Origin of the sequence: Rhodococcus sp. BP-241 (genome assembly GCF_019836145.1) — a bacterium.
Taxonomy (GTDB): domain Bacteria; phylum Actinomycetota; class Actinomycetes; order Mycobacteriales; family Mycobacteriaceae; genus Rhodococcoides.
The window spans coordinates 1-55,994 of sequence record NZ_JABUEI010000005.1; the positions used below are offsets into that span (position 1 = coordinate 1).

At 67.8% G+C, this 55,994-nt stretch carries 60 protein-coding genes (1 of these 60 running past the window's edge); 30 read left to right on the forward strand and 30 right to left on the reverse strand.

Translation table 11 applies throughout. The features are described 5' to 3' along the window. Positions 1–362 (reverse strand): acyl-CoA dehydrogenase family protein (locus HQ308_RS11875; protein ID WP_222646499.1); only part of this gene is annotated, 362 nt, incomplete at its 3' end. A 70-nt stretch (positions 363–432) separates the two neighbouring features. Beyond that, the gene (locus HQ308_RS11880) at positions 433–1,854 is read right to left on the reverse strand and encodes a DUF1254 domain-containing protein (RefSeq protein WP_222646500.1); all 1,422 of its coding nucleotides are present in this window, start codon (positions 1,852–1,854) and stop codon (positions 433–435) included. Positions 1,855–1,962: 108 nt separating this feature from the next. Here HQ308_RS11880 and HQ308_RS11885 point away from each other — a divergent pair, with 108 nt between their 5' ends. Beyond that, positions 1,963–3,012 carry an ABC transporter substrate-binding protein gene (locus HQ308_RS11885; RefSeq protein WP_374198529.1) on the forward strand — a complete coding sequence of 350 codons (1,050 nt, stop codon included), beginning with the start codon at positions 1,963–1,965 and terminating at the stop codon, positions 3,010–3,012. Between the two features lie 24 nt (positions 3,013–3,036). Here the strand turns inward: HQ308_RS11885 and HQ308_RS11890 are convergent, their stop codons facing one another. Continuing rightward, positions 3,037–3,405: a DUF202 domain-containing protein gene (locus HQ308_RS11890; protein ID WP_222646501.1), complete on the reverse strand. Its 369-nt coding sequence runs from the start codon at positions 3,403–3,405 to the stop codon at positions 3,037–3,039. After that, positions 3,402–3,776 carry a YidH family protein gene (locus HQ308_RS11895; protein WP_222646502.1) on the reverse strand — a complete coding sequence of 125 codons (375 nt, stop codon included), beginning with the start codon at positions 3,774–3,776 and terminating at the stop codon, positions 3,402–3,404. Before HQ308_RS11895 ends, HQ308_RS11890 begins: the two co-directional genes overlap by 4 nt. Before the next feature lie 82 nt (positions 3,777–3,858). Here HQ308_RS11895 and HQ308_RS11900 point away from each other — a divergent pair, with 82 nt between their 5' ends. The 3 genes from HQ308_RS11900 to HQ308_RS11910 are packed head-to-tail and all read left to right on the forward strand — an operon-like array spanning position 3,859 to position 6,574. Then, a complete protein-coding gene (locus tag HQ308_RS11900; RefSeq protein ID WP_222646503.1) occupies positions 3,859–5,205 on the forward strand; it encodes a DUF1254 domain-containing protein in 1,347 nt (448 codons plus the stop codon). Beyond that, entirely contained in the window at positions 5,202–5,543 is a 342-nt protein-coding gene (locus tag HQ308_RS11905) for a helix-turn-helix domain-containing protein (protein WP_204865980.1), read from the forward strand. Before HQ308_RS11900 ends, HQ308_RS11905 begins: the two co-directional genes overlap by 4 nt. Next, complete coding sequence (locus tag HQ308_RS11910; protein ID WP_222646504.1) at positions 5,540–6,574, forward strand: NADP-dependent oxidoreductase; 1,035 nt, start codon at positions 5,540–5,542, stop codon at positions 6,572–6,574. The genes HQ308_RS11905 and HQ308_RS11910 overlap by 4 nt, the downstream gene beginning before the upstream one ends. Before the next feature lie 24 nt (positions 6,575–6,598). On the opposite strand, the gene HQ308_RS11915 is transcribed toward HQ308_RS11910, so the two are convergent. The 7 genes from HQ308_RS11915 to HQ308_RS11940 form a co-directional block, all read right to left on the reverse strand. Beyond that, on the reverse strand, positions 6,599–7,105 hold the full coding sequence (locus HQ308_RS11915) for an alpha/beta fold hydrolase (protein WP_308115764.1): 507 nt from the start codon (positions 7,103–7,105) through the stop codon (positions 6,599–6,601). After that, positions 6,991–7,359, reverse strand: a complete 369-nt coding sequence (locus HQ308_RS22605; protein WP_308115765.1) for an alpha/beta hydrolase — start codon at positions 7,357–7,359, stop codon at positions 6,991–6,993. The genes HQ308_RS11915 and HQ308_RS22605 overlap by 115 nt, the downstream gene beginning before the upstream one ends. Positions 7,360–7,366: 7 nt before the next feature. Then, a complete protein-coding gene (locus tag HQ308_RS11920) occupies positions 7,367–9,190 on the reverse strand; it encodes an FAD-dependent oxidoreductase (protein WP_308115766.1) in 1,824 nt (607 codons plus the stop codon). Between the two features lie 94 nt (positions 9,191–9,284). Next, on the reverse strand, positions 9,285–10,886 hold the full coding sequence (locus tag HQ308_RS11925) for an MFS transporter (RefSeq protein WP_222646505.1): 1,602 nt from the start codon (positions 10,884–10,886) through the stop codon (positions 9,285–9,287). A 49-nt stretch (positions 10,887–10,935) separates the two neighbouring features. After that, positions 10,936–11,973 carry an ABC transporter substrate-binding protein gene (locus HQ308_RS11930; protein WP_222646506.1) on the reverse strand — a complete coding sequence of 346 codons (1,038 nt, stop codon included), beginning with the start codon at positions 11,971–11,973 and terminating at the stop codon, positions 10,936–10,938. Positions 11,974–12,004: 31 nt separating this feature from the next. Then, positions 12,005–12,376, reverse strand: a complete 372-nt coding sequence (locus HQ308_RS11935; protein WP_222646507.1) for a hypothetical protein — start codon at positions 12,374–12,376, stop codon at positions 12,005–12,007. Continuing rightward, positions 12,373–12,771: a nuclear transport factor 2 family protein gene (locus HQ308_RS11940; RefSeq protein WP_037184069.1), complete on the reverse strand. Its 399-nt coding sequence runs from the start codon at positions 12,769–12,771 to the stop codon at positions 12,373–12,375. Before HQ308_RS11940 ends, HQ308_RS11935 begins: the two co-directional genes overlap by 4 nt. Before the next feature lie 86 nt (positions 12,772–12,857). Between HQ308_RS11940 and HQ308_RS11945 the strand changes: the two genes are divergently transcribed. The 14 genes from HQ308_RS11945 (at position 12,858) to HQ308_RS12010 (ending at position 26,238) form a co-directional block, all read left to right on the forward strand. Beyond that, entirely contained in the window at positions 12,858–14,012 is a 1,155-nt protein-coding gene (locus HQ308_RS11945) for an acyl-CoA dehydrogenase family protein (protein ID WP_222646508.1), read from the forward strand. A gap of 70 nt (positions 14,013–14,082) precedes the next feature. Next, positions 14,083–14,871, forward strand: coding sequence for an enoyl-CoA hydratase/isomerase family protein (locus tag HQ308_RS11950; protein ID WP_027504435.1), 789 nt, complete (start codon positions 14,083–14,085; stop codon positions 14,869–14,871). A gap of 55 nt (positions 14,872–14,926) precedes the next feature. Continuing rightward, a complete protein-coding gene (locus HQ308_RS11955; RefSeq protein WP_042575770.1) occupies positions 14,927–15,331 on the forward strand; it encodes a Zn-ribbon domain-containing OB-fold protein in 405 nt (134 codons plus the stop codon). Next, on the forward strand, positions 15,328–16,479 hold the full coding sequence (locus HQ308_RS11960; RefSeq protein ID WP_027504433.1) for a thiolase family protein: 1,152 nt from the start codon (positions 15,328–15,330) through the stop codon (positions 16,477–16,479). The genes HQ308_RS11955 and HQ308_RS11960 overlap by 4 nt, the downstream gene beginning before the upstream one ends. 31 nt (positions 16,480–16,510) lie before the next feature. Continuing rightward, a complete protein-coding gene (locus tag HQ308_RS11965; RefSeq protein ID WP_222646509.1) occupies positions 16,511–17,719 on the forward strand; it encodes an acyl-CoA dehydrogenase family protein in 1,209 nt (402 codons plus the stop codon). Beyond that, positions 17,716–18,687, forward strand: coding sequence for a phosphotransferase family protein (locus HQ308_RS11970; protein ID WP_222646510.1), 972 nt, complete (start codon positions 17,716–17,718; stop codon positions 18,685–18,687). Before HQ308_RS11965 ends, HQ308_RS11970 begins: the two co-directional genes overlap by 4 nt. Before the next feature lie 52 nt (positions 18,688–18,739). Beyond that, on the forward strand, positions 18,740–19,942 hold the full coding sequence (locus HQ308_RS11975) for an acyl-CoA dehydrogenase family protein (protein WP_222646511.1): 1,203 nt from the start codon (positions 18,740–18,742) through the stop codon (positions 19,940–19,942). Then, positions 19,939–20,700, forward strand: a complete 762-nt coding sequence (locus HQ308_RS11980) for an SDR family NAD(P)-dependent oxidoreductase (protein ID WP_374198530.1) — start codon at positions 19,939–19,941, stop codon at positions 20,698–20,700. Before HQ308_RS11975 ends, HQ308_RS11980 begins: the two co-directional genes overlap by 4 nt. A 13-nt stretch (positions 20,701–20,713) precedes the next feature. Then, positions 20,714–21,496: an SDR family NAD(P)-dependent oxidoreductase gene (locus HQ308_RS11985; protein ID WP_155956915.1), complete on the forward strand. Its 783-nt coding sequence runs from the start codon at positions 20,714–20,716 to the stop codon at positions 21,494–21,496. Then, on the forward strand, positions 21,496–22,590 hold the full coding sequence (locus HQ308_RS11990; protein WP_222646512.1) for an alcohol dehydrogenase catalytic domain-containing protein: 1,095 nt from the start codon (positions 21,496–21,498) through the stop codon (positions 22,588–22,590). Before HQ308_RS11985 ends, HQ308_RS11990 begins: the two co-directional genes overlap by 1 nt. After that, positions 22,587–24,104 carry a class I adenylate-forming enzyme family protein gene (locus HQ308_RS11995; RefSeq protein WP_027504427.1) on the forward strand — a complete coding sequence of 506 codons (1,518 nt, stop codon included), beginning with the start codon at positions 22,587–22,589 and terminating at the stop codon, positions 24,102–24,104. The genes HQ308_RS11990 and HQ308_RS11995 overlap by 4 nt, the downstream gene beginning before the upstream one ends. A 69-nt stretch (positions 24,105–24,173) precedes the next feature. After that, entirely contained in the window at positions 24,174–24,797 is a 624-nt protein-coding gene (locus HQ308_RS12000; protein WP_027504426.1) for a TetR/AcrR family transcriptional regulator, read from the forward strand. Positions 24,798–24,889: 92 nt separating this feature from the next. Further along, complete coding sequence (locus HQ308_RS12005) at positions 24,890–25,225, forward strand: EthD family reductase (RefSeq protein ID WP_027504425.1); 336 nt, start codon at positions 24,890–24,892, stop codon at positions 25,223–25,225. Beyond that, positions 25,222–26,238: an MBL fold metallo-hydrolase gene (locus tag HQ308_RS12010; RefSeq protein WP_374198531.1), complete on the forward strand. Its 1,017-nt coding sequence runs from the start codon at positions 25,222–25,224 to the stop codon at positions 26,236–26,238. Before HQ308_RS12005 ends, HQ308_RS12010 begins: the two co-directional genes overlap by 4 nt. Positions 26,239–26,241: 3 nt before the next feature. Here the strand turns inward: HQ308_RS12010 and HQ308_RS12015 are convergent, their stop codons facing one another. From HQ308_RS12015 to HQ308_RS12040, 6 genes are all read right to left on the reverse strand, one after another. Continuing rightward, positions 26,242–27,006 (reverse strand): SDR family NAD(P)-dependent oxidoreductase, encoded by a 765-nt coding sequence (locus tag HQ308_RS12015; RefSeq protein WP_222646513.1) that lies wholly within the window; start codon positions 27,004–27,006, stop codon positions 26,242–26,244. A gap of 10 nt (positions 27,007–27,016) precedes the next feature. Then, positions 27,017–28,675, reverse strand: coding sequence for an iron ABC transporter permease (locus HQ308_RS12020; RefSeq protein WP_027504422.1), 1,659 nt, complete (start codon positions 28,673–28,675; stop codon positions 27,017–27,019). A 62-nt stretch (positions 28,676–28,737) separates the two neighbouring features. After that, the gene (locus HQ308_RS12025; protein ID WP_222639902.1) at positions 28,738–29,904 is read right to left on the reverse strand and encodes an ABC transporter ATP-binding protein; all 1,167 of its coding nucleotides are present in this window, start codon (positions 29,902–29,904) and stop codon (positions 28,738–28,740) included. Between the two features lies 1 nt (position 29,905). Beyond that, positions 29,906–30,691, reverse strand: coding sequence for an SDR family NAD(P)-dependent oxidoreductase (locus HQ308_RS12030; protein WP_222646514.1), 786 nt, complete (start codon positions 30,689–30,691; stop codon positions 29,906–29,908). Between the two features lie 52 nt (positions 30,692–30,743). Further along, a complete protein-coding gene (locus HQ308_RS12035) occupies positions 30,744–31,778 on the reverse strand; it encodes an ABC transporter substrate-binding protein (RefSeq protein WP_222646515.1) in 1,035 nt (344 codons plus the stop codon). Positions 31,779–32,017: 239 nt separating this feature from the next. Next, on the reverse strand, positions 32,018–32,704 hold the full coding sequence (locus HQ308_RS12040) for a TetR/AcrR family transcriptional regulator (RefSeq protein WP_222646516.1): 687 nt from the start codon (positions 32,702–32,704) through the stop codon (positions 32,018–32,020). Between the two features lie 64 nt (positions 32,705–32,768). Here HQ308_RS12040 and HQ308_RS12045 point away from each other — a divergent pair, with 64 nt between their 5' ends. After that, positions 32,769–34,355, forward strand: coding sequence for an MFS transporter (locus tag HQ308_RS12045; protein ID WP_222646517.1), 1,587 nt, complete (start codon positions 32,769–32,771; stop codon positions 34,353–34,355). Between the two features lie 14 nt (positions 34,356–34,369). Next, entirely contained in the window at positions 34,370–35,254 is an 885-nt protein-coding gene (locus HQ308_RS12050; RefSeq protein ID WP_222646518.1) for a LysR family transcriptional regulator, read from the forward strand. 19 nt (positions 35,255–35,273) lie between these two features. On the opposite strand, the gene HQ308_RS12055 is transcribed toward HQ308_RS12050, so the two are convergent. Then, positions 35,274–36,101, reverse strand: a complete 828-nt coding sequence (locus tag HQ308_RS12055) for a helix-turn-helix transcriptional regulator (protein WP_261776054.1) — start codon at positions 36,099–36,101, stop codon at positions 35,274–35,276. An 86-nt stretch (positions 36,102–36,187) separates the two neighbouring features. On the opposite strand from HQ308_RS12055, the gene HQ308_RS12060 reads away from it, so the two are divergent. After that, complete coding sequence (locus HQ308_RS12060; protein WP_222646520.1) at positions 36,188–36,868, forward strand: SDR family NAD(P)-dependent oxidoreductase; 681 nt, start codon at positions 36,188–36,190, stop codon at positions 36,866–36,868. Positions 36,869–36,921: 53 nt separating this feature from the next. Here the strand turns inward: HQ308_RS12060 and HQ308_RS12065 are convergent, their stop codons facing one another. Further along, complete coding sequence (locus HQ308_RS12065) at positions 36,922–37,776, reverse strand: helix-turn-helix transcriptional regulator (RefSeq protein ID WP_027504415.1); 855 nt, start codon at positions 37,774–37,776, stop codon at positions 36,922–36,924. A gap of 176 nt (positions 37,777–37,952) precedes the next feature. Between HQ308_RS12065 and HQ308_RS12070 the strand changes: the two genes are divergently transcribed. From HQ308_RS12070 to HQ308_RS12080, 3 genes are all read left to right on the forward strand, one after another. After that, entirely contained in the window at positions 37,953–38,891 is a 939-nt protein-coding gene (locus HQ308_RS12070) for an SDR family oxidoreductase (RefSeq protein WP_222646521.1), read from the forward strand. Between the two features lie 79 nt (positions 38,892–38,970). Continuing rightward, positions 38,971–39,435, forward strand: a complete 465-nt coding sequence (locus HQ308_RS12075) for a hypothetical protein (RefSeq protein WP_027504413.1) — start codon at positions 38,971–38,973, stop codon at positions 39,433–39,435. A gap of 113 nt (positions 39,436–39,548) precedes the next feature. Beyond that, positions 39,549–41,444: a bifunctional diguanylate cyclase/phosphodiesterase gene (locus tag HQ308_RS12080; protein WP_222646522.1), complete on the forward strand. Its 1,896-nt coding sequence runs from the start codon at positions 39,549–39,551 to the stop codon at positions 41,442–41,444. Positions 41,445–41,454: 10 nt separating this feature from the next. Here the strand turns inward: HQ308_RS12080 and HQ308_RS12085 are convergent, their stop codons facing one another. The 4 genes from HQ308_RS12085 to HQ308_RS12100 form a co-directional block, all read right to left on the reverse strand. Beyond that, positions 41,455–42,807, reverse strand: a complete 1,353-nt coding sequence (locus HQ308_RS12085; RefSeq protein WP_222646523.1) for an MFS transporter — start codon at positions 42,805–42,807, stop codon at positions 41,455–41,457. Positions 42,808–42,894: 87 nt separating this feature from the next. Then, positions 42,895–43,698, reverse strand: a complete 804-nt coding sequence (locus HQ308_RS12090) for an alpha/beta fold hydrolase (protein WP_222646524.1) — start codon at positions 43,696–43,698, stop codon at positions 42,895–42,897. Positions 43,699–43,720: 22 nt separating this feature from the next. After that, entirely contained in the window at positions 43,721–44,305 is a 585-nt protein-coding gene (locus HQ308_RS12095) for a dihydrofolate reductase family protein (RefSeq protein WP_222646525.1), read from the reverse strand. 68 nt (positions 44,306–44,373) lie between these two features. Next, complete coding sequence (locus HQ308_RS12100; RefSeq protein ID WP_261776055.1) at positions 44,374–44,778, reverse strand: DUF6157 family protein; 405 nt, start codon at positions 44,776–44,778, stop codon at positions 44,374–44,376. A gap of 49 nt (positions 44,779–44,827) precedes the next feature. On the opposite strand from HQ308_RS12100, the gene HQ308_RS12105 reads away from it, so the two are divergent. Then, a complete protein-coding gene (locus HQ308_RS12105; protein WP_222646526.1) occupies positions 44,828–45,661 on the forward strand; it encodes a helix-turn-helix transcriptional regulator in 834 nt (277 codons plus the stop codon). After that, positions 45,658–46,074 carry a hypothetical protein gene (locus HQ308_RS12110; protein ID WP_222646527.1) on the forward strand — a complete coding sequence of 139 codons (417 nt, stop codon included), beginning with the start codon at positions 45,658–45,660 and terminating at the stop codon, positions 46,072–46,074. Before HQ308_RS12105 ends, HQ308_RS12110 begins: the two co-directional genes overlap by 4 nt. Before the next feature lie 36 nt (positions 46,075–46,110). On the opposite strand, the gene HQ308_RS12115 is transcribed toward HQ308_RS12110, so the two are convergent. Then, a complete protein-coding gene (locus tag HQ308_RS12115) occupies positions 46,111–46,461 on the reverse strand; it encodes a VOC family protein (RefSeq protein ID WP_222646528.1) in 351 nt (116 codons plus the stop codon). 226 nt (positions 46,462–46,687) lie between these two features. On the opposite strand from HQ308_RS12115, the gene HQ308_RS12120 reads away from it, so the two are divergent. The 3 genes from HQ308_RS12120 (at position 46,688) to HQ308_RS12130 (ending at position 48,205) form a co-directional block, all read left to right on the forward strand. Then, entirely contained in the window at positions 46,688–46,924 is a 237-nt protein-coding gene (locus HQ308_RS12120; protein WP_037184052.1) for a hypothetical protein, read from the forward strand. A 76-nt stretch (positions 46,925–47,000) separates the two neighbouring features. Beyond that, positions 47,001–47,213 carry a hypothetical protein gene (locus tag HQ308_RS12125; RefSeq protein ID WP_222646529.1) on the forward strand — a complete coding sequence of 71 codons (213 nt, stop codon included), beginning with the start codon at positions 47,001–47,003 and terminating at the stop codon, positions 47,211–47,213. Positions 47,214–47,251: 38 nt separating this feature from the next. Further along, positions 47,252–48,205 carry an ABC transporter substrate-binding protein gene (locus HQ308_RS12130; protein WP_222646530.1) on the forward strand — a complete coding sequence of 318 codons (954 nt, stop codon included), beginning with the start codon at positions 47,252–47,254 and terminating at the stop codon, positions 48,203–48,205. A 53-nt stretch (positions 48,206–48,258) separates the two neighbouring features. Here HQ308_RS12130 and HQ308_RS12135 read toward each other — a convergent pair whose 3' ends face one another. Both HQ308_RS12135 and HQ308_RS12140 read right to left on the reverse strand, forming a co-directional pair. Further along, positions 48,259–49,218: a phosphoglycerate dehydrogenase gene (locus tag HQ308_RS12135; protein WP_222646531.1), complete on the reverse strand. Its 960-nt coding sequence runs from the start codon at positions 49,216–49,218 to the stop codon at positions 48,259–48,261. 38 nt (positions 49,219–49,256) lie between these two features. Beyond that, complete coding sequence (locus HQ308_RS12140; RefSeq protein WP_222646532.1) at positions 49,257–50,093, reverse strand: helix-turn-helix transcriptional regulator; 837 nt, start codon at positions 50,091–50,093, stop codon at positions 49,257–49,259. A 99-nt stretch (positions 50,094–50,192) separates the two neighbouring features. Between HQ308_RS12140 and ilvD the strand changes: the two genes are divergently transcribed. Beyond that, on the forward strand, positions 50,193–52,031 hold the full coding sequence (ilvD, locus tag HQ308_RS12145; protein ID WP_056446463.1) for a dihydroxy-acid dehydratase: 1,839 nt from the start codon (positions 50,193–50,195) through the stop codon (positions 52,029–52,031). A gap of 13 nt (positions 52,032–52,044) precedes the next feature. On the opposite strand, the gene HQ308_RS12150 is transcribed toward ilvD, so the two are convergent. The 4 genes from HQ308_RS12150 to bla all read right to left on the reverse strand — a co-directional run. Next, positions 52,045–53,094: an ABC transporter substrate-binding protein gene (locus HQ308_RS12150; RefSeq protein ID WP_261776056.1), complete on the reverse strand. Its 1,050-nt coding sequence runs from the start codon at positions 53,092–53,094 to the stop codon at positions 52,045–52,047. 46 nt (positions 53,095–53,140) lie between these two features. Beyond that, positions 53,141–53,815 (reverse strand): hypothetical protein, encoded by a 675-nt coding sequence (locus HQ308_RS12155; RefSeq protein ID WP_222646533.1) that lies wholly within the window; start codon positions 53,813–53,815, stop codon positions 53,141–53,143. Positions 53,816–53,965: 150 nt separating this feature from the next. Beyond that, the gene (locus tag HQ308_RS12160) at positions 53,966–55,153 is read right to left on the reverse strand and encodes an SGNH/GDSL hydrolase family protein (protein ID WP_222639757.1); all 1,188 of its coding nucleotides are present in this window, start codon (positions 55,151–55,153) and stop codon (positions 53,966–53,968) included. Positions 55,154–55,206: 53 nt separating this feature from the next. Next, a protein-coding gene (gene bla, locus HQ308_RS12165) for a class A beta-lactamase (protein WP_222628048.1) crosses the window boundary here: on the reverse strand, positions 55,207–55,994 show its 3' portion. It continues 136 nt past the right edge of the window; the window shows 788 of its 924 coding nt (coding positions 137–924); its start codon lies beyond the right edge, outside the window; its stop codon occupies positions 55,207–55,209.

Here is a 55,994-nt window from a genome sequence, read left to right on the forward strand (position 1 = left end):
GCGAGGAACTGTTCCTTCTGGGCGGGGGAGGCGACGTGGGCGAGGAGGTGGACGTTGCCCTCGTCGGGGGCGCCGATGTTCGTCGCGATCGGTCCGAAGAGGGAGTAGCCCGCTTCCTCGAACACGGGGGCGCGGTCGCTCATGGACAGTCCGCCGCCGCCGTACTCGCGGGGCGCGTGGGGGGCGAACACCGCCGCGTCCTTCGCCGCTGCCTGCAACTCTCGGCGCAGGTCGTCGCCGCCGGCGGCGGTCACGTCACCGAGGAATTTGTCCTCGATGGGCAGGACGTGCTCGCGGGTGAACGTGCGAGTGCGCTCGATCCACTCGCGAACGACGGGGTCGTAGGTCAGATCGATGGCCATGCTGGTTCCCTCTTCCTTGTTCCACGAGCGTTCGCCCGGTGGATCGTCGTGCGGTGACGTGGTTCGTCGATCACGCGGTCGTCGGCGACGGCTTGTCCGCGAGGTGCACCGGTGGCGGCGACCATCGCTCGGTCAGCGCGTCCTCGTGGGGTCGATACATGCGTAGTACGAGGAAGAACGGACGCGCCGGAGCGGGAAGCCAGGATCGCGCATCGTCGTGACCATCGGGTCGTCCGTGGCCGATCACGATCCGTGAGGGATTGGACACCCTGCCGTCCGGCGAGGTGATCGACCGGACGGAGAACACGTCGCCGGGCGCCTCGTACAGCCACCCGGTCTCGGCGTCGTAGAGGGTGACGCTCCAGAATGCCTCTGCCGGTGGTGGTTCGGAGAACTCGATATCGTAGGTGTGCCCGTCGGAGCCGGTCAGAGCGTTCCCGTCCGAGTTCACGTACGTGTTGTACGAGCAGTTCTCCTCGACGGCATTGGCTCCGAGCCCGACGAAGTTCATGACGGCGCGTGCCACGAAATTGTGTCCGTGTGCGCCCTTGTCGAGCACACGGGTCCACCCGGACGCCGTGCGTCGTCCCAGGCGGGATCGCGACGAGTCGAGAAGGGCCATCGCGCGGGTGAAGCCGATGTCGGCGCCTCGAGACATCACCTCGTCGAGATCGCCGACGTCCGGTGTGCCGGGGCCGACGTTCAGCTGTCGGAACTGATGCACGTGCGACAGGTCCTGCACGGGGACACCGTTGACGGCCACCACGGTGTCGAGGGCCGTCAGGAAAGCGGCCGCGGACGACTCCACGTCCTCGCGGTGCAGAACGGGCCACGGGCGGGGTCGAGGAGCCGGACCGGTGATGACCACCGAGTCCTGCAGCGCCCGCACCGTGTCGATGTCGTCGGGGCCGCTGTGCACCTGAATGCGCATGAGTATCCACATCAGGAGGGTGGGCACGTCGAAGACGACGGCGTCGGACGGCAGTGCGGTCGCGGTGCCGTCCTGGCCGGGCGCGGTGACCACGATCGTCCGCGGGCCGTCCGGATACGTGCGCGCACTGACGTTGCTCACGTTGCTGTGGGCGTCGACGAACTCGAGGGTGTAGTACCTGCTGCCGAATTCCGGCAGGTCGATGGTCACCGGCCCCTCGGTCAGGTCCAGCCAGGCATTGGAATACACCGTGTCGACGTTCGGAACGCGGAAATGCCGGAAGTCCGAACGTGCCAGGCTTCTTTCGTGCTCCAGCGTGTTCAGCGTCCAGGGCGCACCGTCGGAGACCGGCGCGCACTGCGTGCACATGCTCGCGTACTGGAGGACGGCCGGCATGCCGTAGAGCACGGCCTGCTGGGCGAGCACGGACGCGAGCGTGAGGGTCTCGTCGGTTCCGACCGGCCGGACGTCGTCGGCCGCCGACTCCTGGAACTGGTCGAGGCGAGTGGGGTCGTACGACGTCGGGCCGATCGCGGGGTCGGCTTTTCGTGTTCGCGTCATCCGATGCTCCTTCGGCCGGTGGAGTGACGTGCACGTGGTCGTGCCTCCACTCTTGACACAGATCACACTACTTGGTGAACTGATGTCAGTTCAACAAAGGAGATGAACATGGGTTTTCTCGGTGGATCGGCGCGGATGAGGACGATCGCTGCGGTCGGGGTGATGGCTCTGGCGATGACGGCGTGCGGGAGCGGCGGAGGAGGTGGCACCGCCGCCGTGGAGGGGAGCTGGGACGACGTGGTCGCCGCCGCGAAGTCGGAGGGATCGGTGATGCTCTACTCGAGCCAGAACACCACGATCCTCGACAGCGTGAAGCGCGCGTGGAGCGAGACCTATCCCGAGATCACTCTCGACTTCGTCCGCGGAACGGACGCGGATCTGAATCCTCGTGTCGAGACCGAGAACAAGACCGGTAAGGGCACGGCGGACGTACACGTGGTCACGGACACGGCATGGATCGCGTCGGCGGCGGAGTCCGGCGCGTACTCCCAGTCTCTGAAGGGCGACGCGTTCGACGATCCGGACTACGGACGGGACCGCAGCGTCAAGAACGACAGGTTCTTCCTCGACGTCGCCGCCACCTTCGGCATGGGGTGGAACACGGGAACCGTGCCGGCCGGACTCACCGATCCGCGCGATGTGTTGCGCCCCGAGTACCGAGGCAAGGTGGGCGTGGTCAACCCTGTCGGCATCGCGTCCTACGTGGATCTCTACCGCTTCTACCGCGAGAACTTCGGCGACGATTTCGTGGACCAGCTCGCCGAGCAGCAGCCTCGTATCTACCCGAGCTCGCTGGGGGTCGCGCAGGCACTCACCTCCGGTGAGGTCGTCGTCTCCCCCATGGTCCAGCCTCTCGTGCAGGAGGTCGCGTCCGGAGCTCCGGTGAACTGGGCGCTCCCGACGCCGTCGTGGGGAACACCGTTCTACGGTCACGTTACGTCGGTCGCGCCTCATCCCAACGCTGCGCAGGTTCTGGCCGACTTCCTGGTCAGCCCCGAAGGGCAACGGGCGCAGGCGATCGGGGTCGCGACTGCGCTGCCCGGTATCGACGGCGCGACCGCCGACGCCCATGACATCGCCGGGCCCGATCCGACACAACTCACTCCCAAGTTCATCGAGCGGGAATCGCGTGAGTGGGAGCAGAAGTTCCAGGGCTGACCGAGGCACGGAACGGCCCCGGGCTCAGTACCCGGGGCCGAACGTCACGGTGCGGGCCACGATCAGTGCCAGGATGCCGAGGCTCGCAGTGAGGACTGCCAGTACATGAGCGCGCGCCGGGATTCCTTGCGGCGCGTCCGGGCCGGCGTCCGCGCGCCTGCGCTTCCGTATCCGGACGATGTCGACGACGAGCGCAGCGACGGCGCCGGTCAGTACGACGCCGGCGGCTACAGCGGTCGGTACGTCACCCTGGTGGGTGGCCAGGCGCAGACCCACCAGGGCGCACACCGCCACCGAGCACTCGGTGCGCCGCCAGGCGAGCGCCGTCCGTTCGACCTGGAGACCACCGTCCCCGAGTGCGCCCGCAGGCCTTCCCTCGGGTGGTCCCGTCACGAGAAGACCGACCAGACGACCAGCGCTGCGGCCACCGCCAGCAGGATGGCCAGGGGTGCTCCGACACGAGGGGACGGAAGCGGTCGATTTCGGCGCAGGCTCGATTCGACTGCGCCCCAGGCCCACCACGCGTGCAGCGGCAGAACGGCGGAGCAGCCGATGAGGAGCACGGATGCGATGCGAGCCGGCGTCGTGTTCCCGCCGACGTCGAACACGTCGAGCGCGACACCGGCAGCCATGAGCGCCAACGATGTTCGAATCCACGCGAGATACGTTCGCTCGTTCGCCAAGCTGAACCGTGCGTCCGGTTCGGCGCCGACGGAGTACACCCGACGCGGGCGTCGGCGATCGTCCACGTTGTCCCGGGGCATGGATTCTCCTGACACTCGAGGGTCTGCGATGGCGCTACTGTTCTTCTAGCCTTATCGAACTCACTTCAGTTATGGTCGACAGGTGACCGTATGTGACAGCACGGCCGATGTCGACGAGTGGTTCCGCGACGCGCGCGCACTCCAGATCTGGGGATTCCCCCTCGTCTTCGCTCAGCGACTGCGTCTCCGATTCACATCCCCGCTCGAGCCCCACGTCGACCGACCGCTCACCTCCGCGGGCGCCGCGCTGAACACGATGGGGCATCAGCGCCGACTGTCCGATCCCACTCTCACCGCGGGAGTGGCTCCCAACGTGGACACGCTGTACTCACTGGCCTTCGTCGACCTCGACGCCGGGTCGGTCGCGTTACGGATGCCCGATCTCGGTGACCGCTACTACAGCGTCCAGATCGGCGAGGCGGACTCGACGACCATCGCCGTACAGGGTCAGCGGACCCACGGGAGCCGATTGCCGACACTGCGTATCGCTCGCGCGGGCAGCGAGGTGGTCACGGCGGACGACGAACTACTGGTGGCCTGCCGCACGCGTCACGTCATGGTTGCTGTTCGCATCCTGGTGCGACCGGACGATGCCGAGGATCTCCGGCGGGTGATCGCGTTGCAGGACTCCATCGTGCTGGACGGGCCGCCTGCGCCCGGACCTGCGGGTGACGCAGCCACCCGCGCACTCGTCCTTCGCGAACGGGACGACGAGCTACGCGATCCCGAGGGTTTTCTCGACTCTCTGGACCACGCCGTCGCCGGTGTCGCGACGGCCGACGTGCCACCCGTGGTCCGCGAGAGCATGGCGCGACTGCGCGGAGCGTTGCACACGGGGGAGCAGTCCACCCGAGCACGTTCGCAGTTCGCAGCAGGGTTGTCCGACGGCCTGGACGCGATCGCCGACCGGGTGGGGTCACTGGGTCGAACGACGAACGGCTGGTCGGTCAACGAACTCGGTACGGATTTCGGCGACGACCATCTTCTGCGCGCGGCCGTCGCGTTGTCTCAGATCTACGTCAACCCCGCGGACGAGGCGCTGTACCCGGTGTGCGAGGTGGACGAGGGCGGACACCAGCTCTCGGGTGAGCACTCCTACGACATCACCTTCGCGGCCGACCGGATGCCTCCGGCGCGCTTCTTCTGGTCTCTCACCGTCTACCACAAGCGAGGACTGTTGTGTCAGAACGCGATCGACCGATATGCGATCACCGACCGCACGCCCGGCCTGACGATGGCGGACGACGGATCGTTGGTCGTTCGACTCGCGACGACAGCCCCCGCGGAGGGGGCGGGCAACTGGCTCCCGACGCCGTCCGGGGACTTCCGGTTGATGCTGCGGCTGTACGGGCCCTCGGACAGGGGGTGGAGCCCGCCGGTCGTTCGGCGGATGTCCGGCGGGTCGTCGACGACTGTGGGTCACCGATGACCGACACGCGATCCGGAGCGACGGAACTCGGGCCGGTGTCTCGACGGGTGCTGTGCGAGTTCGCGTCTCGGGTCGGTGGCCCCCTACCGAGCAACACCGCGGTGGCCCGCGCTCTCCACATCAGCGAGCCGCACCTACGGCGCCTGCTCGCCGGTGAGTCGACCACTCTGGGTGCTCTGCGTGCTCGACACGACGCCGCCCGCGCGGTGGAGGCGCTTCGGCGCGGCGAGGCCCTGGACATCGTGTCGGCCCGATTGGGCTACTCGGAACCACGGGCGTTCCGGCGCGCCTTCCGGCGGTGGACCGGGATGACCCCGAGCGCGGTAGGTGCGGCATGACCGAGGTGACCTCGACCCGTCATGTCGTGTTGCGCTCGTGGCCGAACGGCGCACTGACGAGTGGTGACCTCGAGGTGGTGGCGGCCCCGGTGCCCGTGCTCCGTTCCGGCGACGTGCTCGTCCGCAACACGTGGCTCTCGATCGATCCGTCGATCCGAATCCGGCTGTCGAGGCAGACGCCGGGAGGCTATCTCCCGCCCTTCGCGCCGGGGCAGGCACTGGGAGGTCTCGCTCTCGGCGTCGTCGAACAGTCGGAGAGCTCCGCTTTCGCTGTCGGTGACATCGTCACTCACACACTGGGTTTCCGTGAGCACGCCCTCATCTCGGCCGACACCGCGACGATCGGTGGCTACGGGTCACCCACCGTCGTCCGTCCGGGCGGTCTGCCCGAACAGTGGTTCCTCGGGCCCCTGGGCAGTTCCGGTCTCACCGCGTACGCGGGGATGATCGGCATCCTCGACGTGGGGCCCGCGGACACGGTGTGGGTGTCGTCCGCTGCCGGTGCGGTCGGTGGGCTCGCGGCGGGACTCGCGGTGGCACGAGGGGCCACCGTCATCGGATCGGCAGGGTCCGCGGCCAAGGTGGCCCATCTGCGAGCGTCCGGCCTGGCGGACGCCTTCGATCATCACGAATCTCTGCCCGCGGCGGTGGCCGCCGCGGCGCCGGACGGCATCGACGCGTACTTCGACTGTGTCGGCGGTGATCACCTGACTGCAGCGATCGACGCACTCCGACCGAACGGACGTATCGCGATGTGCGGCCAGATGTCCCAGTACGACGCGGCCGACGCGCCGAGTCTTCCCGGCAACCTGTTCCAGTTCGTGTCGAAGAATCTGTCGATGCGGGGGTACCGGGCCGGATCGTTCCTGCACCTCGAAGCCGACATGCGCGCGGAGATCACCTCCCTCATCGACGCGGCCCGTCTCGGGTACGACGAATGGGTGTTTGACGGGCTCGATTCGGCCCCGGCCGCACTGGTCTCGATGCTGGCAGGGGAGAACATAGGTAAGACGCTCGTCCGACTGGGATGACCTCGCGGGCGTCACCGTCGGAACTCAGTCGGCGGAGAGGGAGTCGAGCAGCGTTGCGAGGCGGTCGGGGGCGCTGATCATCGGCATGTGTCCGGAGTCCATGTGCACGACGTGCCCCGACCCGGCTCCGGCGCGGACCAGTGCGGACGAGGCTTCCTGCAGTTCCGGCGGGTAGCACGTGTCCCTCGCCGTCCGGATGTAGGTGCGGGGGACGTCGACCCGGAGGCCGGAGAGATCGACGGTCTCGGTGAGCAGCGCGCCGGAGTCGTCGACGAGCTGCTCGAGAGTCCACGCGGTCTGCTCGTCGTCCATGTCGTTGCACAACATGGCCTGTGCCCCCTCGGGGCCCTGGACGTATCTGCCGTCCACGATGGACGCCTTCACGATGTCGCGAACCGCAGGATCGATCCCGTCGATCACCGCCGTTCCGTCCGGCGGGACCACCGCGGCCAGGAAGACCACGTGCCGGACACGGTCCTGCAGCCTGTCGAGAACGCGCGGGACCGACACTCCGGCGAACGAGTGGGCCACCAGCACGATGTCGGTGACATTCTCTCCACGTCCGCAACGATTGCGTCGGCGCAGTCCTCCAGGGTGACGGTGCGCAGGTCGATGTCTGCGCGTTCACCGCGGCCGGGAAGGTCGACCGCGACCACGCGACCGGTCAAACGCGGTACGAGGCGGTCCCAACACGACGCGCCCATTCCGGCACCGTGCACGAGTACGAACGACATGATGTGTCTCCACTTCTTTCGTGATGTGCCGCTGCTGCGGTTCAGCGGCATCGGGATTCTAGAGTTCTGCGCCTGTTCGATATCCCTCTGCGATCGCGTGACCGATGCGCCGTGGTGTGACGCAATCTCCGATGACGCTGACGGTGGAGCTCGAGTCCAGTCCGAACGACGACAGTGCCACTCGCGGCTGGTGCCACACGATGGCGGCGTCCTCGTAGGGCAGGTCGCCGGCCCCGAAGATCGGGCGCAAGGTCACCGGATCTGCCGGGTCGTCGGGAACGTGAAGGGCATGCGCGACCTTGACGTCGACCCCTGCGTCACCCAGTCGATCGAGCAGCGGTCCTGCACTCTCGGTGGGGATTCGGGACGCGAGAGCCGTGAGCGTCGTGGCCACGGTGACCTCCCAGCCACGCTGCACGAGTGCTTCGGCTGCGCTGTACGCCGGCCAGAAGCCGTCACCGTCGTCGAACACCACCACCCTGCCCGCATCGCTCGATACGCGGCCGAGCAGAACGTCGTCGACGCTGTAGGCGGTCCGCGTCCGGAGGGACGGGGTCACGTCCGCGGGACGCGATCCTGTCGCCACCACGATGTGGTCCGACGCGGAGCGAATCTCGTCCAGGTCGTCCTCGCCGATTCCGGCCGACAGGTGAACCTCGACCTTCAGCCGACGCATCTCACGTTCCAGATAGTCGACGATGTCGATGAGCGTCGCGCGATGGGGCGCCGAGGCAGCGACGCGTACGGATCCTCCGAGGGCACTGCTCTTCTCGAACACGGTGACGCGGTGGCCCCTCCCTGCGGCCACGCGAGCGGCTTCCAGGCCGGCGGGGCCGCCGCCGATCACGATGACGTCCTTCGTCGCGCGGGCTCGTCGACCGACGTCGACGTGTCGACCGCGCCCGATCTCGGCATTGACCGCGCAGTGCAGATGCGGGTCGAAGGCCCTGCAGTCCTGGTTGACGCCGAGGCAACCGCGTATCTCGTCGAGGCGACCGGTTCGGGACTTGTTCGGCAGTTCGGGGTCCGCTATCAGCGCCCGTGCCATGCCGACCATGTCCACCTGTCCGGTCTTGATGGCGTGGTCCGCAACGCCCGCATCGCGTATTCGCTGTCCGACGAGAGTCGGTGTCCCGGTCGCAGATCGGACCCTCGCAGCCGACGGGATCGCGACCGCGTCCGCGCCGGTGGAATCCTTGACGTACTTCCCGCGGGTGCCGTGGGTGATGCTGAAGTAGTCGACGCCGACCGCGGCCACGTTCTCGGCGATACGAACGCAGTCGTCGATCGTCATTCCGCCGGGGATCTCCTCCTCCCCGCTCAACCTCACTCCGAGCACGAGCCCCGCGGGCATCTCCGACCGCATCGCCTCGATCACCATACGGGTGAAGCGCATTCGGCCGTCGAACGAGCCGCCGAAATCGTCCGTCCGTCGGTTCGTGAGCGGGGACATGAACTGAGCGGGGAGGTACCCGTGCGCAGCATGGAGCTCCACCCCGTCGACGCCTGCTCGCACCAGGTTTCGCGTCGAGGTGCGCCATCCCTCGACGATGTCCTCGATCTCCGCGACCGACAGTTCGTGGGGTGGGTAGGCGTCGCGCGCGGTCTTGATCGCCGAGGGCGCGGAGGGCGGCGCATCCGATTCGCCGCCGATGAATTCACGTCCGAGATGGCAGAGTTGGCCGATGAATCGTGCGTCGTGTCGATGCGCCGCAGACACTTTGGCCGCTGTGCTCGGAATGACCTCGACCCGGTAGGCCTCGATCAGCTTGCGCGATCGCAGCGTCGTCGTCGGGTGCACGACCGTGGCACCCCCGATGATCAAGCCCACTCCACCCGCGGCCAGACGCTCGACGTGCTCGGTGTCCCCGTGGGTGGGCACACCGTCGACGTGCCCGCCGGGAGCGCGACCAGTCGGTTCTTCAGCGTGAGTCCGCCGATCCGGATCGGTGAGAAGAGGTGGGGAAAGTGGTCGTTCATGCGGACTCGGTTCTGTCGGCGGGTGTTCTGGGGCGGACGAGGACTCGAACACGCGGTTCCTCCGCCAGGTCGAGCGCGAGGTCGGTTCGGACGAGCCGTTCCGGAACTGTGAGACGCACGGTCTCCTGGGCGGAGTACTCGGCCCAGTTCCGGAAGGTGCAGAACTCGACGTACGTCGAGGCGGAGTCGCTCACCCTGGTCAGCGCCCATCGCGATGCGCCGAGGCGCAGGCGCGACGACCTCAGACGAGTCATGGCGTGGACGAAGTGGTCCGCCCGCTGCGGACGGACCACGTACGTCGTCTCGACGACGATCGTCGCGCCACGATGACCCGGTTCGAGTTCCGGCGGTCCGGCGGCACCGGACGGGTCGGGCGCGATGGAGTCGCTGGGCAGAATGCCTCGGCGCAGCAGTCCGATCGACGACACCGACATCGCGACGGCGGAGAGTGCGACAGCGGAGACGAGCCCCATCGTGTCGGCGAGGAACCCCCACAAGAGGGCGCCGACCGCTTGGCTGCCCTGGAACGTCAGCATCACGACGGCGATGACTCGGGCCTTGATCCACGGTGGCACGACCGCGTGCGTCGCGATCATCCACGTGCTCTGCACGCCCACCCAGGCCGCGCCGACCATCACCAGTAGAGCGAACACGACCGGCATCCACGGCACGACGGCGAGACCGAGCAGAACCAGTGCGTACGCGGCAGAACCCAGGGCCGCGAACACGTTCCAGCTCAGGCGTCGTCGCAGCGGCATCGAGGCGATGGTGCCCGCCACCGCGCCGACACCGATCGCCCCGGACAACACTCCGAACTCGAACGTCGTCACGTGGAGCATCTCGTACGCCACGAGCGGCAGCAGAGCCCACAGGCAGCTCGCCGGCAGGCCGAACATCACGACACGGAACAACAGTCTCCGCGTCCATCGCGAATGACGGATGAACCGCAGACTCGTCGCCACCGATTCGAGAACCGACTCGGTCCTGGGAACTCGCCCGGACCGAGGCGGGATCTGACCGGCCGCCAGGACGACGCAGATCGCGAACACGACCGTGACGAGAGCGAAGGTCGAGGTGGCGCCCCATGCGGCCAGGAGTGCCCCGCCGAGTACCGGACCGATGGCGCGTGCACCGTTGAAGATGGCGCCGTCGATCGCGGGCACGACGGTCATCATCTCGCGGGTCGCCAGCGTCGGCAGCAGCGATTGCCAGACGATCGCCACCGACGCCAGACCGCACCCCGACAGGAACACGGCCGCCATCAGAACCGGCATCGTCGCGAGGTCGAGGACCTGGAGCACCGTGAGCACTGCCGACGTGACCAACAGACCGATCGCCGTGCCGGTCAGCAGAGTTCGATGGCCGGCGTGCTCCGCTATCGCGCCGAGGGGGAGGGAGAGCAGAAAGAAGGGCAGGCTGGCGGCGAACTGGACGCCCGACACTGCGAACGCGGATTCTCCTGCTCGGGTCAGGGTCCACTGGACCGCCAGAACCAGGATCCAGATGCCGATGGCGGCGCCGAGTTCGAAACCCAACATCATGCGTAATCGGCGCACACGCAACGGCGTCAGGAGTGTGACGGTCGGTGGTCGTGTCATGGCCTGTGCCCCTTCGCCGCCCGCCGGCATCACCGGATGAAGCCCGACGTCACCGGATGAAACGCTGTTCCCACTCCGCCTGGTACTCGGTGACCGCTGCGGGGTCGAGGTCCGCGGGGTCGGTCAGTGCGATGTCCTGTGCGCGTCCGACCGACTCCGGGATGTTCGGCAGCACACTCGCGTACCCCTTCGACAACGCCTGCTGGCCCTCGGGGGAGACGAGGAAGTCGGCGAGAAGTTGCGCTGCATTCGGGTGCGGTGCGGACGCGAGAACATGGGAGTAGTAGGGGGCGCCCCACGCCGGGTCCGGCCTGAACCACCCGACGGGTGCGCCTGCCTCCTGCTCGCGCACGAGGGGTTGGACCATCGGCGTGGCGATGATCTCTCCGGACCCGAGGCCCTGTGCGACGGCCAGAACACCGGGATAGACACGTGGCTCGTTCTGCGCGAGTTCGTCGGTGTAGTCGGGTGACCAGTTGCGGTCGAAGAACCGGAACTGATCGGTCACGGCGGCGAAGCCCGCAGGATTGACGACGCCGACACGTCCCCGCAGTTCGGGAGCCAGGAGATCCTCCGGACTGTCGAGACCGTCCGGCAGTGCCGTGGTGTTCCAGCCGAGCCCCAGAACGGCCGCGCTGGTGAGGAAGAGCTTGTCGTTCACCACGCTGGTGTCTCGACCGTAGTCGGGGTTGTCGAACGAGGGGCCGACGACGTTCACCGAGTACTCGCCCGAGTCGGCGGCCGCGCGGATCCACGCGGGGTCGGTGGTCATGTGGACGTCGCCGATCCCGCGCCCGGACTTGTGCTCCGCGTCCACGCGGGGGTTCAGCTCGACGTCGGAACCTCGCGTGAACTCCACCGTGATGCCCGGATACGTCGCTTCGAATCCGGCTTTCACCGAGGCGAGGTTGTCGGGGTGCTGCGACGAGTACAGGTAGACGGATCCCTCGTCCTTCGCCGCGGCGACCACGTCGTCCCACGTGCCCGACACCGGTCCGGACGCTGTCGCCCCACCGCTGCAGGCCGCCGACAACCCGACTGCGGCTGCCGATGTCAGCGCCGCGAGCGTACGACACCACGTGGTCATGAGGGTCTCCTGTCAGTTGTGGTCGACGGCGTCAGTCGAATGCGAGTTCGGGTGTCCGGCAGATGAGCAACCGGCGTATCGAGCCGGCCGCGTCGACCGATGCGCTCGCGTTGAAGGACGCCTCGAAGTCGCCGTCTCGCGTGGTCCGCCCCAGTACGAGTTCCACGTCGCCCACCCGGGATCCGACGTCGATGTGATGGACGAGGGTGCTCTTCTCACGCTGGGCGAGGTAGAGGACGAGTCCCTCTCTGTCGCCGACGAATTCGGCGGACGCTCCCTCCCCACGGGAGAACTGCACGGACATCCGGAAGTCGTCCGTGATCATGGTCAGCACCCGGTCGGGATCTTCGGAGTCCATGTACGAGAACCATGTTCGCAGGACTGCTGTCGCATCGGTCGTCATCGTCGTGCTCCTGTCGGGTCGGTCGAGGGCGCGTCGGAACCGGCCCACGGCACCAGTGCGTGGTCGGGATCGAACGACACCTGGTAGCGGTCGATCAGTCCGTTCTCGTCGAGGTGCATCGCCGCGACGAAATATCCCGTCACGACATCGCCGTGCTCGGTGACGGCTCCCTGGGCGAACTGGACGTCGCCGTCCTGTGCGCGTCGCAGCAGTCGATGCTGCCGGCCGACAGGGGGACGTCCGGTGAGGTAGTCGAGCATCGCGGCGCGACCGGTGCCGGCTCGGGCTCCCGTCGGGACGATCATCACGAAGGAGACGCTCTCCGCCAGCATGTCGGTCGCCTGCTCGAGCTCACCGCTGTCGAGGGTGGCGTAGTAGGACTCGATTCGAAGCATGAACCGAACTTAGTTCAAGAAAAGTCCGCACGTCACCCATTTCGCCGATACTCTCGAAACAGAACTGAACTCGACTCAGGAGTGTTATGTCTGCAGCGATCGACGACGTCACCTACTCACCCTGGCCGGAGGCGGAGCCCGCGGGCCTGATTCCCGGGCCGGAGCAGGCCGATCTCCGGTCCGCGATGCGCGCAGTACTGGCGCGGCACCGTGGGCGAGACGAGGGGGGCCCGACGGCACTGTGGCGGACACTCGTGGACGACATGGCCGTGACCATGCTGTCCGTTCCCGAGGATCGTGGCGGCCTCGGGTACGGGATGACGGACATGGCCGTGGTCCTGGAGGAGTGCGGCCGAGCGCTCGTGTCGGAACCGGTGCTGTTCGCGGCCGGTGTCGGCGTGCACGCGCTGCTCCGAGCTCCGGCCGGAACTGTGGACGAGTTGCTGTCCGGTGCCCTCGCCGGTGAACTCCGCGTCGCGGTGCACCTGCCCGTGTCGCAGACGCGACGAGCGGCCACGCAGGTGATCACGGCCGACCACGCGGCAGACGGATGGCGTCTGAGCGGTGTCGCGACCGACATCGTTCACGGTGCGTCGGCCGATGTCGTCGTGGTCGGGGCGCACACGGCGGACGGCGCCCGAGTGTTCGCCGTACCCCTCTCCGACGCGGTGCGCGCCGTCCCGCGGACGGTCATCGACCCGACGCGGCCGCGCGCCGACGTGCACCTCGACTCGGCAGCGGCGTCCGTGCTCACCGAGGTGGCGGACACGGCCTCCGCTCTCGACGACCTGACAGCGCGAGCGACGATCGGGCTGGCGAGCGAGCACACGGGAATCGCCGATCGCATGCTGGAGATGACCGTCGAGTACGTCACCACCAGGCAGCAGTTCGGTCGGCCCGTCGGCTCCTTCCAGGCCGTGAAACACCGACTCGCCGACCTGCTCCTCTCTCTCGAACGAGCGCGATCGGCATCCCGCTTCGCTGCTGCGCTCCACGACAGCTCCCCGGACCGTGCCGCGCTCGCGGTCGCGATCGCCGGCGCCGTGTGCACGGAGGTCGCGTCCGAGTCGGTCGCCGAGGCTGTGCAGCTGCACGGTGGCGTCGGCTTCACGTGGGAGCACCAGGCGCACAGATACTTTCGCCGAGCTACCGGTGACGAGGCGCTGCTCGGCGATGCGGTGTACCACCGCCGCCGCATCGCAGACCTCATCGGGCTGAACCCGGTTCGAGTCGAGGGTTGACGCGCTCGACCCCATGCCGTAAAACTGAAGTGAATCCAGTTCAAATCGTGACGCAGCCCAAGGAGATCCCATGATCGACACCGACCACATCCTGCTCGAGAAGGACGGCGACGTCGCTCGCGTCTGGCTCAACCGCCCGCACAAGAAGAACGCGGTGACTCCGGAGCTGCTGTACCGACTCGACGAGATCATCGCCGAGGTCGACGCCGACCCGAACCTCAAGGTCCTGGTCCTGCGCGGTGTGAACAACACCTTCTGCTCGGGGTTCGACCTCGACATCCTGCTGTCCGACTACGTCGGCAGTACCAACGCCATGGACGTGGCCGTGCTCTCGGCCAAGGTCTGCGATCGCCTGTATTCCATGAACACTCCGTCCGTCGCAGTCCTCGAGGGCTACGTCACCGCCGGTGGGTTCGAGCTCATGATCTCCTGCGACTTCGCCATCGCCGACGACGACGCCAAGATCGGCGACTTCCACATCCGCCGTGCACTGTTCGGCGGCGCAGGCCCCATCTACCGCCTGCCGCGCATGATCGGTATCCGCAAGACGAAGGAACTGATGCTGACCGGCAAGCTGCTCTCCGGTGTCGAGGCTGCCGACTTCGATCTCATCAACGCGTCCGCGCCGGCCGCCGAGCTGGACAAGACCGTCGAGGAGTTCATCGCGCAGCTCACCGACAAGAGCCCGTTCATGATGAAGCTGACCAAGATGACGATCGACCGCGGCCTCGACGCGGACATCCAGTCCCTCATGGTCATGGAGCATCTCGCCGTGGGCAACGCCCTGCAGTCCGAGGACGGACGAGAAGGCGTCACCGCGTTCCTCGAGAAGCGTGAGCCGAAGTGGGTCGGTCGCTGACCCTCGGCGAGACACGACGGACGAACGACGGTCGGCGGGGAGCGGAAGGAACACGATGACGAACAGTCTCGAGGCGCAGCGGGTCGTGCTGCAGGGCAGCCGATGCACCGTGTGCGGCACGGTCGCGTTCCCCGCGTCGACTCTCTGCTCCCGGTGCGTCACGCCCACGGCAGAACCCGTCGACCTGAGTACGTCGGGCACCGTGTGGGCCCACACGGTGCAGCGCTTCCCGCCCAAGTCGCCGCCGTACGTGCCACCCGTGGGCGGGTTCACCCCGTTCGCGGTCGGCTGGGTCGAGTTGAGCGAAGGCATCCGGATCGAGGCGATTCTCGACACCGAGAACGTCGACGACCTGCACGGAGCCCTCGTCCACCTCACGGCCGTCGTCCCGGTTCCCCGGTTCGAGGTCGTCGAGGCCGGTCCGTCGTCTGCACCGAGCACAGTGGGAGATACCGCATGAGCGAGTCCGTGGTCATCGTCGGAGTCGGGTTGTCGAAGTTCGGACGCCAACCCGGTGTCAGTGGCCGCGCGATGGCCGTCTCGGCCATCACCGCCGCGCTCGCCGACGCGGGAATCGCCTGGCCGGACGTCGATGTGGCGTTCGGCGGCAGCGACTCCGCCGGCCTCGCCGACACGCTCGTCAGCGAGCTCGGTTTCACCGGACTGCCGTTCACCAACGTGCGGAACGGCTGTGCCACCGGCGGCAGCGCCCTGTTCTCGGCGGTCAACGCCGTACGGGCGGGATCGGCGTCGATCGGCCTGGCCGTGGGCTTCGACAAGCACCCGCGCGGTGCCTTCGATCCCACGCCCGCGGAGTGGGGTCTGTCCGAGGGGTACGGCGAGGCGGGTCTCATGGTGACCACGCAGTTCTTCGGCGCGAAGATCTCCCGGTACATGCGCCAGCACGGCATCACCCCGGACACGCTCGCACGCGTCGCCGAGAAGTCCTACCGCAATGGCGCGCTCAATCCCAATGCGTGGCGCCGCGAACCCATGTCGGCCGAGGCGATCGCCTCCGCGGACATGGTGAACGATCCCCTCACCCGCTACATGTTCTGTTCGCCCGGCGAAGGCGGTGCGGCGGTGATCGTGGCCTCTCCCGAGGTGGCGGAGCGTCTGACGGGCCGGCCGATCCGGTTGCGCGCCATCACACATCGAACCCGGCGATTCGGTTCTTTCGAGGTCTTCAGTCCGTCCGTCCAGGGCGTCGGCGAGCCCACCAGCGTCAGCGCGGATGCTGCCGCGGCCGCCTTCGAACAGGCCGGAATCTCCCCGTCGGATGTCGACGTGGCCCAGCTGCAGGACACCGAGAGCGGCGCCGAACTCATGCACATGGCCGAGTGCGGCTTCTGCGAGCACGGCGAGCAGGAGCAGTGGATCGCCGAGGGAGCCACCGAGATCGGCGGGCGTCTACCCGTCAACACCGACGGTGGGTGCATCGCGAACGGTGAACCGATCGGCGCCTCCGGTCTGCGCCAGGTGCACGAGGTGGTCACCCAGTTGCGCGGCGAGGCCGGCGATCGTCAGGTGCCGGGCGGGCCGTCCATCGGCTTCACCCATGTCTACGGGGCACCGGGCATCAGCGCCTGCACCGTTCTGTCCGTCTGAACCAGTCCGATCCGACCAGCGAGGTCAGTCCATGAGTACCAGCACCGTGTCGTCCGACGTCCGAGCATTCACCGCCGAGGCGACGGCGTGGCTCAGCAGCGTGGCCGCACCGCGGACCAGCACGATTTGGGGCGAGGGCTCCGACTCGGTGGCCGTCTTCGAGAACTGGACGCCCGAGGAGGAACGCCGGCACACGGACGTCATCCGCGACTACGAACGACGGAAGTTCGACGCCGGCTGGGGTCCGCTCGACTGGCCCGCGGAATACGGTGGACGAGATCTCCCGCTGTCCCACGTACTCGCCTTCCGCCGCGCGGAGGACCGGTTCGATGTCCCGCGCCGCACCGAGATGTTCTCCGTGACACAGCAACTGGTGGCACCCACGATCGAGAAATGGGGCACGCCGGATCAGCGCGCAACGTACGTGCGCGCGATGCTGCGCACCGACCTCATGGCCTGCCAACTCTTCTCGGAGACCGAGGCCGGTTCCGACCTCGCTGCGGTCCGTACGCGCGCAGTCCGTGACGACGACGGGTGGGTGCTGAACGGCCACAAGGTCTGGACGTCGGGAGCCACCGTCTCGGACATCGGAGTGGCGGTGTGCCGCACCGATTCCTCGGTCCCGAAGCACAAAGGTCTCACCGTCTTCCTGGTCCCGATGGACGCGGAGGGCGTCACCATCCGCCCCATTCGGCAGATGACGGGCGGCAGCTCGTTCAACGAGGTGTACCTCGAGAACGTGCGGCTGACCGATGCGCACCGTCTCGGGCCGGAGGGACAGGGATGGCAGGTGGCTCTCACCGTGCTGGCGGCCGAACGGCTCGATGGCGGCAACCTCGGATTGGCGAACGCCGACCGGGCCGTGGAACTGGCGCGCAATCTGGGTCGGCCCCTCACCGAGATCGAGCTGGATCAGGTTGCTGATCTCGTTGTGCACAGCCATGTTCAGCGCGTCACCGCCATGCGCGTCGCCGGCGTCGTGGTCTCCGGACGCGATCCCGGCCCCGAGGCGTCCGTCGGCAAACTGCTGGCGACCACCACGATGTCCCGAACATCAGCGGCGGTCCGCCGGATGCTGGGCTCCGATCTGGTGTCCGACACCGGTGAATGGGGCACGTTCGCCTGGACGGAACACGTCCTGGGCGCGCCCGGATACCGCATCGCCGGCGGCACCGACGAGATCCAACACAACATCATCGCCGAGCGCGTTCTCGGCCTTCCCCGAGAGCCGAGGCCGTGACCACCGACGACACGACACACTCCGCACTGCAGCAGCGCGTCGCCGAGAAGCTGGAGGCCGGCGGCCTCGGATCGCTGCGCAGCTTCGATCCACTCCTCGGCGGGCACTCCGGTCTGACCTACCGCGTGCGGACCGACGACGCCGAGTTGGTGGTCAAGGCCGTGCCCGCAGGGCAGCGCCCCGTCGGGCGCCACGACATGCTGCGGCAGGCGACCATCATGCGGGAACTCGCGGGTACGTCGGTGCCGGTGCCCACGATCGTGATGGTCGATGACACCGAGCCCTCCTGGTACGCCATGACATTCGTCCGCGGTGAGTCGCTCGAGCCTGTTCTGGACGATCCGGCCGTCGACCCGGAGCTGGCGGCCGCGCGCATGCGGCGTGCGGCGGCGGTCCTGCCCGAGCTGCACGCGGTCGATCACCGAGCTGTGCCCGACGCCGGTCCCACGCTCTCACCGGGTGACGAACTCGCCCGGTGGGCTCGCACGCTCGGCGCCGTTCCACCGGAACTGGTGGAGGGCGGAGACAGACTGCTGAGCCTTCTCGGTGCCCGCGTCCCGGATGCGGTCTCGTCGACGCTGGTGCACGGTGACTATCGCCTGGGCAATCTGATCGCGGACGGTACCGAGCCGGTCGCGCTCATCGACTGGGAGATCTGGAGTGTGGGCGACCCCCGTGTCGAGCTGGGGTGGTTCCTCGTCTTCGCCGACGGCGACAACTTCCCCGGTGTCGGGCGGTCCGTCCCCGGTCTGCCGAGCGCCGACGAGTTGGTGGAGATCTACGCCGGTGCGGGACGCGACCTGCCCGATCTGCCGTGGTTCGACGCCCTGGGGCGACTCAAGATGGCCGCCATCATGGGGCACAACCTGCGTCGTCACTGGGAGGGCCGTCATCACGATCCGGACCAGGAGAAGCTGCCCGCCACCATCTCTCGGCTGATCGACACCGGCACCGCCCTGCTCGCCTGAGCTCCCTCGCCCTCGTATCCACTCGCCCGATCCGTCCTCCAGGAGGCCAACCGTGGACTTCTCCTACAGTGCTCGTACCGACGCGCTGCTCGAGACCCTCGAGACATTCATGACCGACCATGTTCTGCCCGCCGAGAAGGTGTACGACGCGCAGATCGCGGCGAACACGAACAAGCACGAGCAGCCGGCGGTGATGCGCGAACTGCAGGAGACCGCGCGCTCGCAGGGACTGTGGAACCTGTTCATGACGCACGACGGGCTCGGGGCCGGACTCACCAACCTCGAGTACGCCCCTCTCGCCGAGGTGGTCGGGCGCTCGATCATCGGCAACGAGGCCATCAACTGCTCCGCCCCGGACACCGGCAACATGGAGATCCTCGCCATGTTCGGTACCGAGGAGCAGAAGAAGGACTGGCTCGAGCCGTTGCTCGACTGTCGGATCCGGTCCGCGTTCGCCATGACCGAGCCGGCCGTGGCCAGCTCGGACGCCACCAACATCACCTCGACGATCCGGCGCGACGGTGACGAGTACGTGCTCAACGGCCGAAAGTGGTACACCTCGGGTGTTCTCGACCCGGACTGCAAGCTCATCATCTTCATGGGCAAGTCGGATCCGGACGGTCCGACCTACCGTCAGCAGAGCATGATCCTGGTTCCCGCCGACAGTCCCGGCATCGAGGTCCTGCGCGATCTCCCGATGTTCGGTTTCCACGACCGTCTCGGGCACGGCGACGTCCAGTTCACCGATGTCCGGGTGCCGGCCTCGAACATGCTGGGAGCTGAGGGCGACGGTTTCGCCATCGCGCAGGGTCGTCTCGGCCCCGGCCGGATGCACTACGCCATGCGCGCCGTCGGCATGGCCGAGCGCGCTCTGGAGATGATGTGCCGCCGTTCGCTCGACCGAGTGGCCTTCGGTGCCCCGCTCGCCGATCGCGGTGTCGTGCGTGAGTGGATCGCACGCAGTCGTATCGAGATCGACCAGATCCGACTGTTGGTCCTGAAGTCGTCCTGGATGATCGACACCCGCGGTAACGCCTCGGCGCGCTCCGAGGTCGCCGCGATCAAGGTCGCGGCGATGGAGGTGGCGCACAAGGTGGTCGACCGAGCCGTTCAGACGTTCGGAGCGGCCGGCGTCAGCGACGATTTCGTCCTGGCCCGCCTGCACGCCATCACCCGCGCCCTACAGATCGCAGACGGACCGAGCGAGGTCCATCTCCGGACCATCGCCCGCCTCGAGACGAAGAAGTACCGATGACCGACATGCATTCCCTCACCGGCAGAGTGGCCCTCGTGACCGGCGCGAGCCGCGGACTCGGCCTCGCCATCGCTCGTGGACTGCGCGACGCGGGCGCCACCGTCGTGGTGTCCAGCCGCAAACTCGAGGCGTGCGAGGAGGCAGTCGCCTCACTCGGACCGTCGACGGTGGGCAGCGCTCACGCCCGCGCTCTGCACGTCGGTCGCTGGGACGAGATCGAGCCCGCGGTCGACGCCATCGTCGACGAGTTCGGCTCGCTCGACATCGTGGTCAACAACGCCGGCATCGCACCGCTGTCCGAGAATCTCGTCGGAGTGAGGGAAGGGCTGTGGGACAAGACCATCGAGGTCAATCTCAAGGGGCCGTTCAGGCTGATGGCGGTGGCCGGAGCGCGGATGGCGGCCGCCGGGCGCGGGTCGATCATCAACATCTCGAGCATCGGAGCTGTTCGACCGAGCCCGCCCGAAGCCATGTACGCCGCGGCCAAGAACGGCCTCAATGCGCTGACCATGGCGTTCGCACAGGAGTATGCGCCGCACGTGCGAGTGAACTGCGTGATGCCCGGGGGATTTGCCACGGACATGGCCGAGCACTGGGACGACGAGTTCGTCGGCAAGATCGTCGACCGGCTGCCATCGGGACGTCTGGGTCGCCCCGAGGAGATCGCCGGTCTCGTCGTACATCTCGCGAGTGACGCCTCGTCATACACGACGGGTGCCATCATTCCCGTCGACGGCGGCCGCACCGCGGTCTACTGAGGAGGGCGTGGACGTGACAGAAGTGAACGACACCCCGAGCCCTGCCGCCTTGTTCGATCTGACCGGCCGAACAGCGGTGGTGACCGGAGCGTCGTCCGGTCTCGGTCTCGGGTTCGCCCGGACGCTCGCCGCCGCCGGAGCCACGGTGTACGCGGCGGCACGTCGCGCGGATCGTCTGGCCGCGGTGGCGGAGACCGTCCCGGGCCTCGTTCCCGTGCGATGCGATGTGACCTCGGACGAGGACCGTCGAGCGCTGGTGGATCGGTGCCGTGCGGAGACCGGGCGCCTGGACATCCTGATCAACAACGCCGGGATGCCCGGCCCACCGGACGCGGAGCAGGAGACCGCGGAGGGTTTCTCCGCGATCCTCGAGGTGAACCTCCTCGCAGGCTTCCACCTGGCGGTGCACGTCGCCTCGACGACGCCGGACTCCGCCCCGGTGTCGATCGTCAACATCTCGTCGGTCGTCGGTCTCGTCTCGACCGCCCCCATCGGCGGTGCGAGTTACGCGGCGTCCAAGGCCGGTGTGCTCGGCCTGACCCGTGAACTCGCCGGGCAGTGGGGACGACGACGGATCCGCGTGAACGCGGTGGTCCCCGGGTGGTTCGACACCGAGATGACCGACGGGCTCTTCGAGAACGAGAAGTCGGCCGGGTGGGTGCGGCGCAACACGATGCTCGGTCGCGGGGGTACTGCGGGCGAGGTGGACGGCGCGGTGCTGTTCCTCGCCTCCGATGCCTCGTCGTACGTCACCGGGCACACCCTGGTGGTCGACGGCGGCTGGACGGCGCGCTGATGCTGGCCGTGCAACTGCTCGAGTGGGGCTCCGCTCCCGAGCTGCGGGACATTCCCGTTCCCGAACCGACGGGCGAGCAGTTGCTGCTCGAAGTCACGGCGGCGGGTCTGTGTCGTAGCGATCTGTTCGTCTGCGATGCGCCGGCCGGACGGTTCGACTACCCGTTGCCACTCACGCTGGGACACGAGGTGGCCGGACGCGTCGTCGCTGCCGGCCCCGATGCCGACGGGAGCACGGTGGGATCGTCCGTGGTCGTCCACGGCGTGTGGTCCTGCAGAACCTGCCGCAACTGCCGCCGGGGTCGGGAGAACTACTGTCTGGCACTGCGGCCGGTCGACGGCAGGCTCGCCGTGATCGGCAACGGCCTCGGCGCGCCGGGCGGACTGGCCGAGTACATGGTGGTTCCGCACGGCGGGGTGCTGGTCGACACCGGTTCCCTGGCACCGGAACTCGCAGCGCCCCTCGCCGATGCGGGCGCCACCGTGCATCACGCCGTCAGCGGTCAGGCCGACCTCCTCGACTCGAACGCCGTGGTCGTGATCGTCGGTGTCGGCGGTCTCGGTCACCTCGCGGTCCGAATGGCGTCGCTGCTGGGAGCCGGCCACGTGGTGGCCGTCGATCCGCGCGACGCGGCTCGGAGATCCGCGACGACCATGGGCGCCGCCGCGGTGTACTCGTCACTGGCCGAGGCGGCCTCTGCCACGAGAGATCTCGGGGGCGTCGACGTGGTGTTCGACTTCGTAGGCAGCGACGACACGATGGCCGAAGGGCTGGCCACGCTCGTACCCGGAGGACGCCTCGTCGTGGTGGGGGGCGCCGGAGGGTCCGTGTCGGTGGCCAAGAACCGGGGGATCGCCGCCGGGTGGCAGGTCTCGGCCCCCTTCTGGGGCAGTCGCGCGGATCTGGTGGAGGTGGTGGCGCTCGCGGAGTCCGGGGCGCTGCTGCCCGAGGTGACCACGCGACCTCTCGACGAGGCGATCGACGCCTATGCGCGTCTGCGTGCCGGGGAGGACGCCGGCCGAACCGTGCTCCTGCCCACCACGTCCGACGAGCCCACTCCAGAACGTGATGCCGGAAAGGACCACCGTCAGTGAAGACTCTCGCGCTCGAACTGCGAGACCGCGTCCGGGAACACCCCGACGCGATCGCCGTGATCGACCTGCACGGCACCCATCGACTGGCCGACGTGATGGCTGCCGCCGAACGCGGAGCCGAGCACATGGCACAGCACGACCCCACACCTCCCACTGTGCTGATCCAGGCGGACAACACCTGGCAGACGGTGGCCACCGCACTGTCGGTCGGTCTGCGCGGAGGCGTGGTCGCCGTGCTCAGCCCGCATGCCACAGCATCGGAGTTCGTGCTCGCCGTCGAGGACGTCGACCCCGACATGGTGGTGGCCGACCTTCGCACACTCGAACAGTGGGGGGTGTCCGACCAGGACTTCCCGTCGGGCGACGCGGCGGTCGGTGACCGTCATCTGCGTGCTCGCCGTGGTGATCCGCGAGGTGTGTCGCGCTGGAACGGAGGCAGTGTCATCGCGATGACCTCCGGATCCACCGGTCGCCCGAAGTGCGTCGTCCAGTCCGAGGACGCACTGCGCTACGCCTGTTCGTGCACGAGGGACGCCGTGGGTCTGCGGCCGGGCGACGCGGTGGGCGCCTTCGTCCCCCTGTCCTCCGTCGCCGCAGCATGTTTCGGGATGTATCTGCCGCTGTTCGTGGGCGGACCGATGGTGTCGATCGGCAAGTGGTCACCGGCGGCCGCACTCGACGCGATGGCCGCCCACGACGTCCGCTGGACGATGCTGGTGCCGACGATGGCGCTGCAGCTGTCCCTCGTCGAGAACGGGGCCGGTCGACTCGCGGGGATGCGGGCGATGACGGTCGGCGGCGGGCCCATGAACGCGTCGGCTCTCGAACGGGCCGAGCAGTTCCTGGGAACGACGTTCCTCCGGGTGTTCGGCATGTCGGAGTGCCTCGGTCACACGACCGCGACCCCGGACGACGATCCTCGACTTCGCCTCGGTACGGACGGACGGCCGTTCCCCGGCACGATCGTGCGGGCCGTGAACGGTGCGGGGGAGGACGTGGGCACCGGGGAGATCGGTGACGCGCAGGTCCGCGGACCCTCGATGTTCGTCGGGTACGCACGGGGAGGACAGGTCGCGGCACCGACACTGACCGACGACGGATACCTGCCGACCGGTGACCTCGTCGAGGTGGCGACCGACGGCACCATCACCGTGATGGGCAGGCAGAAGCAGATCATCATCCGTGGTGGTCGCAACATCGACATCAACGAGGTCGAGGCGGCGGTGGCCGGCGTCCCCGGCATCGTGCAGGTCTGCGTGGTGCCGATCCCGGACGAGCTGCTGTCCGAGCGCGCCGGAGCCCTCGTGGTGACCGACGGACGCGCTCTCGGTCTGGCCGAGGTGACGGACGGATTGTCCCGTCGCGGCGTGCCACGACACAACTGGCCGGAGTACGTCTTCGCTGTGGACGATCTGCCGCAGAACCGTGTCGGGAAGCTCTCTCGACCCGATGCCGTGCGGATGGCAGCGCGTCTCGCCGGTGTTCCCGATCCGAATTCACCTCGGGACGAGTAACATGAGCACGATGCTGACACATTGCGGGGAGGCCGGAGGCCGGCCGGGCCAGTCTTCGAGGGTGCCGCGATGAGCGTCGGAACGACGGCACGCCGCGAGAGCCCGCGCTCCAAGCGGTCTCGTATTCTCACCGTCGCCATCGAGCAGTTCGGCAGGGTGGGCTACGACCACACCAAGTGGGCGTCGGTGGCGGACGAGGTCGGAATAGGCCAGACCGCGCTCTACCACTACTTCGAATCCAAAGCGCACTGTCTGCTCACCATCATGCGTCTGGAACTGGCGGATTCCGTCGAGCGCTTCGACGCGGCCACGGCCGACCGGAGCGACCCGGAGGCGGCACTGCGAGCCGCCGTCGCGGGAGCTCTCCAGGCCTCGCCGCTGGACGCTCTGCAGCGCCGGATCCTGCAGAACCACATGGACCTTCTGGCGACGGAGCGGCAGTCGGGGAAGGAGGAGGCCGAGCGTCTCCAGTCCCGAGAGCTGGTCCAGGAGATCGAGCGTCGGTGGACGAGATTGATCGCCAGTGGCATGGACGACGGGGTCTTCGCCGAGGGAGATCCGAAGACGGTGGGACGCCTGGTCCTCGCCCTCGTCATCAGCGTGTGGCGGTGGTACCGGCCGAACGGCCCCGCCACCCTCGACGAGATCGCCGAGACCGTCACCACCGCGGTGCTCAAGATGGTGCGCCCCTGACCGCTGGGCGCTGAGCCCGGCTCGGTCATTCGTGTCGATCACGTCCACCCATACCGAACCGAATTCATGTTGACCACACCCTGGAGGAAATCATGTTCGATCTGATGGTTCTCGCCGCCCGTCCGAACGACTGGACGCACGAGCAGTTCATGACGTGGTGGCGCGGTGAGCACGCGGAGGTGACCTACCCGCTCCCGGGCCTGCTGCGGTGGCAGCACATCGACATCGTCCACTCGATAGACGAGCGCAGCGCCGGGTGGGACGGACTGTCCATTCTGAGCTTCGCCTCGCGCGACGATCTCGAGACCGCGCTCGCCAGTCCGGAGTGGAAGGTCGCCGTCGAGCACGTCGGAACCATGCGTGGGCGACGGATGATCTGGTACGGCGACGAGCGGACCATGGTCGCCGACACGTCGACCACCTCGTGACCGCCCGGTGGTCCGATCCGGGATCCGTTCGGATCGCGGACGGCATCCACCGGGTGCCACTGCAGATGCCGTCCGACGGACTCCGTGCCATCAACGTCTATGCCCTGGAGACCGACAGGGGCCTGGCGCTGATCGACGGCGGATGGCGACGGCCGGGTACGTACGACGAGTTCTCCACCGCGCTGGCCGAATTCGGTTGCCGACCGGACGACGTACACGACGTGTTCGTCACTCACGTCCACCGTGACCACTACACCTTCGCCGTCGACCTCCGCCGTCGACACGGCTGCCGCATCCACCTCGGGTCGGCCGAGGCGCCGGGGATCGTCGCCATCGGGGAGCTGGCCTCCAACATGCCGACATCGTCACTGCGTGAGCTGGAACGGGCCGGCGCCGACGACATCGCGCGAGCGGTTCGCCTGGACACCAGCGACGAGGACTTCGACTCGGACGACTGGGAGCCGCCGGACGCGTGGCTCACCGAGGGCGCCCTCGACATCCCCGGACACCGGTTGACCGCGGTGCACACGCCCGGCCACACCAAGGGCCACATGGTGTTCCACGATCTCGACCGAGACATCAGCTACACGGGCGACCACGTTCTGCCGACCATCACCCCGTCGATCGGATTCGAACTCGGTGAGTGGGACCTGCCCCTGGGGCACTACCTGCAGTCGTTGGAGATGATGCTCGACGATCGGGATCGCACGGTGCTGCCCGCTCACGGGGACACCGGTGTCGGTCTGCACGCGCGCGTGCGCGAACTCCTCGATCACCACGCCCGCCGCTTGGCGGCGACCCGTGCGGTCGTCGCCGACCTGACCCGGGCGACCGGCCTCGATGTGGCCGAGCGCCTTCCGTGGACCCGTCGTGATCGCCCGTTCGCGGATCTCGGAACGTTCGATCGCATGGTCGCGGTCTGCGAGACCCTGGCCCACCTCGATCTGGACGTCCACCGGGGCGTGCTGCGTGTGGAGAACCAGGACGACGTCGACGTGTTCAGCGTCGCCTGAGACTCAGGCGGCGGTCCACCCGCCGTCGACGTACAGCTCGGTACCGGTCACGAAGCGTGCATCGTCACCGGCCAGGAACGCCACCGCGGCAGCGACTTCCGCGCCGGAACCCAGTCGTCCCATCGGCGTGCCGGCCAGCATGGCCTCGTGGCGCGGTGTGCCCTCGTAGCGCGCGAGCAGTGGCGGGGTCGCGATGAAACCGGGGTGGATCGAGTTGACCCGCACCCCGAGGCGGGCCCAGTGCAGCGCCGCGTTCTTCGTCATGGTCCGCACGGCACCCTTCGCCGCGGCGTAGGCGATGCTGTTGCCCAGTCCGCCGACGCTGCCGAGGATGGAGCAGATGTTGACCACCGATCCGCCGCCGGTCCGCTCGATCAGGGCGCCGGCGTGCTTCATCCCCAGCCACGTACCGGTCTGACTCACCTCGACGACGCGGCGATACTGCTCCACCGTCTCGTCGACGACGGTGGCGAGCGATCCGATCGCACCGTTGTTGACGACGGCGTCGAGCGTGCCGTGACGGTCCTCCACGAGGGCGAGGGTCGCCGCCCACTGCTCCTCGTCGGTGATGTCCAGCGCGCACGCCAGATGCGAGTCGGGGCGTTCCAGCGCGTGCACCGCTGCGTCGCAGGCGCTCTGGTCGACATCGGTGACGATCACGCTGGCTCCCTCGGACGCCAGCCTCGTCACGATGTCGACACCGATCCCGCCGGTCGCGCCGGTCACGAGGATCACCTTGTCGGTCAGACGGGTAATGCCTTCGGGCATGGTGTGCCTTTCAGAGCTTGCTGAGGACGTTGCGACCGCCGACGAGCATGGCGATCGCGACTCCCGTGGTGGTCACCGCGGTCATGAGCAGCGCCATCGCCGCGACGAGCGGGTACGAGCCGTTCTGCCACATGTCGTAGAGCAGGGTGCCCATGACCTGGGTCGTCGAGGCGCGGACGAGCAGCGAGGCGGCGAACTCGTGAGTCAGAAGGATGAACATCAGGGCGACGGCGCCGAAGATGGCTCCTCGCATGAGTGGCAACAGAATCCGAAGATTGGTCACCACGGGCGAGGCGCCGCTGGTGGCCGAGGCCTCGGTGTAGGTGTTGCCCAGCGCGAGCATCGCCGTCATCTGCAGTCGGACCGAGAACGGCAACATCAGCACGATGTAGACGAGCACGATCACCGTGCGAGTGCCGTAGAGGATCAACGGAGGTTCGGTGTACGTGAGCAGGAACCCCACACCGAAGATGACCGCGGGGATACCCAGTGGCAGGGCGGTGATGAAGTCGCCGATCATGCCCAGGACGCGGAAGCGTCGACCGCGGACCAACAAGTTGGCCATGACGTACCCGATGGGGATGCACACGGCCACCGCGGCGAGGGACGTGAGGATGCTGGTGAGTACGGACGAGACGATCGCGTCGTCGGAGATGAGGGCCCGGAAGTTGTCCAGCGTCAACAGATCCAGGGTCAGGGTGTCCGACCAGTACGGGGTCAGCGACACGATGACGAGTCCGACGATGGGGATCAGCAGCGCGAACAGGGCGTACACACTGATGGTGACGGCCGCCCACGTTCCGCGGCCCGAGGGTGCGGAGAACGCCTTGCCGCCGTGAGTGACGAACCGGCTCTGATTGCCCAGCAACATCTTCTGCACCAGAACCAGCGCCAGTCCGAACAGGACGAGGGGTGAACCGGCAGCTGCGGCGGCCGCGAAGTCGGACGGTGATTCCGACACCCGCCGGTACATCTCGGTGGTGAGGACCTTCACTCCGCTGTTCTGACCCAACAGGAGTGGTCCGGTGAACTGGCCGAGCCCGAGGAGGAACGCGATACCACCGCCGTAGATGAGCGACGGACGGAGCAGGGGGAGAACGATACGGAAGAACACACCCATCGAGGACGATCCGCTGATCCGAGCGGCCTCGAGGTGCTCCGAACTGATGTTGTCCATCCCCGAGGACACGAAGAGATAGACGAACGACGTCAGACCGAATCCGGTCAGGATGACGATCCACGGCACCGTGTAGACGTCCACGGGGCCGCTCTCGAGATCGCTCCACCAGGGCAGCGCGCGCAGTACGACATTGAGGTAGCCGGGTCCCGGTGACAGCAGGAAGGCCCAGCCGACGATGTTGGCGACCGCGGGAAGCACGATGGGCAGGATGGGAATCATCTTGAGGAACCCGAGTCGCGCCGGAAGGCGGCTCGCGGCGTAGGCGAGCAGGGTGCCGAGAACGAGCGCGATGACGAGCGATCCCAGCGCCAGAATCACTGTCGTCCACAGTGTCTGGGCGATGTCGAACCGTCCGTACTGGCTGCGGTAGCCCCGCGCTCCGTCCTCGAACGCGAGCATCTGCAGACGCACCATGGGGAGGACGACCAGATAGGCGAGAACGGCGAGAAGAATGCCGTAACCGAGCCGGGCACGCCAGGGGCCGGTCAGCCGTGACCGTCGTCCCGCCGGCGGCGGCGTCGTGTCGGTGTCGGGGGGTGTGAGGGTGGCGGTCACGATGCGCTCCCCACTGCTGCGGCGACGGGTGCGGTGTCCGCGGCGGTCGCGGTGGAGGGCGCCGAGGGGAACACCCGCAGCGCTGCGGGGGAGAAGGAGACGACCACTGCGTCACCCGGCTCGGCCGAACGCAGCGCGAGGCCGTGCTCGGCGGCCGACGCACGCAGGGTGAGTGTCTCGGCGCCGGACCGCACGGTCACATCGAAGTGCCGACCTCCGTACTCGTGATCGACGAGGGCGGCGTGCAGTCCGACGTGGCCGGGCGGAACCTCGGCCATGCTGCGGTGCAGGAGCAGGTCGTCCGGACGCAGCCGTGCGACCGCGGAATCGCCCTCGTCGGCACGATCGCGGACCACCGAGTCGCGGAGATCGATCGCGTCACCCGCGGAGGTCTGCCAGCCGTCGTGCGCCCTGCGCAGTTCGAGCTTGTTGGCCATGCCGATGAATGCCGCGACGTAGTCCGAGCCGGGGTTCTCGAACACGCTCGACGGCGTGTCGAGCTGCTCGATGCGACCCGATTTCATGATGGCCAGACGATCGCCCAGTGCGAATGCCTCGGACTGGTCGTGGGTCACGAACACGGCGGTGAACCCGAGTTCGCGGTGCAGGCGGTGGATCTGGGACCGGACCTGATCGCGCAACCGGGCATCGAGGTTGCTGAGCGGCTCGTCGAAGAGGATGAGGTCCGGACGCGCGACCAGCCCGCGGGCGACCGCCACGCGCTGCTGTTGGCCACCACTGAGTTGCGACGGATACCGGTCGAGCAGTGCGCCGCAGTCCACCATGTCGGCCGCTGCCTCGACGGCTCCCGGTCCGAAGGACTTGGTGAGTCCGCGGACGTCGAGGGGGTACTTGATGTTGCGGCGCACCGTCATGTGCGGCCACAGGGCGTAGGACTGGAAAACCATGCCGATGTTGCGCTTGTGCGCGGGGACGTCGACTCGCTGGTCCGCGTCGAAGACCGTCCTGTCCTTGAACGAGATACGCCCGCCCTGGGGCGTCTCGAGCCCCGCGAGGCACCGCAGCGTGGTGGTCTTTCCACAGCCACTCGGGCCGAGAAGAACCAGGAACTCGCCCTGCTCGATGTCGATGTCGAGACCGTCCACGACCTTCGTGCTGCCGTACGTCTTGGTCAGTCCGGAAATGGTGAAGCGATCGGTCATCTCATGCCTTCTGTCCAGAGGTGTGTGTGGGTGTTCGCGCGCCGGCCGCCAGACCACCGTCGACGACGAGGTCGGTTCCTGTGATGTAGCTGCTCTCGGATCCGGCGAGGAACACGACGGCGTCCGCGACGTCGCCGGTGGTGCCCCGCCGCTGCATCGGAATGGTGCGCACATAGCCGGCGACATCGTGGTCGGCGAAGTCCTCGCTACCGGTGATGTCGGTCTCGATGCTGCCGGGGCACACCGAGTTGACTCGGATTCCGCGCTCCGCGAGCTCGAGCGCAGCCACTCGGGTGAGGGCCCGCACCCCGAACTTCGAGGCGCCGTAGGCACCGAGCTTCGCTGTCGCGAGGATTCCGCGCAGGGACGACACCGTGATCACGGAACCGCCGGACTTCACGGCGGTGCTCGCCGTCCTGAGGGCGAGGAAGGTGCCGACCAGGTTGATGTCGAGCATGCGGCGGAAGTCGGCCAGTGAGGTGTCGGCGATGTCGCCGCGGTGCGCCGCCCCGGCGTTGGCCACCAGCACGTCGAGGCCTCCACCGTCCGCTTCGATTCTCTGCACGCACGCGTCCCACTCGGCTTCCGACGCCACGTCCAGATGCAGGTAGCGAACCGACGGTCCGAGGGTGTCGGCGACCGCTCGACCACCCTCGTCGTCCACGTCCGTGACGTACACGGTCGCTCCGAGAGAGGCGAAGCGCGCGGCACATGCCGCACCGATGCCGCGCGCGGCGCCGGTGACGAGCACACGGGAGCCGTGTGAAGGCGCTGTCCGAGCGTCCATGATCACCTCCCTGGATGACGAGTTCGGATGGTCGAGAGCGGTCGCGTCCCCGTCACTGGAAGAGCTGCGACCATTCCTGCGAGTACCGGTCGACGTTCTCGGGGGTCAGATCGGCGGGATCGGGTGAGGCGATGTTCTGTGCCCGCTCGACGGCGCCCGGAACATCCGGCAGCGCGGCGGCGTAGCCACCGTTCAGCGCGGCCTGTCCCTCGGCGGTCACCATGAAGTCCGCCAGGACCTGAGCCGCGTTCGGATGCGGCGCCGCACTCAGGACCTCGGTGTACCACGGTGTGCCCCAGGGGTTCTCCGGCAGCACCCAGTCGACGGGAGCGCCCGCGTCGACTTCGGTGACGAGCGGCTGGACGCTGGGCGAGACCACCACTTCACCCGACGTCAGGGCCTGCGCGACGGCCAGTGCGCTCGGGTAGACACGCGGCTGCAGTTCGGCCAGCTTGTTCCAGTAGTCCTCGCCGTAGTTCTCGGCGTAGTGCCGATACAGGTCGACGTACGACGCGATGCCCGTCGGATTGACGATGCCGATGCGGCCGCGGTAGGCCGGGTCCAGAATGTCCTGCGGGGTCTCGAGACCGTCGGGCACCGCGGCGGTGTTCCACCCGAGGCCGAAGACAGCGGCGGACGAGAGGAAGAAGCGGTCGTTCTTCACGCTGGCCGCGCGGTCGTAGTCGGGTGCGTCGAAGTCCGGACCCACGATCTCGGTGGAGAAGGTGCCGGACTCGGACGCGCTGGCGATCCACGACGCGTCGGTCACCATGTGGACGTCGGCAATGCCTGTACCCGTGCGGTTCTCGGTCTCGACACGGGGATTGATCTCGGAATCCGTTCCGCGCACGAAGTCCATGGAGATCTCCGGGTACTTCTGCGTGAACGCGGCCTTCAGCGCGTCGAGGTTCGCAGGCTTCTGGCTGGAGTAGAGCATCACGCTGCCCTCCGCCTTCGCCGCGGCGACGACGTCGTCCCAACTGCCCGCGACGGGCCCGGACGGGGTGGTGCTGCCGCCGCACGCTGTGAGCGCGAACGCCGACGCTGCCATGGCAACGGTGGCGATGGCTCGGGGAATCCTCCGCATGGTCAGACCTCTCTCGGACTCACAGGGCCGCTCGGCTGTCGGTGCGAGTGGACTTCCTGAACTGATGTCAGTTTGAAAGTAGTATGACGTCCTTGTGATGTCAATCACGCAGGTGAGGGCAGTGCGACGACGGGCACGACGGGGTCGCCGGGCCCGCGCCCATCTCCGCGCGCCGCGATCCGGGTTGCGAGGTTGTCGCGGTCGCGATCGGCGAGCTCTCGAGCGGGCAGGGCGTTCTCTTACTCGACTGCCGTCGCGGTCCAGGTCGCGTAGGCGTCGAGCGCTCCGCGGGTGGCCCGAGCGCGGTCGTCGCCGATACCGACGAGCTGGGCGACAGCCATGGGCGCGAGGACGCTCGCGACTGGGTCGCTGTGATCGGCGAAGTGGCCGGCCGCTTCGAGTGAGACGAACCCGTGTACCAGGCTCCACAACTGGGCGGCGATCTGTTCCGGGTCGTCGATGTCGACGCGACCGGCCGTCACCAGTCGGTGGCAGCTGCGTACCAGAACGGCGTAGGCCTCGCGGAAATACTGTTGTGGCACAAGGGGAGCGGACGCGCGGTAGGTTCCGCGCGGCGAGAGTCCGAACATCAGGTCGTAGAGGTGCGGATTGCGCTGCGCGAAACCTCTGGCTCCCAGGGCCATGGCGAAGAGCTGCACACCGGGGTCGTCGTTCGACGCGGCCGCGTCCTCGAGAGTCCCTGTCAGCGTCGCGTATCCCCGCACCACGACAGCGTCGAGCAGCCCGCCCACGTTCCCGAAGTGGTGGTAGACCGTGATCGTCGAGGAGCCTGCCCTGTCGCTGATGCGACGGACCTTCATCTCGGCAGGGCCTTCCTCTGCCAGGACAGCGACGGCGGCGTCGACGAGGCGCTCGCGGGTGGATCCGTCGTCCGCCGTGCGGTCGGTGTCTCGTCGAGCGGCCATGACGTCATGGTCCCACGATGACGTCCGGATGCGACGAGCCCGCCGCGCCTGCTATAACTTTGTTATGACGTTCCTCGCCGCGGTGCCGGCCCTCCGCTCGCGCAAGATGGCCGCCCTGGTGACGCTGTGCTGCGCGGTGTTCGTGGTCAACGTGTCCACCACGATCGTCAACATCGCGCTGCCCACCCTCGTCGAGGACCTGGGGGCGTCCACGCGCGATCTGCTGTGGGTGGTCGATGCCTTCAATCTGGCATTCGCTGCGTTGGTGCTGGCCGGGGGATCGCTCAGCGACCGGTTCGGTCGCCGTCCCTTCCTCGTGGGCGGGCTCGTGCTCTTCGCGGTCGCATCGGTGGGTGGTGCGTGGAGTGGTGAGCCCGCCCAGCTGATCGCGTGGCGGGCGCTGGCCGGTGTCGCGGCTGCCGTGGTGTACCCGGTGACGCTGTCGATTCTGACCAACGTGTTCCAGGAGCGGTCCGAACGCGTCATGGCCATCGGACTGTGGGGCGCGGCGACCGGCGTCTCGGTCGCGGTCGGACCCGTGGTGGGTGGGGCGTTGATCGAACATTTCTGGTGGGGATCGATCTTCGTCTTCAACGGCCTCGCTGCTCTCGCAACCATCGCTCTCGCAGTGCGTTTCGTGCCGAACTCCCGTGATCCGTCGACCCCGCCGCTGGACAAGTCGGGCTTGCTTCTGTCCGTGCTGGCCCTGGGGTCACTGGTGCACGCCATCATCGAAGGCCCCGACCGCGGGTGGTCCTCGGCGTCGACGGCGCTCGGATTCGGTGTGGCCGCCGCATTGCTGGTCACCTTCGTTCTCCGGGAGTCGCGCGCTCGCCACCCGATGCTGGACGTGCGGCTGTTCACGAACATGCGCTTCACGGCTGCCAGTGGGGCGGTCACCAGTGCGTTCTTCGCGCTGTTCGGGTTCATCTTCCTCGTCACCCAGTACTTCCAGTCCGTGCGCGGCTTCGGTGCCCTCGAGACCGGCGTGCGCATGCTGCCCGTCGCGGGATCGCTGGCAGTGTTCTCGCTGGTGGGTCCCCGCCTGGCGGTACTGGTCGGTTCCAAGATCGTGGTGGCCGCCGGCCTGGCATCGTTGACGGCTGCGTTCCTGTGGATCTCGCAGATCGACACGGGCACGTCCTACCTGCAGATCGCGGGTCAGATGGTGCTGCTGGGCGCAGGCCTGGGTCTGACGAGTGCCCCTGCGACGGAGGCGATCATGGGAGTCGTTCCGACCGACAAGGCCGGGATGGGATCAGCGGTCAACGATGCCACCCGCGAACTCGGCGGAACACTCGGTGTCGCCGTGATCGGGTCGGTCGCACTGTCGGTGTACCGGGACGGTCTGAACACGACGCAGTTGCCGACCGTCCTGATGGAACCCGCGCAGGAGTCGGTGGGCGCCGCGCTCGAAGCCGCACGCCAGGCGGCGGACTCGTTGGGTGCCACCGGGGCACTGCTCGGGTCGCAACTGTCCGATCTCGCACGGGAACGCTTCGTCGACGGCTTCACCACCGGCAGTCTCGTCGCCGGGATGGTCACCGCCGTGGCCGGTGTGTTGACGCTGGTCTTTCTCCCCTCGCATCCCCTCCCTCCGCATTCCGACGACGAGTCGCACGATCACCCCGACGTGAGCGTGCGCCGCTGACATACGCTCCATCGGTGCCGACTCTGCGAGCCCTGGAATGCTTCGTGGCCGTCGTCGACGCCGGCTCTGTCACCGCGGGAGCAGCCCAGCTGCATCTGTCGCAGCCCGCGCTCTCCCATCACCTCGCGTCGTTGGAGACGGAGATCGGGAGTCCTCTGCTGGAGCGGCTTCCGCGAGGCGTGCGTCCCACGCCCACCGGCCGTGCCGTTCTCGTCGATGCGCGGATCGCGTTGGCAGCGGCCGAGCGCGTTCTGCGAACCGGACACGCTGCGGCACAGGGTGATGCGGGTCGGCTACGCCTGGGGTGTGCGGAGATCATGACCGTCCCGATCCTGGCGCCGACGTTGCGCACCTGGACCCGGAAGCATCCGCACATCGGTCTGGATCTGACCGAGTACACCAGCGCCGACGCGATGGCGACGGCGATCACGGACGGCGACCTCGACATCGCAGTGGGGCCGGCGCCGTCGCGCGGGTCCGCAGCGATGACCGAGATCGGGACCGAGGAGATCCTGGTCGTGATTCCGGAAGGTCTCGATCTCGCCGACGAGGACGCCGTCTCCTGGCCGAACCTCGCCGGCAGGCCGATCGTGCACTACCACCCGTCGAACGGCCTTCGTGGATGGTTCGACACCGTGGCTGCGACGCACGGAGTCCAGCTCGACGCTGTCACGCACACTCGACATGCCACGACGGCAGCACAACTCGCTCACGCAGGGTTGGGGGTCGCGCTCGTGCCGGCCACCGCCGTTCCCGCTCGCTTCGCCGGGATCGTCAAGTCGATGACACCTCCACTGACGAGGTCGGTCGTCGTGATGGTCGGGGCGGAATCGGACGCGCTGACACAGAGGTTCGTGGCCGATCTCGTGTCGCGGGGCATCGGTACTCGCCGCTCCTGACCCGCTCCCCGCGACCGGCTCACACCAGAGTCTGCGTGCCGACGACGCGCAGCAACTCCAGACGTTGCTCGTCCTCGGAGCCGGGAACGGTGGTGTAGACCACGATGCGCAGATCGCTGCCCGGTGCCGTGAGCACATCGCAGTCGACGGCGATCGGTCCCACCGGCGTCGTCATCACCTTGCGGCTTGCCTTGTGCACCGACATGGTGGCGCGACCCCAGCGAGCGTCGAAGTCCGCACTCCTCGCCCGGAGTCGGGTGACGAGGGTGGTCAGATACGGGTCGTCGGGATAGCGGGCGTGTGCCGCTCGAAGATCGGCGACGAGGTCCTCGCCGAATTCCTCGTGATGGCGGTCGTCGTACCGGACGCCGGTGAAGTCGTCGGTGAAATGGCGCCACACCACATTGCGGTCGACACCGTGTCGCAGTGCGGGGTCCCCGCTGATGGCTGCCCAGAGGCCGTTGTGATGGACGATGTCCCACGCTGCCGTGAAGACCGCCAGTGGCACGTCGTCCAGGCGGTCGACCATGCGCCGCACGCCGGGCCCGATGTGGTGCGGGACGAGGCGCCCGTTCGGTGATGCCAGTCCGGCCACCCGATACAGGTGATCCACTTCCTCGTCGTTCAGTCGCAGCGCTCGCGCCAACGCGGCGATGGTCTGCGCCGACGGGTGCCGCGCCCGCCCCTGCTCGAGGCGGACGATGTAGTCGACGCTGATGGACGCCAACGTGGCGAGTTCCTCACGGCGCAGTCCGGGTGCTCGTCTGCCGGGGACGGCGGGCAGGCCGACCTCCTCCGGTCGAGTCCGGTCCCGCCAAGCCCGGAGCACCGTCGACAGTTCACTCATGCACACCATCGTGCACCGCGTCGCCGGAGCGCGGGTGGTACCGGCAGTACCTGCACCTGCACGTCACCGGGCCACAGGATCGAGACATGACAACAGCACTCATCACGGGAGCGAACAAGGGCCTCGGACTCGAGACGGCGCGACGACTCGTCGACTCCGGTGTCGACGTGTACGCCGGCGTCCGCGACCCAGACAGGGCAGACGACGTCCGCGCACTCGGCGCACACGTACTACGACTGGACGTGACGGACACCGACTCGGTCACCGCGTCGGTGTCGTCACTTCCCCGACTGGACGTCCTGATCAACAACGCCGGCGTCATCGGACACGGCGGCGGTGTCGACGACCTGGACGCCGACTCCATGGCGGACACCCTCGACACCAACGTCGTCGGCATCGTCCGGGTGACGCAAGCAGCGCTGCCGCTGCTGCGGCAGTCGTCGAATCCGGTGATCGTCAACGTGGCCTCGGGTGTGGGAATGGGCCGCTTCCTCCAGGATCCCGGTCGGGACGAGTTCCCCGTCGCCGCCATCCCGTATGCCGCCTCGAAGGCAGCCGTCATCGCTCTCACCGTGCAGTACGCCAAGAACCTCCCCGAGATGCGAATCAACGCCTCCGACCCCGGCTACACGGCCACCGACCTCAACGGGAACACCGGGCATCAGACTGTCGCGGAGGGAACCGACGCCACCGTTCGCCTGGCCCTGCTCGGCAGCGACGGACCCACGGGGGAGTTCCACGACCGCACCGGGCGGATCGAGTTGTGAGCAGGCGGTCGTTCGGCTGATGGCACAGATTCCTCGACGTGACTGCGTGTTCGTCACGGGCCCGGTGTCGTGGACGTTCGTGTTCCCAGCGCGGGGAGCAGCTGAAGCTTCTCGTGACTCGGGCTGCCGGGAACTGCGGTGTAGACCAGAAGGAAATGGGACTGCAGCGGATCGACGAGCGTCTGGCAGGACAGTTCGAGGCGGCCGAGATCCGGGTGGACGAATCGCTTCGTCTCGGCCGGCCGCACTCCTACTTCGTGCCGCTCCCAGACGGTGCGGAACTCGTCGCTCTCCTGAAGCAGCGTCGCCGCGAGACGCGCAGCGCGCGAGTCGGGTCCGCGAAGAGTGGCGACCTCGCGTAGGCCGGACACCCATGTTCGGGTGAGGTGCGCGTGATCCTCGGGGGCGTACAGGTTCCTGCTCGCCGGGTCGGCGAACCACCGATACCCGATGCTGCGCGAGGGCCCGGTGCGGCCGGACTGATCACCGGTGAGCGCGACACCGAGTGCCGTCTGCCGCAGCGTCTCTCCCAACTCTGTGACGATCTCGGCGGGAGTGTCGTGCAGTCGGTCGAATATGCGCAGCAGGCCCGGACCGATGTGATCGCCGACGGCCCCGCGCGTCGGTGGGGTGTGGCCGGCGAGCCGGAACAAGTGGTCGCGTTCGGGTAGTGAGAGATGCAGTCCCTGTGCGATCGAGGCGACCATCTGTTCGGACGGTTGGGGTCCTCGCTCCCGCTCGATACGGGCGTAGTAGTCGGTCGACATGTGGCTCAGTGCCGCGACCTCTTCGCGCCTCAACCCGTCGGTCCGACGTCGCAGCCCTCGCGGAAGACCCACGTCCTCGGGTTGCAGTGCGCTGCGGCGACCCCGGAGAAACTGGGCCAGCCCTGCTCTGTCGATCTCCATTGCTTCTTCCTATCGCGTGGCGCGTGCGCCGACCAGGGTCTGTCGATCCCCCTCTCACGCGCAAGGGGTGACCCGGCCATCGGGGGATCGACGAGTCCTGGTTGTCGGGGGAGGACCCCGGCACGGTGAGGTCACACGTCGTCGACACGACACCTCACACCCATCAGGAGCGACCCATGAGACACACCATCGACATCGCCGTCCCCGATCTCTCCGGTATCCGAGCTGTCGTCACCGGCGGCAGTGACGGCATCGGCCTCGTCCTCTCCCGTCGCCTCGCGGCAGCAGGGGCGGAGGTGGTCCTGCCCGTTCGCTCGCAGAGCAAGGGGGAGGCGGCGATCGACGCGATCAGGCAGGCTCATCCCAGCGCCGACGTCTCACTCCGGCGCCTCGATCTCTCGTCGCTCGACTCCGTGTCCGCACTCGCGGACACGCTGTCGTCGGAGGGCAGACCGATCGGCATCCTCGTGAACAATGCCGGCGTGATGACTCCACCGTCGCGACGGACGACGTCGGACGGATTCGAGCTGCAGTTCGGTACGAACCACCTCGGCCACGTCGCGCTCGTGGGCCGTCTGCTTCCCCTGCTGCGAGCAGGGCGCGCCCGCGTCGTCTCACAGATCAGCATTGCCGCGAACAGCGGATCGATCAACTGGGACGATCTGAACTGGGAACGGTCGTACGACGGAATGCGCGCCTACAGCCAGTCGAAGATCGCCTTAGGACTGTTCGGCCTCGAACTGGGACGGCTCAGCGCGCAGCGTGGCTGGGGTATCTCGAGTCATCTGTCGCACCCCGGAATCGCGCCGACAGGTCTGCTCGCCGCGCGACCCGAGCTCGACCGGACCTCGCAGACCACGAGCCGTCGCGTGATCGCGGCCCTGTCCCGTCGCGGAATACTGGTCGGCACCACCGAGACCGCTGCGCTGCCGGCTCTGTACGCGGCGACCGCCGTCGATGTGACGTCCGGAAGTTTCCACGGGCCGGCGGGACTCGGGCACCTCGGTGGGCGTCCCGGACCGCAGAAGCTGTACTCGCGGCTGCGCGATCGTGCGGAGGCGCGACGGGTCTGGGAACTGTCGACCGAGCTCGCCGGAGTCGGGTTCCCGGACTGACTACCGGGCGCCGGACCCTCACCACGCGTGGTGAGGAAGAGCACGCATCCCGATCGGCGATCGTGTGCGAATGTGTTTCATGGTTCATCGCACTCAACCGACGCCGCGCTCGTGTGACTTCCTCGAGGTGATGGGCACGTCCGACATCGAACCCTCGAGTCGGTTCCTGGTGTGGTTGATCGACGACCGCGACACCGTGGTGGTGCGGGCAGCGGCCGACGTGTCGTCGGCGGTGCGGACGGCTCGCGCGTACTGCGCGGCCTGGGGAGCACGGGTGCAGTACATCGAGGGTCCGGACGGCCGGATAGTCGACCGCGCGGACTGGGAACCATCGATGACCGGCCCCCATCCGTTGCCGTACGTGTACACGGTGGAACTGCGATCGCCGCGCGCGACGGGACGTGACGAACTGGTGTCGGCTCTGTGGACCAGTACCGACCTCGACGAGGCGCTGCGATGGCGTGACATGCTCCCCGACGACCTTCGGGGTCGCAGCCTGGTGGTCAGCAATGCACCCGACGGTCACTATCCGACCGCCCCCTGACACGAGTGCGTTCGGCTCCGTCGGCGTTCGCACGGCCACGGAACGATCGACGTGCGATGCTGGACGGGTCATAAGCCGTGAATGTCGGGGTTTGTCGCTCGTGACGTGTGCCCGTGGTCGAACCGACCATCGACTCACAGACGCCGAACGGAGTGATGGTGACGATCCCCGCCCGTGTCCTCGCGGACGTTCGTGCATCCCGACGCTTCGCGCTGGCGCAGACCGCGCTCGCCAGGCTCAGTGGGCTCGCCGTCTCCGCCGACCTGGACGAGGTGTCCGCCGCAGCGACTTCCACCGCGGCGACCCTGGTGGGGGTGGCGTCCGCGGCGCTCGCGCGGCACGAGAGTCCGGAGGATCCGTTTCTGCGCATCGACGCGGTCACCCATGTGCTGCGCACCGATGTCGAGGTGCGGTCCGGCGCCGGCTCCCTGGCCGGATTCGCTCTGGCGCACGGTCGATTGACCGTCTGCTCGGACGGCGAGACAGAGACACGGTTCGACACGTCCACCATGTCGTCGGTCGGCTTTCGCAGCGGCGCCGCTGTGCCGATCACGACGAGCGCCGGGGTGTGGGGCGCGCTGATCGTGTTCGGGGCGGAACCGAATCTGTTCGACGACACGGACATCGCGTTCCTGTCGGCGGTGGCCGGAGTGTTCTCCGCAGCGCTCGAACGCGTCGACCTCTCGCGGCTTCTCCGGGAACAGACCGATCACGATCCACTCACGGGACTTCCGGACCGCACGCGGGCCTACTCGGCGGTGGGCGATGCGTTGACTCGTGCGCGTGCGCAGGGCGACGAGGTGGCGTTGCTCCTCCTCGACGTCGACGATTTCGCGATCATCAACGACAGCCTCGGACACGACACCGGCGACCGCGCGTTGGTCCGGTTCGCCGAGCGTCTCGTCGCCGCGGTCCGAACGCGGGACGCGGTGTATCGCTTCGGAGGTGACGAGTTTCTCGTCGTCTGCGGGGGCTTCGACGACACCCGGAACGCCGAGGATCTCGCGTTCCGTGTCACCGCCGCGCTGGCCGCGCCGCCGTCCGCGGCCGATGCCCCCATTCCGATGAGTGCCTCGATAGGTATCGCGGTGTCCGAGCCCGGCGTCACGGTGCGGGAGTTGCTGCGGCGCGTCGATCTGGCGCTGCACCGCGCCAAGGACGGCGGCGGCGGAGCGCATGCCGTCTTCGACGCCGAGGACGATCACTACGACGCCGACCGCGTCCGCTCCCTGTCGGTCGACCTGCGGGCTGCCCTGGCCGAGGACGAGCTGACCCTCGCGTACCAACCCTTGGTGCACATCGCGACAGGGGAGGTGGTGTCCGTCGAAGCACTCGCACGCTGGAATCATCCGACGCTCGGGCAGATCGAGCCGTCCGAGTTCGTAGCGGTGGCCGAGCGCACCGGTCTGGCTGCGGTACTGGGGGATTGGGCGCTACGCACTGCGTGCCGCCAGGCGGCGACATGGCGCAGGGACTTCTCGATCACCGTGCGGGTGAACGTCAGCGCGCTCCAGTTGCGAGATCCGGCGTTCCCCGGCCGGGTCGCGTCGGTGCTCCGGGAGACCGGACTACCGCCACAGGCCCTGGGGCTCGAGGTGACCGAGACGGTGTGGCTCGCCGACACCGGACGCGTCGCCCGGAACCTCAGCGCGGTGACCGAGATGGGCGTCGCGCTGCTCCTCGACGACGTCGGCGCCGGTCACAGCAGCCTGGCCTACCTCGAACGGTTTCCGGTGTTCGAGTGCTTCAAGATCGACAAGGGATACATCGACGCGCTCGACACCCGGCGGGGCCGCGCGGTCGTCACCGCCATCGTCGCGTTGGCCAAGGCGTACGAGATGACCGTCGTGGGGGAAGGCGTCGAGACCCGGGCGCAACTCGATGCACTCACCGAGACGGGATGCGATCTGGCGCAGGGGTTCCTGCTCGGCAGACCCGTCGACGCCGAGCGCACCACCGCCGTGCTGGAGCTCCGTGCGCCACGGGCGGAGACGGTTCACGAGGTGTGAACCGTTCACCTCAGTCGTGCTCTGTCTCCGCGTCGGAGCGAGGGCGCGACAGATGCAGATCGTCCTCGCGAACGAGCGCCGTGGCGATGACGCTGATCACCGACGTGCCGACGAGGAAGCCGCACGCGAGCCAGGGTGACCCGCTCGCCGCGGCGATCAGTGCGGTGAGAACGAGAGGCGTCACGCCCGAGGCGTAGATCCCGGAGAACTGGTAGACCACGGACAGGCCGGTGTAGCGGATCTCGGTCGGATACAGGGACGCGTACAGCGTGCCCTGTGCTCCGTAGAAGGTGGCGTGGACGATGCCGAACACCAGGACCAGTCCGAGTCCGAAGAGCCACAGGCTGCCCGTGTCGAAGAGGGTGAACACGGGAAACACGGCCAGCCCGTAGGCCGCGATGCCGGTGACGTACACACGCTTGGCGCCCACCCTGTCCACGAGCACCCCGGACACCGGGATCAGCACCGCCATCACCACTGCCGCCACGGTGACCACGAGCAGGACCGAGACCTTGTCGAACTTCAGTTGCGTCGTCGCGTAGGTGATGGCGAAGACACCCCACGTGTTGAAGGCGGCACCCTCGCCCCATCGCGACAGCAGTCCGAGGACGGTGCGTCGCGCATGGCGCCGTGCGAACACCTCCTTGATCGGTGCGCTCGATCGCTGCTGGAGTTCCGACACCTCGCGGAACGCCGGCGTCTCCTCCACCTTCAGGCGCACGACCAGACCGACGATCACCAGAACGAGACTGACGAGGAACGCGATGCGCCAGCCGTAGGAGAGGAATTGCTCTTCGTCGAAGATCACCTGCAGCAGGGCGAACATTCCGGTGCCCAACGCGAGGCCGAGCGCGAGACCCACCTGCGGGATGCTTCCGAACAATCCACGCCGACGCGCCGGGCTGTGCTCGACGGCCAGAAGCACTGCACCGGCCCACTCGCCGCCGAGAGCGAAACCCTGTGCGATGCGCAACAGCAACAACAGAATCGGAGCCAGCAGACCGACGTCCTCGGTCGTCGGCAGGACGCCCATCAGGGTGGTCGCCACACCCATGATCAGCATCGACAACGCCAGTGTCTTCTTGCGGCCGATACGGTCTCCGAAGTATCCGAAGACGACTCCACCGATGGGGCGCACCACGAATCCGACGGCGAAGGTGGCGAAAGACAGCATGGTGCCGACGAAGGACGACTGATCCGGGAAGAACAGGCGATTGAACACCACACTCGCCGCCGTGGCGTAGAGGAAGAAGTCGTACCACTCGACGGTGGTGCCGAGGAGGCTCGACGCCACGACCGTGCGAAGGCGCTTGCGCCGGTCGGCATCGGGTTCGAACGAGGCCGAGTCGGTGAGGGCAGTCATGTACTCCGACACTGGCGTACGAGCTGTCCCGCGGTCACCCGTTGTGCTCGAGCTGATCCGAACGTCTCGCCCGCGTGGCGAGTTGGTTCACTCCGTGAAGAACCGACGGAGGACTCGGGCAAGCGCTTCGGCATCTGCCACATGTCCACCGACCTCGAGGGTGACCCGTCGGGCATCGGGCAGAGCGTCGGCTGCGGCGTCGGCCGCCCCTCCGAAGAAGTCGACGGGCAGTCCGGCCATCTGTGGGTCGATGCCGACAGTCGTCGTCAGCAGTACCGGTTGCCGAACGAGGGCGAGACGGTGGACTGGCGGAGGTCCGTCGCCGAGGCATTCCGCGTCGTATCGCAGTGTCGGCGCGAGCTCACGCAATGCAGACCACACAGGGGAGGCCTCGGCGCCCGCGATGTCGTCCTCCGAGGATCCGGCGAGTCGCATGAACAGGCGCAGTACGAGGTCGCGGTCGTCGGCGTCGAGTGCTGACTCGAGCTCACGCCTGTACGTATGCCAGGCGGAGATCATCGGGGCCTCCACCTGGTACGGCACCTCGTGAACGGCGACGCGGTCGACGGGAAGCCCTGCTGCGGCGGCTTCCAGCGCCAACGCACCTCCGGACGACGCACCGAACAGATGCGCGTGCCCTCCGGCAGTGTCGATCACGGCCGCGAGATCCTCGACCTCCCGCCCCACGGAATACGACGGAGCGTCACCGCTGTCACCTCTGCCGCGGCGCTGGTAGTTCACCACCGCGAAGTGATCGGCCAGGTGCGTGCCCAGCGGGTGGTTCTCGGCGCCGTCGTCCAGACCGCCCCCGACGAGCACCACCGCCGGCCCGTGAGTGCTCAGGCGGTCACAGGAGATCGGTGTGCCGTCGGCGGAACGGACATGCGGCATCAGACCCACGCTCCCTGCCGCGTCATCGACGGGCCACGTAGTGAGCGATGATCACACCCGTGGTCGTGGGAACGGACCTGACCAGCTCGAGATCGACCCGGTCGGCCGTCCCGAACAGTTGCGTGCCCGATCCCAACACGATCGGATGAATCTGCAGCACGTACTCGTCGATCAGGTTCGCCGCGTGCAGGCTACGCACCAGCTCGCCGCTTCCCATGATGGTCAGCGGCACGCTCGTGCGTTCTTTGAGTCTGCGCACCTCGTCCACCGCGTCACCGGCGACGAGGTGGGAGTCGGGAAACTCGAGAGTGGTGTCGGTGGACCTCGACACGACGTATTTCGTCGTTCGGACCAGCACATCGGTGAAGGGATTCGGCTCGGACGTCGTTGTCCAGAAGCCGAGTAGATCCTCGTACGTCCTCCGGCCGAACAGAAGCGCACCCTCGTCGCTCATGCCATCCGCCGCGAACGACATGGAGATCTCGTCCTGGTATCCCTGGCCCCAACCGCCGTGGACGAACCCTCCTCGGTCGTCCTCGTCGGGCCGTCCGAGGCCCTGTATGACTCCATCGGTGCTGATGCTCTGAAACGCGGTGATCGTCGCCATCGCTGCCAATCCTCGAATAGGTGGGCTGTCAGTCGTATCGACCCGGCGGGTGGCCGGAACTCATCGCGTCACCGCCGGGACCGCATCGCGCTCTTCTGCGTGATGCGGGGGTCCGAGCTGAGCGCGTCGTATTCCGCGGTGCCGACGGCGAGGAGCGCGACACGTTCGTTCTCGTCGTGGTGAATGCCCCAGCCGTACCGTTTCCCCAACGGAGCCGCGCGCAAGCATGCCCGATCGGCGGCGAAGAAGCTCACACGATCAGTTGTGGGGCGGGTCTGTTCGAGCCCGGACCGCTCCACGTGTACGGCGTACAACACGTCGTCCGATGTGAGTGTGTAGGGGGCGTCGGCGATCATTCTGTACTGCAGTTCGGCAATGGTCGGCTTGTCGTTCTTCGTCGGTGGTTTCTCGCCCGAGGTGGCAGGGCAGTCGGGCGCCACTCCGATGAAGACGTTGCGGTAGTTGGTGGTCATGAGTACATGATGTCCGTCGTTCGAGGCGGTCGTATTGCACAATTACGACATGGGCGAACGGCCGATCGACGTGACGGAAAGGTCGGGCGTTCTGGTGCCGTCGAATCTCGAACGGTTCGCAGCACGGTGGTCGCCACCGGCCGGGTCGATCGCGGACGTGGTGGACACATACTGGGCTGTCGAGTGGAACTTGGCTTCGAACGAGCAAGTCACGCAACGGATACTGGAATTCCCGGCCATCACGGTGAGCATCGAGTCGGGTGATGTCCCGGCTCCGTTCATGGTCACCGGCGTGCAGCGATCCGCGTGGGTGCGCACGATCCGAGGCGCCGGAACGGTATTCGCGGTTCGTTTGCGGCCCGCGGGTCTGGCCGCGATATCGAGCCTCATGCCGTCGAACTTGTCTGCACAGACGCCACTCGAGCGCGGTATGGACGCGACTCTCTTCGACATGATGACCGAGATCGCACAAGCTGAGGATCCCGCGGCGCGCGCCGATGAGGTGATCGCGGAGGCCCGGGCCACCACACCGCCCTCGCACGAGCATCTTCTGGCCAACGCTGTGGTAGACACGCTGTCGCGGACGGTGCGTTCCCGAACCGGCTCGCGGCTGGCAGCCGAAGTGGGTGCGAGTGAGAGAGCCGTGCAACGGGCCCTGCAGTCCACGCTGGGTATGGGACCGAAAGCGGTGGCTCGCCGTATCCGGCTGCAGGAGGTCGTGCGACAACTGTCCATTCCTGGTGTCGATGTCTCCGACATCGCGGTATGCCTCGGCTACGCAGACCAGGCGCACCTCATCCGGGACTTTCGCGGCGTTGCCGGGGTGACGCCGGGGCAGTACGTACGTGAGAACAGCTCGTCGGAACGAGAGGATCGATCGTGAATGCACTCGGACCGTTGCTCCCCATTCTGGGGACCTGGAACACGAACGGGCGAGTTGTCGGAGACGGTGTCACCGTCGTCGGCACGGACACCTATCGAAGACTGCCTGGCGAATCCTGGATCGCCCACGACGTCGACGTCGTCATGGGCACCGACCACGACGTCGCACACGAGCTGATCGGTGGAGAGCACTCTTCGGGTGGGTGGGCCATGTACGCGTTCGACAGCGCCGCGCAACCGACGCTCATGCGGTTGACCTTGCAGGACGACACCACACTTCTGCTCGAGGGCGACGGCGTGCGGAGCGGGCTGGACCTCCACGCCGGTACCGGACGAATGCGTGCCGAGTGGGAACGTGTCGACGACGGGGCGTGGGCACCGTGGATGGCTCTGACCTTCGATCGCATCGTGTGACTCGGCTGCACACATTCGTCGCGATCGTCGGGTCGGTCAGTACACCGTCCGGAAACCGCCTATCAGGGTGATGACGTTGCCGTCGGGATCGGTGATCGGCGCGAGTCGAACTCCGTTGGTGGCGTCCGTGGTGTCGCCGACGGCGAGTCCGCGGCCCGCGAGCTCGGTGGTGTGAGCGTCGAGGTCGTCGACGGCGAGGTTCGACCGCGTCCGGCCGGCCCGGTCGGCATCGAGGAACACCTGCATCCACGCCCCCGGCACGATCTGCCACTCGATCAGACCCGGCATGGGGTTGTTGTCGGGTTCGCGTCCCAGCAGGCGCGTGTACCACTCGCGTGCGACATCGATGTCGCGCACGGGTACGACGGTCAGTACGTGGTCGATCATGGGCTCGTCCTCTCGTCGGATGTCACTGATGTGGACCGGCGCGAGGTCGGCAACTCATCGACCACGCGACCGCTGTGCGTGATCCGGTGCAGCTGACCGTGCTGTACACGGTTCACTGCACCGGATCGTCCGGCACACGGGAGTTGTGAGGGGTGTGGCAGCAGGGGCGGCTCGCTATCGTGAGTGACTGGACCGGCACGGTCGATGACGATGGAGGCGAACCGGGGTGGCGGACGATTCGGACGTGGCGCAGGCGCGGGTGTTTCTCGCGGCGCTGGACGACGAGATCGCGACCGTATCGGTTCAACTCGAGGACGCGCGTCGGCTCGCCGCAGAAGCTCGGGCCAGGGGGAACGCGCCCACCGGTACGTGGCACGAGCAGCAGGCCGCGACACACAAGCGGACTCTGCGAGAGCTGCACCGGCAGACGCAGAATTTGCGCACCCGGTTCGCGCTGGCCTGAGATCCGAACGCTGGAACCTCCGCGAACGGGATCGACGCGATCCGGAGCGGTGGACTCGACGTCGTAGGGTCGACGTGTGAGGACACGACTCGGCGCTCTGGACCGTCGCACCCGCACAGCGCTCGGCGGCCCCGGGCTCGGGGTGGTCGCGCTTGCTGCGCTCGTCGTACTCGGTGCCGTGATCCTCGTACACGCGGTGGACCCGGATGCGTGGGTCGTGGCGGTAGTGCTGGCGCTCGTTGCGCTGGTCGTCAATCTCGGAGGGGCCCGCCGTTCAGGCAGACGGTGACTCACCGAAGTGAGGTAAGCCTGCGCTAACATTCGGACATGTCGACCATCTCCGCCGGGCGCGCCGGCGCTCTCCTCGCTGCCCTCGCTCTGGCTGTCGCCGGGTGTTCCACCGAGTCCGGGAGCAGTTCCGGTGGGGAAGGGTGGTCTCACACCACTGCCTTCGGCAACACCGTGTCGCTGGACGCACCGCCGGACACGGTGGTTGTCGACGCGTACTCGGCTGCCGCACTGTGGGACTACGGTGTTCGCCCTGCCGGGGTCTACGGCTACGGCATCACCAACGGGCTGGGTCTCGGTGACGCGGACCTCGATTCCATGACCGTCGTGGGTACGGATGCGGTGTTCGAGACGGAGGTGGCGGCGAATATGGGCGCCGACCTCGTCGTCGGCTATTCCGCCGAGACCGATCCCACGTCCTGGATCTGGTGGGAGGCAGCGCAGGCCGAGCAGATCAACGTCGTCGCTCCCTTCCTGGGCATCGACCCGTCCTCGTCGCTCGACGGAACGCTGGATCAATACCGTTCGCTCGCAGCATCACTGGGCGCCGACGTGGACTCCCCGGAGATCGCATCCGACCGTGCGGACTACGACGCGGCGAAACAGCGGGTGCGCGACGCTGTGGCCGCGAATCCCGGCGTGACGGTGCTGCCCGTCAACGCGGCCGCCGACGCCGTGTACATCGGAACGGAACAGTTGTCGGTGCTGGGACTGCTCTCGGACCTCGGTGTGAGTCTCGCGGGTCCGGGATTCGACGGACCGTGGGCGACGGTGAGCTGGGAGAACGTGGCTCAGTACCCTGCCGACATCGTTCTCGAGTACCCCGCGAGCCGTGAGGTGCTGGACGCCTCACCCGTCTACGGTTCCATTCCTGCGGTCACCTCGGGCGATGTTCTGGACTGGGACGACAAGCGTCCCACCACCTATGCCGAGTACGCGGACTGGCTCGACCGCCTTGCGGACGCCGTCGACCGCTCGAGCTCGTCGACCTGACGCCGACCGGGGGGGTACTCCTGCATGGTCCAGGGGCCCCGTCCGGCGGCGGCTCAGGATCGTCCCGTCGCCACCGCCGACTCGTTGATCGAACCCGCAGCCGGCCGACCGGCCAGTGCTGCGACGACGGACTCGGCGGCGGCAGTACCCGCATCGGTGCGCGCCTCGCGGGTCTGACCGGCCAGGTGTGAGGTGGCGACGACCGTGGGCATGGCCAGGAGCGGGTTGTCCGGGTCCGGTGGTTCGGTGGCGAAGACGTCGAGCGCCGCTCCCGCGATGGTGTGGTCGCGGAGCGCGTCGACGAGGGCATCCTCGTCGACCATCGATCCGCGGGCCGTGTTGACCAGGTAGGCAGAGGGTTTCATCTCGGCCAGTGCCGCGGCGTCGATGACGGGTGCGCCGCCGGCACGGGCGTGGAGGCTGACGAAGTCGGACTCGCGGAGCAGAGTGGTTCTGTCGACGTAGGTGACCTCGAGTGCGGGGTCGGGATGGCCGGTGGAGATCAGGACGGTCATGCCGAACGCGTGAGCGAGGTCCACGACGGCCCGTCCGCTCGGCCCGAGGCCGATGATGCCGAGAGTCGCGCCCCGTAGCTGTCGAGTGTCGTGGCGTGGCCACTCTCCGCGCCGCACGCCGTCGGTAGTCTCGCCGATCCGCCTCGCGCACATCAGGAGCAGAGCGAGGGTCATCTCGGCCACCGCATGGCGGTTGGCTCCGGGGGTGTTGCAGACGAGGACGCCGTGAGCGGTGGCGGCCTCGATGTCGATCGAGTCGTATCCGACTCCGCTGCGCGCGATCACGCTGAGGGACGGGGCCGCGGCGAGCATGGCGGCGGTGACGGGTTCGCTGGCGATGATGGCAGCGTCACTCGCGGCGAGGAGCGCGGCCATCTCACCGTCGGGGCGGGGCCCGACGGCGGGGGAGTGGACGGTCTCGTGACCGTGCGCACGGAGCAGGGTGTCGACGTCGTCGCCGGGGTGGAGGTAATCGGTGGTGATGAGGACGGTAGCCATCTGTCCCTCTTTCATGTCCGTGCCGATCCGGATCGGCGTCACTCGCCGATCAGGCGCTGCACCTTCTCGCGAGTGTCGGTGCCCGCGACAGGAAGGTAGACGACGATGTTCAGGTCCTTGTGATCGGTCGGCGCCAACTGGTGGTGCTCGAAGCGCAGCTCTCCGACGACAGGGTGCCGGAAGACGCGCTCACGTGAGGCGAATCCCTCGATGTCGCGGTTGTCCCACCCGTCGGCGAACGTGTCACTCGTCGAGCGGAGCCGATCGACCAGGTCCGTGAAGGAGGGAGTGCCGAGGGCGGCGCCTCCGTCCGCCCGGAACTCTGCGAGGAAGCGTCTGCTGTCGGACTCCCAGTGCGGGAGCAACTCGCGCACGTACGGGTCGGTGAAGACCAGCCACAGAAGGTTTCGGTCCGCTGCCTCCACGGTCTCGATGCGGGGGAACAACGCACGGTACGCACGATTCCATCCGGCGATCGTCCACTCCGGACGGAGAGCGAACGCGGGGAGATCGGTGAGGGCATCGAGCAGACGTTGCACGGCCGGAGGCGTCGTCTCCGCGCTCGACGGGGTCGGCGTCGGCGGGTGTCCCGCGAGGTCGAGAACGTAATCGTGCTCGGCAGGCGTGAGGTGCAGCGTCGCGGCGACGGCATCGAGGACTTGGCGTGACGGGTGGATGTCCCGCCCTTGTTCGAGCCAGGTGTACCAGGTGACGCTGACATGGGACAGCGACGAGACGTCCTCTCTACGTAAGCCTGTCGACCGGCCCCGCGGAACGGGCGGCAACCCGAGCCGCGACCGTGGCAGTGCCGAGCGGCGGGCGCGCAGGAAAGCTCCCAGCTCACGGCGCGCGGCGAAGTCCCGGTCGGTGGTCACACGGCAACTCTACGATCGTCCACGCGTGAAGGTGGTGGTGGTGATACCAGTACCGGAGCTGTCTTCCTGCGGCGGCAGTCGACCGGCATCGTCGTCCCCATGCCTGCACTTCGATCGAGAACCGTCACGCACGGACGCAACATGGCGGGGGCCCGCGCGCTACTACGCGCCGCGGGGGTGAACGGCGACGATTTCGGTAAGCCGATCATCGCCGTCGCGAACAGCTTCACCGAGTTCGTTCCCGGCCACACCCATCTCCAGCCGGTCGGCCGCATCGTCTCGGACGCGATCACCGCAGCCGGCGGCATTCCGCGCGAGTTCAACACGATCGCGGTCGACGACGGCATCGCGATGGGACACGGCGGGATGCTCTACTCGCTGCCCTCCCGCGATCTCATCGCCGACTCCGTCGAGTACATGGTGAACGCACACTGCGCGGACGCTCTCGTGTGCATCTCGAACTGCGACAAGATCACCCCCGGGATGCTCATGGCCGCACTGCGACTGAACATCCCGGTGGTGTTCGTCTCGGGCGGTCCGATGGAGGGTGGCACCGCAGTGCTCGTCGACGGCACCGTGCGAACCCGACTCACCCTGGTGTCCGCCATGTCCGATGCCGCCGCCGGTGACGTCTCGGACGAGGACCTGGCACGCGTGGAGGAGTCAGCGTGCCCCACGTGCGGGAGCTGCTCGGGCATGTTCACGGCAAACTCGATGAACTGCCTGACCGAAGCGCTGGGGCTCGCTCTGCCGGGCAACGGAACCACGCTCGCCACGCACACGGCGCGTCGGGACCTCTACGAGAATGCCGGGCGCACCGTGGTCGATCTGTGCCGTCGGTGGTACGACCACGACGACGAGTCGGTCCTTCCTCGGCAGATCGCCTCACGCGCTGCGTTCGACAACGCCATGGCCCTCGACATCGCGATGGGTGGATCGACGAACACGATCCTGCATCTCCTGGCCGCGGCACGCGAGGCCGAACTCGACTACAGCCTCGACGACATCGAGAAGCGTTCGCGGATGGTCCCATGTCTGTGCAAGGTGGCACCCAACGGGCACTACCTCGTCGAGGACGTGCACCGCGCCGGTGGAGTGCCCGCCATTCTCGGTGAGCTCCGCAGGGGCGGGCATCTGCACGATCACGTGCACACGGTGCATTCGGAGTCTCTCGCCGACTGGCTCGACCGGTGGGACGTCCGGTCCGGGTGTGCCGACGAGGCCGCGATCGAGTTGTTCCACGCCGCACCGGGATGCGTACGTTCCGCCACTGCGTTCTCGCAGTCCGAGCGTTGGGAGACGTTGGATCTCGACTCCGCCGGCGGATGCATCCGCGATGTGGAGCACGCGTACTCGGCCGACGGCGGCCTGGCGGTTCTGCGCGGCAACCTTTCCGCCGACGGGTGTGTGGTGAAGACGGCGGGCGTCGACGACTCCATCCTCACCTTCACCGGCCCGGCCGTGGTCGTGGAGTCGCAGGAGGACGCATGTGACGCCATCCTGTCCGGACGGATCGTGGCCGGCGACGTGCTGGTCGTGCGGTACGAGGGTCCGCGCGGTGGGCCCGGAATGCAGGAGATGCTCTATCCGACAGCATTTCTCAAGGGTCGCGGCCTCGGGGCTTCGTGTGCGCTGATCACCGACGGCCGCTTCTCCGGCGGGACATCGGGTCTGTCGATCGGGCACGTGTCTCCGGAGGCGGCCGCGGGTGGCGTGATCGCTCTGGTCGAGGACGGGGACAGCATCACCATCGACATCCCGCACCGCTCGATCACACTGGACGTCGCCGACAGCGTGCTCGCGCAACGGCGTTCTGCCCTCGACGGCTTCCGGCCCCGCCACAGGCAGCGCGAGGTGAGCGTCGCTCTCCGTGCGTACGCCGCGCTCGCACTGTCCGCAGACAAGGGTGCGGTGCGCGACGTCGATTCGCTCCGGTGAGTCCCGTGGTTCGTCACTGCTCCGTTGCGTCGACCGCCGTCGCCAAGCCGTCGACGAGAGTCGGGAGGAAGTAGGGAATCGTCAGTGCCGTCGGGCCGATGGCGGCCCCGGCTTCCTGGCCGACGAATCTGGCGACGGCACCTGCCGCCACAGCGGGGATCTGCCGCGACACGTCGGATGACAGGAACTCCCGGAGTGCCGCGTCCGTGTCCACCTGTGTGAAGACGACAGAGGCATCGATTCGGGAGATCTCCTCGGACGACACCGCGGTCGAGAACGTGGAATCACCGGTCGCCAGTTCGGTGACGGACGGATCGGACGTGAATCCCAGGTTCTCGAGCAACTCGACGCGCGGGTCCGAGGGAAGCAGGAGGTAGTAGACGTCCTGCGCCTCGGACACGTAGGCGATGGTTCGGTCTCGGAACTCGGGGTGTCCTGCGCCGGCATCGACGACCTGCTGGTCCAGTTCTGACACGAGTTCCGTTGCCTCGACGCTCTTTCCGAGAACCTCACCGGTGACACCGATCGTGTCTCGCCACGGAGTCGACCAGAGCTCGGACGGCGGTGCGACCACGGGAATGCCGGCCGATGTGACCGCGTCGTACTCGCTCCGAGTGAGGCCGGAATGTGGTGCCAGCAGGACGTCGGGGTCGGCTGCGACGAGCTTCTCGACCGACAGGGGACCCAAAACGTCGTCCAGGAGAGCCGGTGCCTCACCGCCGTTCCGGGCGATCGACTCGGCGATCCACGGGTACGTCAGGTCGTCACCGCCGCCGTACGTGGTCGACGGCATGGCCACCGGCATCACCCCGAGAGCCAGCACGGCATCCGTGGCGCCGGCACCCCAGGTGGCCACGCGGGCGGGTGTCGAGTCGAGGACAGTCTCGCCGTACATGTGCCGCAACGTCTTCGGGAACGACGCATCGGCGGTCGTCGCCGAACCGGGGTCAGCGGGGTCCGACGAGCTGCAGCCGACGAGGTGCGCGGTCACCGCCACGGCGGCGATGAGAACTGTGATCGAGCGTCTCGTCCATCGTGGAACGCTGCCGGGAATACGCATCATGCCTTGATGCTAAGGGTAGGCTGCCCTTATGACGCAATCAACGAGGTCAGGTGCCGGTTCCCCGTCGCCCGACTGAATCGACGATGACCCGTGCCTGCGCCACCGACGAGTGGCCGTGTGTGTGCGCGACCGCGCTCAGGAGTGCCGACGCGGCGGGGACCGACAGCTCGTGCCGTGCGGCGATCATTCCTATCGCGGTGTGCACCACGTCGGTGTCGGGGCCGGTCCGCGCACCGTTCTCGGCGGCGAAGTCGGTGGCGCACAGAGTGCCGAGGGAGTGCGCCAGTCGGCCGAGGGGGCCGTCGAGGTCCGTCGACCACCCTCGACCTCTCCAGGTCCGTCGATGTAGTTGCAAGGTTCCCGACGGTCGGGCGCGGGGGCCCACAGGGAACACCCGTAGCCACCCGACGCCCAGGACGCTCAGGGCGCCGGTCACCTGCGGCCACCGCAGGTGATCGAGTGAATCCTCCACCGCGGCATCGTGGACCGCACCGTCGGCGAGAGCGTCGACGACCGGACCGAGCCCGAGTGCCTGGAGTTCCCATGCGACGCGGGCCGCCGTCGCGTCTGTCACGTGCGCGACATTCTGCACAGACCAGTCGCCGGGCGGGACCAGAACCAGGGCGGCGCCGTCGGCGCCCGTCAGATCGACACAGACATCCACGATGTCGGTGATGATCGACGTGCGAAGCCCGCCGTCGTGGTTCCCCGCGCTCACCATCGAGGGTGGTCGTCCCTTCTGGTTGCGCGAACGACTGCAACGCGCCCACTGGTCACGGTGAACGAGTGATACCCGGGCCGCCGCGACTCCACACACCGTCCGGCAACTCGTCGACGCCCGAGGTGGCGGCGGATCCGGCCGTAGCCACCGTCACCCTCTCGACGCGTCGTCGGGCACGTCGTCTGTCGTCGTCGGCGCGAACGGCCCTGACGGGCCGAAGGCGATGTCCGCGAAACGCTGTCCCATGACGGCGTGGGCGTCGGTGTCGGGATGCAGGTTGTCCGGAAGTGGGTGGCGCCGTTCGTCGTCCTCGCCGAAGAGCAGCAGTCCGTCGAGGTGGTGGAGGTTCGGGTCGTCCGATCGACTGTCGACGATCTGAGCGAGCGCGTCACGGATCACGCGAAGTGTCAGGCGTCCGAGCGCGATGTCGCCCTCCGTGCCCGTCGCGCGAAATCTCGCGGAGCCGGCGGCGAACGAGTCGGGATCGATCGCCCCGGGTCCCGGAGTGTTCTCGTGGATCGCGCAGTGGATCGGCGAGATCAGCAGCAGCGGTGTGGTCGGGTGCCCGTCGCGGACGGTGTCGAGGAACCCGTGAACTGCGGGAACGAACGAACGAAGGCGCATTGCATCGAGGTTGACGACGTTGATGCCCAGCTTGACGCTGATGACGTCCGCGGGGGAGTCCCGCACGACGCGAGCCATGAACGGATCGACGAAGGCGCTGCCCCCGAAACCCAGGTTGCGCAGCCGAACGCCGGCACGACGGGCCGCGACGACAGGCCAGATGCGCGTGGGGCTCGCGGCGTTGGATCCCTGGCTGATCGAGCTGCCGTGGTGCAGCCACCTCGGTCCGCTCGTCGGCGCCGGGTGCAGAACGGCATCAGCGGACAGCGAGACCAGATCCACCTGTTCGTTGTGGGGGAGCCAGATCTCGACCGTCTTCTCCCCGGCCGGCAGATCGGTGAGGGTGATGCGTTCCGTCGTTCCCGGGTGGACCGTGCTCGTTCCGGTGGTCGGATCGATCTCGACGGTGTCACCGCCCGAGAGCACGTGCGACTGAAGAATCGAGTCGTTCACCACCACGTCGACGGCGCCCCGGTCGCGCATCACACCCCGGTAGGTCATGCGCGTGGTGTGGACCTCGAGGACCATCTGGACGGCGGTCGTGCGCGCGGCGATACGCACTCCGGACGGTTGCGCCTCCATCATCGCGAGCTGCGGGTCCGCATCGCGTTGCCGGACGGCACGGGGGAGCCGGTGTGGGCGCACGCCCCGATCCACGCGTTCGAGCTCGGCTGCACCGAGGACGATGTCGTCGTTGAGTGGTGCGGTGATCATACTTTCCGAGACTACCTAACGGTGTTCAGGGGCTACCTAACGGTGTTCAGGGGCTACCGAACGGTGTTCAGGACGACCGCGGCGCTCTCGCTCACCGCGGCGTCCTCGTACGGTGCCGAGGCGTCGTTCTTCCGTGTCAGCACCGTCAGTACCAGCGGGGGACGGCCGGGTGGTGTGACGACGGCGATGTCGTTCCGCACGGCCCCGGCGCCACCCGACTTGTCGGCCACCGTCCATCCGCTCGGCGCCCCCGCGCGGACGAGTGCGTCGCCCGTGGCGTTCCCGCTCATCCACTCGGCCAGGGTCGCTGCGTCGGCATCGGTCGACGAGCCGGCACCCCGCAGTGCGGCCAGACTCGTCGTGAACGCGTCGGCGGTGGTGGTGTTTCCGGTGCTGTCGGGTCCGACCGTGTTGAGGCCCGGCTCCACGTCGACGATGTCCGTGACATCGTCGCCGAGTCGGGACAGAGCCGCATCGAGCTCTGCGGGACCGCCGATTTGGTCGAACACGAGGTTGGTCGCCGTGTTGTCGCTCTCCCGCACGGCCGCTTCCGCCAACTCGGCCGCCGTGAGTCCGGTGTCCAGACGTGCCGTGGTCACCGGTGAATATCCCGCGCGCTCGATGTCGGCCGCGGTCCACCTCACGAGGTCGTCCCGAGCGTCCTCAGGGGTTCGTCGCAGGAACTCGGCTGCCAGGAACACCTTCACTGTCGAAGCGAAACCGAAACGTTCGGCTCCGCGATATCTGATCGTCTCGCCGGTCCCGGTGTTCAGGAGGCTGACACCCACCGTCACGTCGTAGCGCTCCTCGACAGCCTGCAGTCCGGTCGAGACGTCGTCGC

Coding starts and splice junctions, on each gene's coding strand:
- HQ308_RS11880 (WP_222646500.1), bottom strand. CDS start 1,854: ATGACGCGAACACGAAAAGCCGACCCCGCGATCGGCCCGACGTCGTAC.
- HQ308_RS11885 (WP_374198529.1), top strand. CDS start 1,963: ATGGGTTTTCTCGGTGGATCGGCGCGGATGAGGACGATCGCTGCGGTC.
- HQ308_RS11895 (WP_222646502.1), bottom strand. CDS start 3,776: ATGCCCCGGGACAACGTGGACGATCGCCGACGCCCGCGTCGGGTGTAC.
- HQ308_RS11905 (WP_204865980.1), top strand. CDS start 5,202: ATGACCGACACGCGATCCGGAGCGACGGAACTCGGGCCGGTGTCTCGA.
- HQ308_RS11910 (WP_222646504.1), top strand. CDS start 5,540: ATGACCGAGGTGACCTCGACCCGTCATGTCGTGTTGCGCTCGTGGCCG.
- HQ308_RS22605 (WP_308115765.1), bottom strand. CDS start 7,359: ATGCCGCTGAACCGCAGCAGCGGCACATCACGAAAGAAGTGGAGACAC.
- HQ308_RS11925 (WP_222646505.1), bottom strand. CDS start 10,886: ATGACACGACCACCGACCGTCACACTCCTGACGCCGTTGCGTGTGCGC.
- HQ308_RS11930 (WP_222646506.1), bottom strand. CDS start 11,973: ATGACCACGTGGTGTCGTACGCTCGCGGCGCTGACATCGGCAGCCGCA.
- HQ308_RS11935 (WP_222646507.1), bottom strand. CDS start 12,376: ATGACGACCGATGCGACAGCAGTCCTGCGAACATGGTTCTCGTACATG.
- HQ308_RS11940 (WP_037184069.1), bottom strand. CDS start 12,771: ATGCTTCGAATCGAGTCCTACTACGCCACCCTCGACAGCGGTGAGCTC.
- HQ308_RS11945 (WP_222646508.1), top strand. CDS start 12,858: ATGTCTGCAGCGATCGACGACGTCACCTACTCACCCTGGCCGGAGGCG.
- HQ308_RS11950 (WP_027504435.1), top strand. CDS start 14,083: ATGATCGACACCGACCACATCCTGCTCGAGAAGGACGGCGACGTCGCT.
- HQ308_RS11955 (WP_042575770.1), top strand. CDS start 14,927: ATGACGAACAGTCTCGAGGCGCAGCGGGTCGTGCTGCAGGGCAGCCGA.
- HQ308_RS11960 (WP_027504433.1), top strand. CDS start 15,328: ATGAGCGAGTCCGTGGTCATCGTCGGAGTCGGGTTGTCGAAGTTCGGA.
- HQ308_RS11965 (WP_222646509.1), top strand. CDS start 16,511: ATGAGTACCAGCACCGTGTCGTCCGACGTCCGAGCATTCACCGCCGAG.
- HQ308_RS11980 (WP_374198530.1), top strand. CDS start 19,939: ATGACCGACATGCATTCCCTCACCGGCAGAGTGGCCCTCGTGACCGGC.
- HQ308_RS11990 (WP_222646512.1), top strand. CDS start 21,496: ATGCTGGCCGTGCAACTGCTCGAGTGGGGCTCCGCTCCCGAGCTGCGG.
- HQ308_RS12000 (WP_027504426.1), top strand. CDS start 24,174: ATGAGCGTCGGAACGACGGCACGCCGCGAGAGCCCGCGCTCCAAGCGG.
- HQ308_RS12005 (WP_027504425.1), top strand. CDS start 24,890: ATGTTCGATCTGATGGTTCTCGCCGCCCGTCCGAACGACTGGACGCAC.
- HQ308_RS12015 (WP_222646513.1), bottom strand. CDS start 27,006: ATGCCCGAAGGCATTACCCGTCTGACCGACAAGGTGATCCTCGTGACC.
- HQ308_RS12025 (WP_222639902.1), bottom strand. CDS start 29,904: ATGACCGATCGCTTCACCATTTCCGGACTGACCAAGACGTACGGCAGC.
- HQ308_RS12030 (WP_222646514.1), bottom strand. CDS start 30,691: ATGGACGCTCGGACAGCGCCTTCACACGGCTCCCGTGTGCTCGTCACC.
- HQ308_RS12035 (WP_222646515.1), bottom strand. CDS start 31,778: ATGCGGAGGATTCCCCGAGCCATCGCCACCGTTGCCATGGCAGCGTCG.
- HQ308_RS12040 (WP_222646516.1), bottom strand. CDS start 32,704: ATGGCCGCTCGACGAGACACCGACCGCACGGCGGACGACGGATCCACC.
- HQ308_RS12045 (WP_222646517.1), top strand. CDS start 32,769: ATGACGTTCCTCGCCGCGGTGCCGGCCCTCCGCTCGCGCAAGATGGCC.
- HQ308_RS12055 (WP_261776054.1), bottom strand. CDS start 36,101: ATGAGTGAACTGTCGACGGTGCTCCGGGCTTGGCGGGACCGGACTCGA.
- HQ308_RS12060 (WP_222646520.1), top strand. CDS start 36,188: ATGACAACAGCACTCATCACGGGAGCGAACAAGGGCCTCGGACTCGAG.
- HQ308_RS12065 (WP_027504415.1), bottom strand. CDS start 37,776: ATGGAGATCGACAGAGCAGGGCTGGCCCAGTTTCTCCGGGGTCGCCGC.
- HQ308_RS12070 (WP_222646521.1), top strand. CDS start 37,953: ATGAGACACACCATCGACATCGCCGTCCCCGATCTCTCCGGTATCCGA.
- HQ308_RS12075 (WP_027504413.1), top strand. CDS start 38,971: ATGGTTCATCGCACTCAACCGACGCCGCGCTCGTGTGACTTCCTCGAG.
- HQ308_RS12085 (WP_222646523.1), bottom strand. CDS start 42,807: ATGACTGCCCTCACCGACTCGGCCTCGTTCGAACCCGATGCCGACCGG.
- HQ308_RS12090 (WP_222646524.1), bottom strand. CDS start 43,698: ATGCCGCATGTCCGTTCCGCCGACGGCACACCGATCTCCTGTGACCGC.
- HQ308_RS12095 (WP_222646525.1), bottom strand. CDS start 44,305: ATGGCGACGATCACCGCGTTTCAGAGCATCAGCACCGATGGAGTCATA.
- HQ308_RS12100 (WP_261776055.1), bottom strand. CDS start 44,778: ATGACCACCAACTACCGCAACGTCTTCATCGGAGTGGCGCCCGACTGC.
- HQ308_RS12105 (WP_222646526.1), top strand. CDS start 44,828: ATGGGCGAACGGCCGATCGACGTGACGGAAAGGTCGGGCGTTCTGGTG.
- HQ308_RS12115 (WP_222646528.1), bottom strand. CDS start 46,461: ATGATCGACCACGTACTGACCGTCGTACCCGTGCGCGACATCGATGTC.
- HQ308_RS12130 (WP_222646530.1), top strand. CDS start 47,252: ATGTCGACCATCTCCGCCGGGCGCGCCGGCGCTCTCCTCGCTGCCCTC.
- HQ308_RS12135 (WP_222646531.1), bottom strand. CDS start 49,218: ATGGCTACCGTCCTCATCACCACCGATTACCTCCACCCCGGCGACGAC.
- ilvD (WP_056446463.1), top strand. CDS start 50,193: ATGCCTGCACTTCGATCGAGAACCGTCACGCACGGACGCAACATGGCG.
- HQ308_RS12150 (WP_261776056.1), bottom strand. CDS start 53,094: ATGATGCGTATTCCCGGCAGCGTTCCACGATGGACGAGACGCTCGATC.
- HQ308_RS12155 (WP_222646533.1), bottom strand. CDS start 53,815: ATGGTGAGCGCGGGGAACCACGACGGCGGGCTTCGCACGTCGATCATC.
- HQ308_RS12160 (WP_222639757.1), bottom strand. CDS start 55,153: ATGATCACCGCACCACTCAACGACGACATCGTCCTCGGTGCAGCCGAG.